A 57,671-nucleotide genomic window follows, 5' to 3' on the forward strand; every position below is an offset into this window, starting at 1 on the left:
CTCACCGTGTGGGCGGCAGGCATTAAGGCTCCGTCGGTACTCAGCATGCTGGACGGTCTGACCGTCAATCGCCTGGGACAGCTCGAGGTGCGGCCTACGCTTCAGACAACGCTCGATGACAATGTTTTCGCGCTTGGCGATTGCGCTGCCTGCCCGTGGCCGACGCATGAGGGCAAGAATGTCCCCCCGCGTGCGCAAGCAGCCCATCAGCAAGCCAGCTTTCTGTTTCGCGCGCTACGAGCGCGCATCGACGGTAGGGCTCTGCCCGAATTCAGCTACCGAGATCTTGGCTCGCTTGTTTCGCTGGGACATCACAGTGCTGTCGGCAATCTGATGGGCGGTGTTATCGGCGGGAATATGTTCATCGAAGGGCTCCTAGCGCGATTCATGTACATGTCGCTGCATCGCATGCACATTGCGGCGCTGCACGGCTTCTCCCGCATGGCCCTCGACACCGTCGCTCACTGGTTGCGCCGCACGACGGTGCCGCGAGTCAAATTGCACTGAGACGTGGCGCATGCTTTCCCACAATCTCGCCCAGCGGCTTACCCGAGATAGAACGCGCCGAGCAGTAAGGTCAAGAGGGTGACAGGCGCGCCGACACGGAAGTAATCCCAGAAGGAAATTTGCACGTTCTCATTCGCCGCTGCTTGCACGACGATGAGGTTCGCGACGGAGCCGAGAATCGTAAAGTTGCCCGCGAACGTGGAGGCCATGGCAACCACAAGCCATCCATGGCTGACCTCGGGAAGCTGAGCGATTAGCGGTTTCAGCAATAGGACCGCTGGAACGTTACTCACGATGTTTGACAACAACGCAGTTACCGCCGTCAGCACAAAGCTGTTTTGCAGCGCTTTGGTGCCGAAGCTACGAATCACGTCGCCCGCAAGGAAAACGTGTTGTGCACCGGCCACGATGATGAACAGTCCGACGAACATGAGCAGGAGTGACCAGTCGATCTCTTCGTAGATTCTTCTGGTTTTGATCCGGCGGGTAAGGAGTAAGAGACTGCCGACAGTGATGGCCGCCTTGGCGGGACTCACCCCGGCAACAAACGCAGCGACGAGCACGATGGTCGCGGCGAGCGAACGAACCGCTAGCGCCTTTCTGATTCTCGTCGGCGCCGCCGGCAGTACTCCCTGTACAGCATGAGTGAATTCGCGCCTGTGCATCAGGAAAACAAGCAACGCGGTGACTGCAAGTCCGACTACCGCGACGGGTCCGACGTGAGCGGTGAAAGTCACAAATGGAATACCGGAGAAGCTCCCAATCATGATGTTTTGGGGATTGCCGATGATGGTTGCGGCAGACCCGACGTTCGAAGCGAGAGCAACCGCCAGCAGGTAGGGAAGTGGCCGAAGATTCAACGCTCTGGTGAGCTCAATCACTAACGGCGCCAGGACAAGGCAAATGGCGTCATTGACGAAGACTGCGGAGAGCAAGCCCGTGACGAAGACCAGCGCGACAAGCAGAGTCCACGACGTACGGGCGTAGGAACCAATTGCGAAGGTGACGAGAGAGAAAAAGCCGGACAGGCGCAGGCTAGCCACCAGAATCATCATGCCGAGCAGCAGGGTGATTGTATCGAAGTCGATGGCCTTGTAGGACTCGTCTAACGAGATTGCGCCACACAGAATCATGAGTGCGGCGCCAGCGAGCGCAATCCCGGCGCGGTCGATGTTCAGACCGGGTATGCGGCCGATAGCGAGCGCGACGTAGCTGCCGACAAACACGGCCACGGTTGCAATCTCACGTGCGCTCGCCGCAATCGGCGCGCTAGCGGGCAGTAGCGTCGGCGTAAGTGCAGCTGCTAAGGCTGCGAGGACGGTTAAGCCAGCAGAGACGACGCCGATGATTCGAGGCCACCTTGGCCGCCGTTCGAGAGAGAGCCTATTCATCGGCGCGATGACACGCGACGAGGCGGCCGACTCCGTGGAACTTGATTTCTCTGAGCGCAGGCTCGTCAGTCTTGCAGCACTCGATGGCGCGTGGGCAGCGAGTGTGGAAATGGCATCCGGAGGGTGGGGCTAGCGGACTGGGGATGTCGCCTTTGAGCAGTACCCGCTCGCGAGTTCGTTCGTCGCGCGGCGAGGCGGAAGGGACGGCGGACAGAAGCGCCTGCGTGTATGGGTGTGCCGGTGAGGTTACCAGTTCGTCGGCGTTTGCTATCTCGACAATCTTGCCGAGGTACATAACAGCGATTCGATTGGATATGTGATGAACGACTCCAAGGTCGTGCGCAATGAAGAGATAGGTGAGTCCGAGTTGTGCCTGAAGGTCCTGCAGCAAGTTGACGACTTGCGCCTGAACTGAAACATCAAGGGCTGATACGGACTCGTCGCACACAATGAAGCTTGGCTCCATCGCGAGCGCGCGGGCGATACCGATGCGTTGACGCTGCCCGCCCGAGAACTCGTACGGATATTTGCTCGCAGCGTCGGGATTGAGTCCTACTAGCTCCAGCAGTTCGAAAACGCGGTCTTCCGTTTCGCGTCGAGTTGAACGGAGCTTGTGGACGCGAATGGGCTCTGCAATCAGTGAACCTACTGTGAAATAGGGCGTGAGAGACGAGAACGGGTCCTGGAAAATCATTTGCATGGACCTGCGCATCCCCCGCAGCTCTTTGCTCGTGGCGTTTGTGAGTTCTTTGCCCTCGAACTCGACATCGCCGGATGTGGGCCGAATCAACATGGTGACAGCGCGGCCGGTGGTGGATTTGCCGCAACCGGACTCTCCGACGAGCCCCAGTGTTTCGCCGCGAAAAATCGAAAAGCTGACATCGTCCACGGCCTTTACTACAGCGGCGCCTGCCGAGCGTTTCATCAGTCGGGCCGAGGAGCGGTACTGAACGGAAAGGTGTTTGACGTCAATGAGTGTGGGAGCAGTTTGGAGCATGGCGGTCTCTCGTTATTCGGACGATTCAAGCTGCGGTTGCTTGACCCATGGCGCGCGTACATCGAAATGGCACGCGGCAATGTGCCCTTCGTCCACAAGACGGGACGGAGGCGATTCCTTTTTGCAGACAGCCTCGCACTGAGCACAGCGTTGAGCGAATCGGCAACCGACCACCGATGAGGTGATAACGGGAGGGCGTCCTGGAATGGCGGTCAACCGATTACGGCGATGACCGACTTGTGGGACCGAACGTAGCAGCCCAATCGTGTAGGGCATTCGGGGGTCGTAGAAGATTTGGTCCACAGAACCGGACTCGACCACACGCCCGCCGTAGACAACTGCAACCCGGTCGGCGATTCCAGCGACGACTCCAAGGTCGTGCGTGATGAGGATGAGCGCCATGCCGCGCTCGCGTTGGATGTTTCGGATGAGTTCGAGAATTTGAGCTTGAATGGTTACGTCAAGCGCTGTTGTCGGTTCGTCGGCAATGAGCAGGTCCGGGTCGCATGCGAGCGCCATGGCAATCATTACGCGTTGGCGCATGCCACCTGACAACTGGTGAGGATAGTCGTTGAGGCGAGAGTCCGGTGATGCAATTCCGACTGTGCGCAACAAATCTGCTGCGCGACGTCGTGCTTCGGAACCCGACACCTTCAGATGCAACTCCATTACTTCTGTGAGCTGTCGGCCAATTGTGAGCACAGGGTTCAGCGAGCTGAGTGGGTCCTGAAAAATCATTGCGATGCGGCGCCCTCGAATGGCGCGCATCTCTTTCTCCGGAAGGGACACGAGGTCGATGCCGTCGAAGTTGATTCTTCCGCCCGTGATAGAGCCGACTCCGGACTGTAGCAATCGCATGATGGAGCGCGCAGTAACGCTCTTGCCTGAGCCGCTCTCGCCAACAATCGCAAGCGCCTCGCCTCTATCAACGGAAAAGGACACGCCATCGACTGCGCGCACCAGACCACGAGGCGTCTTTAGTTGGGTTACGAGATTTTCGACCGATAGGAGCGGGGCTGTCACCAGAGACCTCCAATAGACTCACTCAATCTTCACGGAACAATAATTTCTCTGTACAGAATAACAGCGAATTTCGCCGACACCTCGTGTTCGGGCCTAGGGTTTATTCGGAGTCCCGCGTTCCGACGGGCAAAGCGAGCGATGATGCAATGCGCAATTTGATCGATGCGATACCTACTTAAGTATCGGTAAAAATTGAATAATTTCGAATGCTAGCTTGCACAAAAGTAGCATATAAGCGGCTGATCTACTACGGGAAATCCCTGCCGATTCTCCGAAGATAACTGAAAAATTCATGCTCAAGAGTGGCTTGACGAAGACGCCGTCGTTGTCTTAAATTCGGTTTAACGGATTTGCTCTTCCGTTAAAGAGAATTGTGATTAACCTCGGAGGATTGAAGACATGCTGACCAAAGTTGCCAAACGCGAATCTATTTTCGTTCCGGACGAACCCCAGAATGCACGTACGCCGCACATGTCGCGCGTTGCTGACTTCGTCTTCTCTAGTGGTATCTACGGGCGCGGATTGCCGGACGGTACGACGGGCGTGTACGTGCCCGGCCTGGTCGGCGGTGACGTGGAGACCGACCCGGAAGCTCAAGTCGTGAAGGCGTTTGCGACGATGCGCAAGTATCTGGAGGCAGGTTCGATCAGCTTGGACAGCGTCGCGCTCGTGAACGTGCACGTGCGCAACGAAGCGATGAAAAAGCTCGTTTATCGCGAGTGGGACAAGCTGTTCCCCGCAGACCAAGGCCCGGCCGGCCACGTCATCGTGCCGCCGAGCTTCCTGGACCCGAATACGCATGTCGCCCTCGACTTCATCGCCCGACCCGGCACGAAGCGCGAATCGTTCGTCGTCGACGGTGAACCGCGCTATGGCACGCTGCCGCACGCTGTGCGTATCGGTGACGTCGTTTATATCTCGGGCCTGAACGGCCGCGACATCGTAGGCAAGCCGAAGGGGGAGCAGAACCCGGCCGAGCAGATGGTCATCTGTCACCAGCGCGTGGCACGTTACCTCGACGCTGCTGGCGCAACGCCGGATGAAGTCGGCTTCCTGCGCAACTACGTGCGTTACCGCAATAACCGCGAAATCATGAACCCGGAGTTCAAGAAGCTCTTCGGTGAAAAGATGCGCGCGGAAGCACCGGCCCGCAGCACGCACGTGCAGCCGAATCTGCCGTACACATACGAACTCGAAATCTGCAACGTGACGGCAGTGAAGGGCGCAGCGCAAGAAGGCGCCTACGTGGCCGCCGCTGGCAATGAATGGGTCCGTCCGCACGCAGAACCGATTTCGGATACGGCCAAGCGCGGCAACATGCTCTTCTCGTCGCGCGTTGCCGGTCGTGAGCAAGCGGATGGCACGAACGAAGAGCGCATGGAAATCCAAATCGCCAAGTCGTTCGAAAGCCTCGTCTCCCACCTTAAGGCAGCTGGTGGTTCGCTCGACACGGTTGGACGTCTGGACGTCTGGGTCGACGGCCTCGCAGCCAAGTTCCTGCACGACCGTCAGTGGGACAAGATGTTCGGCAGCGTGGAAAGCGCTCCCGCAGCTCATATCCATCACCAGTCGGAAGGTCTCGTTCCCGGTTGGCATCACCGCATGGAGTTCACGGCGTTCGTCGAGTAATACCAAAACTGGACGACGGGGTGTGGCCCGTCGTCCTACCAGCGTGTCCTCAAAGCGGAGAGCAGGGAAATGAGTCAACAGCAAGTTCAACGGCAAAGCCATAACGTTCGAAGCCATGTTCTGAACGGAACGGCTCCTCACGCTGCCAGCGTCGGCGGTTATGTTTTTTCGTCCTCGGTCAATGGTCGCGACGTGCTCAACGGTGATGATGTCATCGAGCTGCGTCCTCAAGTTGCTGCGGCGTTTTCGAAGATGAAAGAAGTCCTGCAGGAGTCGGGCACCGATATTGACGCAATCGGCCTTATGACGGTCAACATGGCGAACCACGGTGAGGTCCGCGACGCCGTGCTCGACGAGTGGAACAAAATGTTCCCCAACGGACAGGGTCCGGCCACTCATTTGCTCGTCCCGCAAGGCGGCTTCCCGAAGCCGAATACGTTTCTCGGTATTCAGTTCGTGGCGAAGGTTGGTGCGAAGCGTCGTAGCTTCATCGTCGACGGGCAAAAGCAAATTGGCAATCTGCCCCACGTGGTCGAGCTGGATGACTTCGTGGTGGTCGGTAGCATCGAACCGAGCGAAGCAGGCGGCGCGAAGTCGGTATTCGATCAGTTGGAAGAACGCCTTGCAGTTGTCGGCGCGACACGCGAACACCTTGGCTACCTCCGTACCTACAACTCGGATCGCGATGGTCGTGCCCAAGCGCAAGACGCCTTCGCGGCTTTCTTTGGCGCCCGACACGACCCGAAATTGCCTGCCTATCTCTCGCTGGTGATGCCGGATATGAAGGAGCGTGGATGGTTTGAAATGTCCCACGCCTTCGCGGTGAAGAACAGCAAGCCTGCTGGCTTCGTCTTCGATAGCAGCATACTCGACGTAAAAGACCGAGTCGGCGCGGACGTTGCCATTCGCGGCCCCCTCTTTTTCAGCGGCGGCATCTCCGGCCTCAAAGGTCCTAACGGCCATCGCGAGACGGAACCGGAATCGCAGGCAGGCCGGATGTATCAGGCCGTTGGAGCGGCGCTCGAGAGCGTTGGAGCTTGCTTCGGCAATCTGGGCAAAGTGAATATGTGGCTCAGCGGGAAGCCATCGAAGGACCTCGCGCTAGTCGGCTGGAAGCAAATCTTCGGAACCGCTGACCAAGGCGCTCGCGACAAGACGCCGGCGAGAACGTTCCTGATTCATGCACAGCCCGCGCTGGATGAGGACGTCCGCGTGGAGGTAGAGCTTCTTGGGGCCATCTAGGGTTCCAACGACTTCAGCCGAGGGGCAAACTGTAGAGCAGACGGCAGCGAATCGGCACTAGACCGCAAACGACTGCCGCTCTTAATAGGAGACGAAAGTGCCGGGAATTTCGCGGAGAGCGTTCTTGCAGACGAGCTGCCTGCTGCTCGCGCCGACATTAGAAATTAGCGCGACGCCGGCGGCGGTCGAACTACCCGTGAGGGCGACTCGGGGAGGCCGGGTCATAATCCGACGCACTTCTGCCTGGACGACGATGGACCCGCACACGGTCACGAACGTCGACCCCGACTACCCGCTCGTGTTTGATTATTTGACCCGTTACGTGCGAAATTCCCAAGGAAAGTTCGTCGTCGCGCCGGGTCTTGCGAAGAAGTGGACCCTCAACGAGAACGAAAGTATTGACTTCTTTCTTGAGGAGGGCGTGATTTTTCACGATGGCTCAAAGTTCGATGCGTCGGTCGTCGCGTGGAACCTTGAGCGCATGTTGACCAATCGCCGGTCAACAGCGAAAGGCAACCTCGAAAATGTGTCACGGATAGAGGTCCTGAACCCATCTACGATTCGCGTGCATCTCTCGAAGCCGAACGCCGCACTTCTAGTGAATCTCTCTTCAGCCGCTGATGGCTTGACCGCCATGCTCTCGCGCGAGCACGTCAGCAAGGTTGGCGACTCCGGAGCTGCACTCCAGCCCATTGGAACCGGCCCTTTCATGTTCCAGGAGTGGGCGGCGCATTCGAAGGTCTCGTACAAACGATGGGACCAATATTGGGTTCGGGCGTCGGGTGGCGCGCGGCTTCCATTCCCGGATGCGGTCGACACTGTGCTCCAGGCAAATGACCAGACCGCAATCCTGCGTCTGCGCTCCGGTTCATTCGATTTGGTCGACGGCATTCCAGGCAGCCAGATTGAAAATCTCGCGCGCGACAAAAATGTTCGAGTCGAGTTGACCCCGTGGCGAGTGAACTTCTTCGCCTTGGCATTTAACGCCCGACCAGGGGCGCGCTTTCAAGGCGAACAAGCCAAGAGGATTCGCCAAGCCGCATTTGCTGCCATTGATAAGAATGCAGTCGCGCACGCTGTCGGCCACACCCTGGGGCAGCCCGCCTTCTCGCCCCTCGTCGAAGGGCAACTCGGTTACACCGACAAGCTGCGTGGGCACGAGTTCGACCCGGCAAGAGCACGACAGCTTCTTCGCGAGGCCGGCGTGACAGGGCGGCTGAAGATGACGCTCACCATCATCTCCCGCCAGGATGACAACATCGCGGCGCAAATCTATCAACAGATGCTGGCCGATGTCGGCATCGACGTCACGATTCAGACACAGGATAAGGTGTCTTGGGTCTCCAGAATCCGCACCGGCGACTTTGAGCTTGCATCGTATTTTTCCAGAGGCCGCCCTGAAGCAGATGGCGCACTGACTAGCTTCTTTGGTGCAAGAGGCGTTGCGAATTATGCGGGGCTCAAAGACCCCGCTATCGAGCGACTGCTGGAAGAGGGGCGTTCAACGTACGACGATGCGAAGCGCCAATCCATCTACGAGAGGTTGCAGGAATTGGTCCACGAGCATGCCTACTACAACTTCGTGTGGGCGCGGTCTGGGGCGGTCGCTTTATCCAAAAAGTTGCTGGGTTATGTTCCGCCTTTCTCAGGAACCGTACCTGACGCAACGACGATTGCATTGGCCGCCCGATAAGGAGACGAAATGGGAAGCTATCTGCTGCGTCGACTAGCCTCGCTTGTGCTGGTCTTGTTACTAGTCAGTTTTCTGTCCTTCAGCCTCATCCATTTGGTACCTGGAGATCCGGCGGCGGCCGTGCTCGGGGACCAGGTAACTGATGCCGTCCTGTATCAGCAGGTGCGGGCCGACTTGGGATTGGACAAGCCCTACGTGGTGCAGTACGGAATCTGGCTCGGTCACCTGTTGCAAGGTCATCTGGGCGTGTCAATCTCGGGTCAACCTGTGCTCGACCAAATCATCGAGGCGCTCGGACCGACGCTGATGCTCACAGTCATGACGGTTACTGTTGCGGTCCTCGTCGGCGTATCTTTGGGTCTCGTCGCAGGAACGAACATCGGAAGCAGGCTGGACTCGTTCATCTCCACGATGTCTATCTTCGCTTTCTCTGTTCCTGGTTTTCTCGTGGGCATGCTTTTGCTGTACAGCTTCACGGTTCGTTGGCCGATCTTGCCGAGCGGAGGCTACGTGCCATTCACCGAGCATCCTCTTGAATCGGTGAAGAGTTTGTTGCTGCCCTCGCTATCGCTTGGCACTGCGTTCTCTTCCGTGGTCTTGAGGCAGATGCGCGGAAGCGTCGCCAAGACGATGCGGCAGGACTTCATAACTGTGGCTCGGGCGAAGGGCTTGTCTACGCGCGTGATCGTGCTTCGACATGCCTTAAAAAACTCTTTGATTCCGGTGCTGACCATCATCGGGCTCCAGACCGGACACCTATTCGGCGGAGTTGCAGTGGTCGAAACCATCTTCTCAATTCCGGGGATGGGGCATCTGGCAGTCGACTCCATCTTCTCTCGGAACTATCCAGTCCTGCAGGCAGTGATTCTCGTAACAGCAGTGCTAGTGATGCTGGTGAACCTCGTCGTCGATTTGCTGTATGCGGCAGTAGACCCGAGGGTTCGGTACCAATGAACAGTTCACATGGCCAGCGACAACGGGGCGCCCCGATTCGCGCGCAAAACGAGACCAAAGCTGAAGCTGACAAGGACAAGGATATGTTGAAAGCAATATCTGCTTCCTCCGGGAAGAGCGAATTCGGCGGCAAATCGGAGAGAAGGCGTAAGCGAATGTCGCCCAACCGAGCTTTATTGCTCCGCGTGCTTCGGTCAAGAATTGGCGCGCTGGGATTGAGCGTCGCTGTTGCGTTCATTCTTATTGCGATTTTCGCGCCGCTCATCGCACCGTTCAACCCGTACCGCATCGACGCGTACTCGACACTTGCTGCACCATCGATGCAGCACTGGTTCGGTACTGACGACCTCGGGCGTGACGTTTTCTCACGCCTCATCTACGGAGCACGCATTTCTTTGGAGGTTGGCTTTCTTAGCGTCACCTTCGCGATCTTTGCCGGCGGCGCAATCGGCCTGATTTCCGGTTACATCGGAGGCATCGTTGACGAAGCTGCAATGCGAGTTATGGATGCCATTCTCTCGTTCCCGGCCATTCTACTTGCGTTGGGCATTACTGCGGTATTGGGCTTGGGGATTGTGAACGTCATCATTGCGTTGGCGATTGTAAAGACGCCAACGTTCGCCCGCCTCGTTCGCGGCGAGGTGCTTACTCTGCGCGAAGAAGAGTACGTGATGGCCGCCAGGTCACTCGGCTTCGGCAACGCTCGCATCCTGTTCCGGCACATTCTCCCGGGCATCGCGCCAGTTCTAACCGTGCAATCAATGATTCAGGTCAGTCACGCGATTGCTGCAGAGGCTTCGCTGTCCTTCCTCGGCGTCGGTGCCGCACCGCCGTCTCCGTCGTGGGGCACGACCTTGAGTAGTGGGTTTAATTATCTGGAATCTGCACCTTGGCTTTGGCTATCACCGGGCCTCGCAATTTTCCTCCTCGTGCTTGCATTGAACATGTTCGGTGACGGTCTGCGTCGAGCTGTTGAGCCTCGTTCCGACTAACAGCACCGAACTGGCGAGCGGTCGCCTAGGCCCTCCTTTCTAGCTGCACCAAAAAACAACCGTCGAAGGCGGATGTGGGTAGTATTGCCCGCTGCTTTTGAATGGAACAGACATTCCCTTGAAGGGAAGTAGTGGAGACAGTCATGAACGGTGGAGTTCGCACACCTCGGTCAATAGCAGCATCGGTCATAGTGGCAGCTCTGCTGACGCCGACGGCTCATGCTTTAGCTGAGACGACTGACGAGAAGATTGAGGCTCTGCAGGCAAAAATAGATGCTTTGCAACGCGAGTTGGCGCAAATTCGCACGGCATCGAACCCGACATCAGGACGGGAGCGCGTCAGCGCAAAACAGTCGCCGCCTACCGCCGTCGCCATGGGAACGGACCGGGCTGTAGTGGACCCTGTCATTCGCGACCCAGAGCTTCGCCCGAGGCCGCCTTCGGAATCTACACACTACGGTTTTCTTATCGGCTGCCCGGACACAGAGAACTTCTATGGCGATGAGAAGAACCCGGTAGTGATTGCGGCCGCGCCTCCGATGCTGCGAAAAAGAGACGATCCCTCAAAAGGCTTCAAGATTCCAGGGACGGATACTTGTCTTCGTCTTGGCGGTAGAGTTCGTTCCGATACGACCGCTCAAAACTCTTTCACAACGGCTCAAAACAACTTCAACTTCCGAACGCGCGGCTATCTCGGCTTCCAGACGGTTACCCCTACGGCATGGGGTGACCTTCGCCTGAATTTCGACACGCTTGTCGAGATGGATACGGTCAAAGGGAATTCGGTCACGCTCGACACGGCCAACATCCAGTTTGGTGGATTCACGGTGGGTGTGCTGGAGCATTCGCTGTATGACATGTTCAACACGAATTATCTCGGTTATACCGGAGGCAATCAGAACGGGCGTGGCTCGGATTTGCAGCCGACGACGGCTCTCGCATACACGCATCAGTTCGGTAAGCTGACAGCGACAGTGGCCTTAGAAGATACGGTTCCACGCCGAAGCGGCGTTGGGACTTTCAATAACAAGTCCAATCCGCTGGTATTCGGAAATACGACCTTGAACTTCGCCGGTGAAAACCAACCGGACTTGCTGACGCGGTGGCAATGGTCGGATTCCTGGGGGACGGTTTTGTTCTCATCTGCGCTGCACAAGACGGGAGCTGTTGCTTCATCAGCAACGGGTAATCCGTTTGGAAACAACAGCACGCACGGTGACAATGTCTTGGGATACGCGTTTCAGGCCGGCGGACGCTTCCGCCTCACAGCCCATAACTACCTGACTCTTCAAGGGTCCGTGGCACGTGGGGCGAACTCCTACACAGGCTGGACGACTGCGAATTCAGGCGCCGTCTCGATGCCTGTCGCCGATGTCATCTATGACTCGAACGGCGGAGTCCATCCGACGAGCAGTTGGTCCGGTGTGCTGTCGGTTGAACATATCTGGAACGCGCAATGGCGACAGGCTATCTACGCGTCCTACGGTCTCTTGAATCAGTACGGCCCGAACTACGACGCGCGCATAGCATCGTTCGGCCACGTACTTTCGTGGACCCCCGTGTACAAATTCACCGTGGGTTTGGAACTGTTCTACGGCCATTACACGCAAATGCCAAAGATGTTCACGCAGGCGAATGGCGCATCAGAACCCAAGTCTGGCGTGTTTACAGCGCGCCTCCGACTGCAACGTGACTTCTGACGACGAAGGCTCTTCAAGCTTCAGGGAGCTGGTAGCTCGAGAGGGCCGGTTCGCTCATTAGCAGCGAGACCGGCTTTTTCTTCTCAAGAGAGCTTAGACGTCACCTCTTTGGCGGTCTCTTTTACAAGATTGACGAACTTTGCTTCGTCCTCGCCATCGAAGCGAGTCTGCGGAAGACCGAGTCCAATGACGCCTTGCAGTCGATTGTGGCTGTCTACGACTGGTGCTGCGATGCCGACTCCTCCTCGTTTGGAAACGCTGATGGCGTAACCGCGCGAGCGAATTAGTTCGAGTTGCGCCGGGTCTACGAAGGATTGGCTTGCCTCTTGCGCTTCGGGCGATGCTAGGAGCGCGTCGCGCTCCGCTTCGTCCACTAGCGCAAGTACAAGGCGGCCGGCGGCGCCGGACTTGAAGACCGCTGTCGGAACGTTGATTTCACGAACATGCCGCACCGGGTGCATGGACTCGATCGATTCGATGAAGACAATCGTATGGTCGTGTGAACGGTAGGTCGCGAACCAAGCAGTCTCTTCGGTTTGGTTGCGAAGCTTGGTCAGATACGGCCGCACCAATTCCTTCGGGGAGGCTTTCCCGGCGGCACTCTGTACAAGTTGCATGAACTTCAGTCCGAGAGCGTAACGACCGCGATTCGAGTCCTGCTGAATGAGTTGTTCTTCCTCTAGCATCGCGAGCACGCGATGGATGGTGCTGGGCTTCTGATTAATCCCCGTCGCGATTTCGCTAAGCGTCGCACTCTGCTCCTTCATGCTGGCCATGTAGGCCAACGTTGCGAAAGCCTTCGCGATTGGATTTCTTTCTCGTGGATTTGTCGTTGACATCGCGAATTCCTAATATCGGGGAAGGATTGCCTGATGGAGACTTATTTCCTACAATGCATTATATGTTGCCTTGAGAGGAATTAGCAATGTCGGCACCAACTGTCCAGACGCCCTATTATCGGCTGCACGCCTTCCTCTGCACCAATCATCGCGGACCGGAAGACCCACGTGGTTCGTGCGCCGCTCGCGGGTCGAACGAACTGCACAAGCACTTCAAGCGCAGATTGAAGGAGTGGAAGATCGAGGGCGTGCGCGTCAACGCGTCGGCTTGTCTGGAACGCTGCAGTCTCGGCCCGACCATAGTGGTCTACCCGGAGGGTGTCTGGTATTCGTGCCAGACGGAAGAGGACGCTGACGAGATTCTCAAGTCTCACGTGCTGGAAGGGCGTCCCGTCGAGCGGCTGATGCCGGAGGAGCGAAATGGTGAGCAGGAAGCGTCAGAATGAACGAATCGTTCTTAAGTCGCGTCTCTCAGTGCCATGTTGCGATCTGAACCTATACCCTGCGGATGCCGGGTTCGCGTTTGCTGAACGCGTAAGTATTGCGCCGTAAGGCCGTCGCGTGACTCTCTTTTCGATGTATGGCCACATCGAAAAACATCGTTTGAGCGTTCGAGCAGCAATGCCGGTGAGGGATGCACTCGAACCTGCTCTCCCGGCAAATTGCAGCCGCTTCAAGTGCGGACTTCAGCAATCGGCCAGCACAGCCCGTGGTCTATGCGCTCGCAGCGTCTCTCGAATGCCAATTTGGTAATGGAAAGCAGACACACGAAAATGGTCCTCGGCATCAGCATATAAGCCCCGAGGGACACTTCGGTGTAAGGAAAGCCGCTAAAATTCACGCATAACCAACACTTTGATAAAAGCATGGCAGACGCACAAATTCACGATCTTGCAGACTTCTTGCGGCGGGCAAACATTACCTTGAAGGACGAGTACGATCGCGTTCAACGGCGAGTGCGAGAAGATCCCGGGACGGCCGGCGATCAGGGTGAAGAAAATTGGGCGGATTTTCTACGCGGCTGGTTACCGAAGTCATACACCATCGTTACGAAAGGGCGGATTATTGGAGTGGATGGACGCATGTCGCCACAGATCGATATCCTCGTCCTTAAACCTTCCTATCCTGCTGCGCTCGTTTCGATCAAAACCTATCTAGCCGCTGGCGTGGCGGCCGCATTCGAATGCAAGATCACGGTACGACCTGATCACATTCGCGATGCCGTGCGCACTTGTTCCTTGGTGAAAGACCTTTTTCAAGCGCGCTCCGGCACGCCTCAGCGAGAGTTGCATTCTCCGATCGCTTACGGGCTGCTTTGTCATTCACACGCATGGAAGGCGGATGCCTCGAAGCCCTCGGAAAACGTTGCGTCGCAACTCAACGGTGCTTCCGAGGGCGTTACGCATCCTCGGCTTCTCCTGGATGTGCTTTGCATTGCTGATGTTGGAACGTGGTCTAACCAGATTTTTTCTTTGCAGATGCCACAACCGACGTTGGTCAATGGTAGGCCAGTTTTAGGTGATCCGTCCCAGAGTACGGTTGCGACTGCATTTGTAGCTTCGACGGTCGAAGAAAACGAATCAGCCGGTAAATTTTCGCCAGTCAGTATGCTTCTCTGGTCGGTGTTCCAAAAGATAGCGCGAGAAGATGCGACCATGCGCGACTTGGCCGAGTACTACCGCCAAGTCAATGCTGCAAACGGAAGCGGCAAGTTTCTTCATTGGAATCCACAACTGGTGTATTCGAACGGCGTCTGCAACCGCTTACTCTCGGAGGATCCGTTTGTTGGGTCGTTTGGGGTCGACAACGAGTGGAGCCGGATGTTTCACTAGTACATTTGGCGTGTTGTCCTCGATTTTCGTCGATCTTTTGGAAGACGCGGATGTCTGCTTAGCCCACACAGAGCTGCCTTTGGGAGGGAGCAACGGCCAACGGCTGGAATGAGTCGGGTGCCGAAATTCACGCCACGTTGCTTGGAGACGCTTGGCAGCACAATCCATCCAGGTTCCCAGATTCGAATTCTCCCGACCACCGAGTTAGCGGGTACCTAGACAATCTTCTTTCAGGCGGCACGTCTTTCTGACCGCTAAGAAGACTTGGCACATCGTCAAGGGCGCGCGGGTGTACCTCATTTCCTTTCTCCAATCTCGTTACGTAATGCTCGTTCAGGGCATCTGCCAGGACTCGCTCATGTTCGAGATTGGCACGAAGATCAAGCGAGAAGCGTTCGCCCTACCGGTTCGTATGACGAAGCTCGCGTGTCGCATAAACCGCTGAAAACAGACCGACAAGCAACGCGCCAGATGCAAGGACTTCATCGAAAGGGCTAGCGGCGTGCACATACGTTGCGTAAAACAATAGACCAATTCCGATGCCCGTAAAGAACAGGCCGAAAATGAGCCCCCAAATTGGACCTGCGCTTTCAGACCGCAATTTTTGAGACATCTTCATCAATCTCCCCCATCACCTTGGTGGGTTACGAGTGCGGGCGCCGCCGAAGCGAAGGCTAACCTGGCTCGCCACAACCGCAGAGGTCATCAACCAATCGCTGACCGGCGCTGCAACCGCCCATCAGAGCGTCGCCCTCCGAGGAAAACAAATGATTGCGCGTCTCGCCGAATCGCAAAGGCGAAAATACAGCGACGGGCAAGTCAGGGCGAAGGATCCTGACCGTGGCGACATACCCGACATGAGAGGCGACGGCTATCGTCGGACGCCGATTGAAATCGGTCTCAACGCTGACCTCGATGCTGAAGCCCCGATACTGATACGTACGATGCATCGACTGTCTCCTCGACTGGCAACTCAAACTACGTCTGATGCGCTGCAAACCGCCTGTGCACGGCAGCCGGTACGCTCAAGCATCAGGTAGGTGGGCAGTACAGCAAACGCTCGCGGCGAATCACGCCATCACTAATCCGGCCGACCGCCTTGCAGTACCGACGTACGCGGCCGAGTGAGCCAAGAAAAGCGCACCAGCTGCGGGTTCTCAATCACCCAAAGCTTGGCGCTCAAGTTGCTCCTTGGGAAGATGCCGCACATCGGTGCCTTTCGCGACATAGATGACGAGTTCTGCCAGGTTCGTTGCATGGTCCCCAATGCGCTCGATGGCCGATGCAATGGACAGGTAGTCGAGCGCCGACGAAATAACGCGCGGATGTTCAGTCATAAACGTTGTCAGCTTGCGCATGAACGCGCGGTATTGCTCGTCGATCGCCTCGTCCTCGCGCACAATCTGTGCGGCAGCAGCGACATCAAGCCGAGCAAATGCATCGAGCGCTCGATGGAGGATGGCGACCGCCATCTGACCGGATAATTTGATTTCTGCAGTGTTGATGATCTTGCCTGCCTCGTCATCCGCAATGCGTCGGGCGCGCTTCGCGATCTTGCGTGCCTCATCGCCCGCGCGCTCCAGATTGGTGACGGCTTTCGAACTCGCCATCAGCAAACGCAGATCTGATGCGGTCGGCTGACGCCGCGCGATGATGTTGCCGCATTCGGCATCAATGTCGATTTCCATCGCATTGAGCCGATGCTCCTGCGCAATGACCTCGTCGGCCAGTGCCAGATCGAAGCGATTGAGTGCCTCCATGGCATTGATCAATTGCGATTCAACAAGCCCGCCCATCTCGAGCACGTCGGTCACAATGCGATGTAGATCAGAGTCGAACTGGCTGGATGTGTGTTTGTCTGCCATGCAAATATTCTCCTCAACCGACGCCAGAATCTCGATGTGGATGCTTCGGCAAGTCCTCGCATGAAAAATCGCGAACTCGAGCTAGCGGCATTTTGGTGGTCGGCCAGTCTTGATCTTTTCGACCGCTGACGCAGCGGCGCGCAAGTGCTCTTCGGAAGCGGCCTCAAGCAAAATCAGACCAGCACGCAGAAGCTCACTCTTATTCACGAGTACGCCTGCATTAAGGCATCGCTGTGTCAGAGTCGCGATTTTCTCGTAGTCGGATCGCGGCATCGTGAAGGTATCGCGCACGACCTTCTCCTTCTTGACATGCTCCTTCTGCGGCGCAAGGACGACGACGGGAGCCAACTCAAGACGGACTGCGCGCTTCTTCTTCCGAGCTTTCGTTTTGGTCAGTTGCCCACCGGCGGCGGGCTTCGATGCTGCTTCCTTTTTCTTGGTGGCCTGGCGCGTCATGGTCGCTCGCAACTTTCAAGAAACGATACAAACAGTATATAGCGAAATATTTCGAGATGTAATGCGCTGTCGGCTGGCGCAGTGATCGCCCATAGCAAGGCGCGCTGCCAGCACTAGAGAGCAGACCTGGAGGATCTGAGGAGGGAGTTCAACGCCCAGGCTCGCTTCCGCGAACGTCTCCACGTTGATAGTTCGATTAAATCAAGTTCGCGCAATCGATACCTTGGCTGCAGCTAATGCAGTGATGTGGTTGGAGCAATCGTGGAAATCTTGCGCTAGAATAACTGTATATTTATACAGTGTTTTGGAGCCGGATCGTGAATCGCGCTGCCGTTCATGCTCAACAGATACGTGGCCCGGAAGATCGAGCCCGGTCCATCGACACCCTGCTCGACTCAAGTATGTATTCCGAGGCGGGGGAATAACTTATGGTAGCCACGCCTGTTCCAAGAATGGGCGCCGCAATCGAGGAAAGCTCGTATCAGGCTCAGGCTCTAGATTTCCAATCGAACCGATAATCGTGCAATGTCCTGAGCGAGATGCGGTGTAGGCGCGCGGGGCGGGAGGCATCTAGCCCCTCGATTGTGCGCGGAAAAAGGGCGGGGACATCGCTCTCTTGGGAAATGATCAAAATGCCATCCGAGCATCCCTGAAAGCTTCCTGCGGCGAAGCTTGGCATTGCGAGCGCGAGTGCGTTCTGCCGCCGATACTTCAACTGCGCGACGATCCGTCGAACGGACTGACGTCAGCGTTCCTTCCGCGCGGCAAACCGCCATCTCCACCTCCGACTTTTTGGCCGCATCGCGGACCGCGACGAAGGCAAACCTCGCAGCCAGCCACGCCGCTACCCGACCATCCCATCAGCCACAGTCCAAGCGGCGGCGGGCACCGAGTGCGCGTCAGAGCCCCCTCCTTGTCGGCCGGTAAATTGCATTTAGAACGCACGTCCAGCACTTATAAGAGGGCGGAATAGGGTAAATACTAGCAACAACGGGCTCCCAAAATGCGTTTGTTGACCATAGAATGCAGTCAACGTAGGCGCATGAGAGACACTCGATGAGCCGTCAGTCGCCGCAGGCTTCCACCCGATTCGGAAACGTCGCCGACATAGTGCGCCCGGTACTTCGCTAAGGGTGCGCCCGTACGTGGGACACCGCTCGGATGCTTGCCGGAAACGTCTTGCGCGGGCAAACGGGGGGCGCACGCGCGAGCGCCATCCTTCATCCGTGATTCGAGTGACGGACTGTTCGGCTATCAGGTTCCCGAGCGGCGCGACTTCAGAGCGCTCCGTTTGGCCTCTTAGAAACACATAAAAATGGAGACGGTTTATGAATCGAATGATTCGCCACACTACGCTTGTCGCAGCTGCTGTTTGTGCGTTAAACGCTACCGGCGCAATGGCTGCGGAGAAGATAACCATCATCGTGGGCGGCATAAATAAGCTGATCTACCTGCCGCCGAAATTGGCAGAAAACTTAGGGTATTTCAAAGACGAAGGGCTGGACGTTGAACTTCAGTCGCAGCAGGCGGGTGTTGATGCCGAGAACGAGCTGCTCGCGGGAGCAGCACAAGCAGTCGTTGGTTTCTATGACCACTCTATTGATTTGCAGGCGAAGGGGAAGGATGTAGAGAGCATCGTCCTCTTCGGGCTTGTGCCGGGCAGCATGGAGATGGTGCGAACCGACGCGGTCGGCCAAATCAAGAATATGGGCGACATCAAAGGAAAGACCCTTGGAGTCACGGCGCTCGGTTCTTCTTCGTCATTCCTCGGCCAGTATCTTGCGGCGAAGTATGGGCTCAAGACATCCGACTACTCGATGCTGCCAGTTGGTGCAGGAAACAGCCTGATCGCTTCGATCAAACAGAAGCGCGTCGAAGTTGCCTGGACCACCGAGCCTACAACGTCGCTCCTGCGAGCGAGCGGAGATGCGAAGGTGCTTGTTGATCTCAGCACCGTCGAGGGAACGAAGGCGGCACTTGGTGGACTCTATCCCGCTTCCTCACTTTATGTGGACAGCAAATGGGCGCAAGCACATAAGCCGGAAGCAGAAAGGCTCGCGAGGGCGTTCGTTAAAACGTTGAAATTTATCCAGACGCACACTGCTGAACAGATCGCAGAAAAGATGCCTGCGGACTATTACGGTGGCAACAAGGCGCTTTATGTTCAAGCTTTGAAAGCATCGCTTCCGATGTACTCGCCAGACGGAAAGATGCCAGAAGGGGGGCCGGAAACGGTACTCAAGGTCATGACCGCCTTCAACCCGAACATCAAGGGCAAGCACATCGACTTGTCTAGAACGTACACCAACAGCTACGTCAATCAATCCAATTAAACGAGGTAGAAGGGAGCGTCGGTAATACTTGGCACCGGCTCACCTGCGCCTTACCGATTATCTTTTAGGAGGCAAGTAATGGAACAGGCGCGCAATCTTTCCACGCCGGCTGCTGAAGTATCCGGTGATAGAAAATTCTGGCCGCACGGATGGTGGAAAATCGTCGAAACACGAGTCGGAATCATCCCGCTACCGGTGTACTTGTTATTGGTCGGCCTCGTCGCGACCTTCGTTGCTACCGGCAAGGTTCCTGGCGAGATCTCGATGGCGATAGCTGTCCTTGTCGTTTGTGGTTTCACATGCGCAGAAATCGGCAAGCGCTTGCCTATTTTCAAGAAGATCGGTTCCGCAGCGATCGTAGCGACCTTCTTGCCTTCGTTTCTCGCCTTCCATCATCTTTTGCCGCAGAAGTTGCTCGACATGGTGACGAACTTCACTCAAGTCAGCAACTTCATGTATCTGTTCATCTCGTCCATTATCGTTGGCAGCATCTTCAGCATGGACCGCCATGTTCTCGTACGCGGTTTTGCGAAGATCTTTTTCCCGCTTGCAGCAGGATCGCTGGTCGCCGCAGCGGTCGGAACGGCTGTGGGAACTTTGCTCGGACTTGGTGCCAAGCACACGCTTCTGTACGTGGTGATTCCTATCATGGCAGGTGGCGTCGGCGAGGGCGCGATTCCGTTGTCGGTCGGTTACGGTGAGATTCTCAACATTCCGCAGGGGGACGTGTTCGCTCAGGTACTTCCCTCGGTCATGATTGGCAGCTTGTGCGCAATCTTGTTCTCTGGCTTCCTTAACTGGGTCGGCGAAAAGCGGCCGCACCTGACCGGAAACGGGACGCTGCAGCCCAAGAGCGACATCGCGGAGGAAAAAGCCGATGAGGACGAGGTTCCCTCGACTCCCGATGTCAATACCGTCGCCGCAGCAGCAATCACCGCGATCTCCCTTTACCTTGTTGGCCTGCTTTCTCACCGCCTTCTTGGCTTACCTGCGCCCGTGGCGATGCTTTTCGTTGCCGTCTTTATCAAGGTCGGTAGGTTCGTGTCCCCGAACCTTCAGGGAGGCGCGCGAATCGTCTACCAGTTCTTCTCAACCGCTGTCACGTATCCGCTTCTGTTCGCGATTGGTACCGCGATGACCCCGTGGGATAAGCTAATCGCCGCAATCAATCTTCCCAACGTGGTCACTATCGCAAGTACCGTCGCAGCACTCATGGCAACCGGCTTTGTCGTAGGACGACGTTTGAAGATGTATCCCATTGATGCTGCAATCGTGAATGCTTGCCACAGTGGTCAAGGCGGCACGGGCGACGTGGCGATTCTCACCGCTTGTAATCGGATGAGCTTGATGCCATTCGCGCAGATCGCGACGCGGATTGGCGGCGCACTGACCGTAACCGGAACACTGTTGGTGCTTGCACGGCTCCACTAGATCGCTTGTGGACTCGGGCGCATTTTTCTCTGGGAATCTTCGCCTACGTGGACAGCGCGGTCGAGCTCGCGCCAGGGAATGTGCGCGAGCGTCGGACGATCTTCCGCGACTGGTAGTTACTTTGACACGAATACCTTCATAAGCACGTCGTTATTGGCGGCGACGGATTGCCAACTGTCAAGCAATTGGAACGCTTGCAGCGATTCGCTTGTGGCTTTGCTCCCACGCGACATTTGTGTCTCGAAGTTTTTGCGCGAAAACGAGTTAGCAGCGACAATCCACAGCTCTTTGTTCACGGAGGGTGCCGAGCGTCGAGAAGCTAAAGTGCTCCAAAGCCGACGCAACGTGTCCTTATGCTGGTTCGGGGTCATTGCTGTGATATCCACACGTTTTTTCTCAAACAGTCGAATGCGATGGACCGATGGATTGGAACCTGCGTCTGGCCAAGAATCAGCCATGCGGGCCCAGTTGCCTGTCGTCAGCGTGTGGTCCCGGGACACCAAATATTCCAGGTTTTTGATCGCTTGGCTCCCCACTTCTGCGATCGAACCAGCGGGAGACCGTGGTTGCTTGGCCGCGCCTCCACATTTGATATGAACGAAAACAAGCTTCGTTGGAGACGACAAAATAAAGTCAGCCGGCTCCGTTCCCATGTCTGTACAGAGCATTAGGTCCAGATCAGAGATATGGTCGAAAAGCGGACCTAAGTTGGTTAGCGTCGCCAGCGGATCTGCAATGCCTTTAAGCCGGTCGATGACTCTGAAGACGGAGTTTGCTCCGAATTCATCGACGCTCGTTCCACTTTCGTCTTTTTCTGACAAGACCGGATCTAGTAGCTCGGTTAGGCCAATGATTGTTCCGCCGAGCTTCGACTCGTTAAGCTTAAACCCAGCATTCGACGGTAGAGTGACTTGATAGAAATCGCCGTTAAAGTATGAAGTGCCATCGGCGTAGAGTATCTTCAACTGTGCACCGTTTAGCAGATCTACGAACATGCCATCCGATTCCGCGCCGGCTGGAGCTTGATTGTCGTTGAAATACAGCACATGCTCGTCGCACGACAAAACGGGCGTGTCATTGTCGTACCTTAGTTGGAACTTCAGTCTTGGAGCGGTGTCGATGAACGAAAATCCTGCATCGAATTTTGCATAGACGAAACTATTGTCAACCAGTACGCTTCGATTCTTCCACCGGACCAGCAAAGGCGTCTTGCAATCTGACAGGTCAACGATGATACTCACCGGCGCAGCGATTGGTCGGGTGTTGACAGGTCGAGCGTAGGAACTCAAAAGAGGGCTGCGGTTTTCCTTTGGTACGCGAATAACTGCGGCGACTTCGCGAAGCCAGATGTCCAGCCCCTCCAAGGAGAAATTCCTGTGCATCTGGTCCGACACACGGCCTGACCGAATTCCCAAGTAGTAGCTGCTGTGTGGTTTTTCGGCAATATCGACATTGACAATTTTGACGGTCGCCAACGCGTATGAGGAGTTGCTTTGGCTGAAGCCCACGTTCTCCAGGTTCTTGCCGCGCATAGCCGTCCTCTCGGGGCGGCGGGTGCTTGTGGAGATTGACGAGGCGTGGGCTTCCCGAGTAATCGCTGTGTGAGAACGTGCAGCTAGCGTCAGAAGAGCGTTGACATCGATTGCAGAACTCAATCCATAATCAACAGATTCGGAAAATTTTCTGTTCCGACTATCGAAGACCGCGACGAATTCGTCGAACTCACGCAAGATCGTCACTTCAAGCGATGGCTCGAAGAACAGGTGTTCGTCCAAGAACCGGGAATTTCTGAAGCAAACTGAGAGAACGACATTCATCCCGAACTGGTTGAACCTGCAGCTGACCAACTCACCGTTGCGAGACGAATCCCAGATAAGACGGTCAGTAGCTGCTGCCAAGCTAAATTCAGCACGCTTGCGTATCAAACAGACTGATGCAAGAGGTATCTTAAGTGCCGATTTAATGTCGATTGATCCCAGCTCGAACTTCTTTCGAAATGATGATCCGAAGTAGCTTACGTCCGGAAAGCCGTTCAAGTAGTTCTTAAGAAGCTCTGCTATGTTGAGAGACTTGAGAAACGCTTCGCGCTTCACAGGCGAAGCCAAATAGCTATCGAATTCGCGATAATTCCGCCACATCGCGGCATTCGCTTCGCTATGGCACTCGATCACGTGCGACGGGTAGTTATTATATTTTCGAACAATTCTGCCTACCGATTGTACGAGCTCACGCCCGCTGCCGACGTCATAGGTCAGGACGAGAAGTTTGGCTTGCGGCACATCGACGCCTTCATCGAGCATATGCTGATGAACGATAACCTCCCACGGCGACTGATGTAACTCGCTGGGAACCGCCGATCGATTGTTTTCCGTCGGTGTTTTGGCGTATTGTTCGTGCACTGCTAGTGTCTTGAAACGAGGCGCGCAAATTTTGAAATACGTGTCAATCTCTTCAAACCGGCTGCATTTAATGATGCATTTAGCGCTCGGATATTTGGCAAGAAAATCGTGAATCTCCTTTACCAACTGATCGGGCTCAATCTTCGCAAAACTTGGAGCTTCAAGGACTTTATCTTTGACGGCTTCAGAAAACGTGTAGATGTGACTGTGCTCGGGATCTATATCAAACACAAAGAGGTCGTTACGGTAGGGGGTCGCCGTAACCACAATCTTTTTGGCCGAAAGTCCACGTGTTATGAGGCTCCAAGTAGGAGACGGTTCGGAATGACCCTCATCGACGATCAGCAAGTCGACGCGTTCCTTCAATGTGGCCAAATCTGTCGCAGACAAGCGCGATAGCTTTTGAAAGGTAGTGACCGAAATGCCGGGCGTCATGTCTGGGCGAAACTCATCGTGGACTATTTTTCGCGGAAGATTTCCTTGAGGAACCATCCGTTCGAAAAACTGCCCGCTGATGTCTCGAAGAAGTTGCTGACGCACGGCTGCACGATGACTGATCACCAGCACGCGCCGTTGCGCACAAAAGTGTGCGACGACGGCTATGACGCCCGTTTTCCCCGCGCCTGTGGGCATGCTAAGGAGGCAGGCTTTCGAAGGTGCATGTTTTCGTAGGAAAGCGGAGATCTTTGTAAGGCTCGCTCTCTGTCCAGTCCTCAACTTCCGCCACAAAGCTGGATCTAGTCCTTTTAAGTCCATTATTCTTATCCGTTTTTTCGACAGCGGATAATACCGCATCTCAAGCTGCGTTCGAGGGACGTTCGTCGGGTCCAGCTCGGACTTAGGGAGCCATCCAATTCCGTCGCCGAGGTCGCCAGTCTGTGGTGGTCCTCCGGCCCGGCCAGGTCGTCATCAGTTCGCCGCGCGGATTAACGGTTCTCCGGTTCGCGACTCTGCGCGAGACCACCGCCACTTGATTGGAAAATTGCCAGCGTATCGAAAAAGTCGCACTGTAAGAGCAAAGGCGCTTTAGAATCTTGATTGCTAACAGAGCGACGACTCCAATCAGGCAGGTTGAGGCGGTGTCGCTTAGTTCGAAGGCACGCTATCCACGCCACAAAAAGTCAACATGACGCCACAAGAGCTATATTCTTTCCTCTCAGATTCGCGATTGATTGATTTGATTGAGCGCGTTAAGGTTTCGGACGATTTTCTTGATGTAGTTTCTCTTTCTGAGACCCAGCATTCGGATATGTTGGCGTGGTGCCTTCATCCCAATGAAGGTCATGCGCAGGGAGATGCAGTCTTGAAGGACTTCCTTACTGCCGCATATAATTCCGGAGCCGGCAAAAACAAACACGCGAACAAAAGCTTCTTTGCGCGATGGACGCCCGGAAAAATCAGAACTGCAAGCTTCGGATCTTCCTTTATCGCAAGGGAATTTAGTTTAAAAGTAGACGTTGAGAATAAGCGCGGAAGGTTGGACTTGTTTGTAATTGATCCTTTCAACAAGATAGTCGTTTCAATTGAGAACAAGGCCGGAGCGTCCCTTACGGAAACGCAGCTAAGCGCCTACTATTCAGCTGTGATAGAGCAGATCGCAAAGCGTTCGGTATTTAAAGATTTCGACTTCGCATTTATTGTTGTTGATCGAAATCTATTGGATTATTCGGAAGAGCATTTAGATGGGTTGGGTAATCGATGGGCGCTGCTGGATTACAACTGGCTCGAAGCGTCGGCTAATCGAGCGCGACGGCATATGGAGCGCAGCAATGAGGCGGCTCAACTTCTCATGGCGTATTGTCAGCGGCAAACGGGATGGCAAAGCGCGAACGAGAAGGTTGTCTCTGAGTTATCGGCAGAGCTTGCCGCTCATCATGAAACGGTCGTGGAGGAAATTCGGGCGATGAGAAAACTTCGTCCCACCGATTGGAGTCCCACTGTTTTCAACGGGTGCACTGGCGAGCTTCTTCTCTTTGTTCAACAGAATCGCCAGTTATGTGAACATCTCGTTCAGGCTCGAGGCATAGGGTCCGTTTTGACAGGTCTGCGCAAGGTTCTTCCAGATTTGTCAAACAACGAAATCGAGCAGGGTCGTACGTGGTTGCGTTTTTCAACGCGGAATATGCAAGCGCTTATGCGAAACGTCGATGGATTCTGGCCCATCTTCATAAATATTTTTCGTCAGTCAGCTCCCGACACTGAGAATTCGAAATTTACGATTAGGCTTGTTTGGGCGACCGAACACTTCCATGAAGAGTTTAATGTAGAGGCCCTTAAAGAGCATTTTTCAGAAAGCTTTCCCGAACTGAAGAAATTCGGAAAAAGTGCCTATCGACGGGTAATAATTCAACAAGGTCTGACTTCGTCGGGTGTAATACAGAAGGTTGCCGAGGTCGTATCGGAGGTCGAGTCACGTCTGGTCTCAGCGAGGCAGACCGGGATCGTTTAAAGGCGATAGATGGTGGACCTACCGAATCGGCGTGGCTTTCTTCTTCGCCACAAGGGAGTGCGAACTTGCAGATCTCAACGTTGCACAGCACAGTGTTCCTCGCGGAGGACTTTGTTCCCAATCCAACAAGTCGCGTGTCGCGACGCGTCTTGAGCGTACGCGATGTACGTCCGGTTGGCAGCGCGCCCGCAGTTCGCGCGCTCATCCAGCGGGGACCTCCGGGAGGCCGAGTAGCCGACCGCAGGTCAAAGGCTAAGGCTTTACGCGCGAGCCGGAAGGCCCATCGACTCTTGTGGGTAACGCGTGCCCTGCAAAGGCGGGTCAAATTTGGAACGCCGGCGATCCAAGGTCTGCGCGGCGTCCGCCACCCAAGTTGCCTTTCGCGCATTCGCGCGAGCGCGCCGATGATTGACCGGGTTGAGCATGACTCAGTTCGGGACTTGAGCCTTTGGGTCAATATTCCGACACGCTTAGAGCGGTGAAAGCACCCGAAGTCGCACACAGAGATTGGGCGAGGTATCAGAACTCTTATCAGCCAAAGCTTTCGACGACTCCTACTGATCAAAGCTTGAAATCGTCGGCTTGCCCCGACAGCGCCTCGTTCACACGACGCGGAATGCACTCACGGCTACGCGCAGCTCGTCCGCCTGCTCGTCGAGAGCGGCTGCAGCGGCTGCGGCCTCTTCCACGAGCGCTGCGTTCTGCTGGGTGACTTCATCCATCTGACCGACCGCGATGCCCACTTGCTCGATACCTCGACTTTGCTCGAGTGACGCGGTTGCTATTTCGTTCATGATCGTCGAAACGCGCTCGACTGCGGATTGGACTCGTCCCATCGTTTCACCGGCTTGCTGGACAAGTTCGGCGCCGGCCTTCACACGGCAGCCTGATGTTTCGATCAAGACCTTGATTTCGCGCGCGGCGGAAGCCGAGCGTTGAGCAAGTGACCGCACTTCGCTGGCGACAACTGCGAAGCCGCGACCGTGGTCACCGGCGCGCGCGGCTTCCACAGCGGCGTTGAGCGCAAGGATGTTGGTCTGGAAAGCAACGCTTTCAATCATTGATATGATTTCGGCCATACGATCTGCGCTTTCACGGATTTCCGACATCGTCGTGACCACATCGAGCACGAGCGCGTTTCCATCGTTAGCAACGCTTTGCGCCTCCTTCGCGAGCTCGCTCGCGCGCTCCGTGTTCTGGGAGTTCTGTTTGACCGTGGCGGTGAGTTGCTCCATGCTCGCAGCGGTTTCCTGCAATGAGGCCGCCTGCTGCTCGGTGCGCGAAGACAAGTCCATGTTGCCAGCCGATATCTGACGCGCGGCGTCGGAGATTGCGTTCGCGGACGATTTGATCGTACTGATTGTCCCGTGCAGATGTGACTGCATCTTGCTCATCGAGAAAATCAGGCTCGTTTCATCGTCTCGGGTCGACTTCAATGATGAGAGAAGATTTCCTTGGGCGATCTGATATGCGGCTTCTCGCGCATATGCTGGGTCGCCCCCGATCTCTCGGCTCACGCTGCGGATTATCCAGACGGCAAGAGCAGACGCTGCGCCGCCGGCGAGTAATAACTCAATTGCCTGCAAAATGAGCGCACGAAGGAAGGCGGCATGGATGTCGTCAACATAAGCCCCAGTGCCGATGATCCAGTTCCAGTCGCTAACCACCTGAACAGCAGATATCTTTGCGAAGTCCGTGGACTCACCAGGCTTCGGAGTGTTGGTGTTTACGTATCCGTGACCAGAGCGAACAGCGGCGAAGATCGCTTCAAAAATGAAGTTTCCCTTGGAGTCCCTCAGGTCCGCGACGTTCTTACCGACCATTTGTGGGCGAACCGGATTGAGTAGCATGACCGGTTCTCGAGTCGTCGCGAAAATGTACCCGTCTGTTCCATATCGGATATGTCCCAACTCTGATAGAGCCTGGTGCTGCGCCTCGCCGAGCGTCATCTGTCCTGTCGTGACCTTACCCTTGTAGGTGTCGATAACGTGGTTAGCCGCGTCGAGCACCGTATCAAGGAGATATTTACGGTCATTGAGCATCGTTTGGCGATGCTGAAGCACGCTCAGGGTGCTGATGATTGCGAGAGTGCACCATACGACCCCAACGAGGGACCATAGTTTGCGATGGAAGGAAAGACGGCTCATGGAATTACGATTCTCTAAAGTTCAGGCTAGTGCTTAACGACAGCGAAGCGACGAACTTGACTCAAAAATCTCGAGGCGACCCAAAAAGTCAACTTGAGTAATAAGGATGACGTACGACTGAGAATGCACTTGCCCAAATACGCCTTTTTTAAGGCACGGTTGCAGTTACCCAAGGAGAAGTCCGGGTGAGTCGAGACTGCCTTGGCAACTGCGGTTCATGCGAAACAGTTGAGTTTCTTTGCGCCTCCTGGCTGGCCAGAGCAAGAGGAGCCGTGCGAACTCATGTGATTTGCAGGGCAGGGCCCATGAGGGACGTGCAGCTCAAACTTGAACGAGTAACTTCGACAGTGTTCTTTGTAGCACTATATGGTCACTAAATGCAATAATGATGATGTGGCCCTGTTTGATTAGTGGGACCGAGTGTTGCGTTTATGCCAAAGACAGATTCTCATGGGGAGGAGGCTGCATCAGGGAGTTGACTGGCAAAATCAAGAGGGGCAGCCTTTTCCAGCAGCTCTTCATTCGAGTTATGGCCTTCCAGTCAACAGATTTACCGTGGCATGCGCTCCGCACTCGTTGCGCGCGGCTAGGGTATGTACCAAGATGTAAATGCGTTTTGTGTAAATAAAATGCACGACGTCGAAGTAGAAATCGCGTTGAAGCGGCTCTTCAGTATGTCCACGAACATGTAACGTGTTAGTCGATACCGCTGTCGCAACGAGGGTGTCTCACTTGCGGCTACGTGGAGTGCCCTGCTGGAAAACACATAACGAAGAACGCTGATAAAGAGGGGAGCCATGGGTATGGGAAAGTTGTCTCTTAGAATACCTGGAACGATGTCCGGACCTTGCACAGCGCGGCTACGCACTGAGAGGAATGGGCTATAGGGCAGCGCGCCCTTGTCACCTCACGTACGACGAGCAAGGCCGAAATGCTCGGATTGCGCCCCTTTGTAGTCTTCGGACTGCCTGCGCCCCCTCACTGGGGCTGTTGCCGGTAGGTATCCGGGCAAGTTCACAATTTTCTGCACGTGCCGCGTCCAAGCGACGCGCTGATTAGTGCTACTAATTCGCTTGTAAAGGAAATGCTGTACTTCGACTTGACGAAAACACTTATTAAGAGGACAGAATTGAAGACACGTCAGAGCTACGATATGAAGAGGTCGCTTCTTGCGCTTTCCGCCTTCGGGATGTTTGCCGGTGTGGCGCATGCGCAAAGCAGCGTTACGCTTTATGGCATCATCGATGAGGGCTTCAACTACAACAGCAACATGAAGGGCGATCGTTCGTACGCCTTGCAGAGTGGCGTGATGAACGGAAGTCGTTGGGGCCTGCGCGGAAGTGAAGACCTGGGTGGTGGTTTGAAGGCGATCTTCGTACTTGAAAATGGCTTCGATGTTAACAACGGCAAGTTGGGCCAAGGCGGCCTTCTTTTCGGTCGTCAGGCCTTCGTCGGCATCTCGAGTAGTGCATTCGGCTCCGTAACGTTGGGCCGTCAATACGACGTAATGGCGGACTTCGTCGCCCCGTTTGAGTCGGGTACGCAGTGGTCCGGGAACATTGGTGCGCACCCGGGAGACCTCGACAATCTGAACAACACCGTTCGCACGAACAATTCGGTCAAGTTCAAGAGCCTTACCTACAATGGACTTTCATTCGGCGGCATGTATAGTTTGGGCGGCGTAGCAGGCGACGCAACGCGGAACCAGGCATGGTCGGTGGGCGCTGGCTACGTCAATGGGCCTCTGGCTTTGGGCGTAGGATACATGAATGTCCGAAACCCGAACGTAAGCTTCTTTGGTAATGCTACATCCGGAACGGCGTCGGCGGCGACTGCGAACTCTTCGTATCCCATTTACAGTGGCTTCCTGTCCGCGCATACGTATCAAGCAATCAGTACTGGCGGCGCTTACACTATTGGCGCTGCGACACTTGGATTCACCTATTCGAATGTTGCCTTCAAAGGCCTCGGTGATTTGAGCTCTGGACCCAATCCGTCTCTGTATGCCGGGAGCGTCCACTTCAACAACGTCGAAGCGAACTTCAAGTACCAGGTCACCCCGGCACTCATTGTTGGCGTGGCATACGACTACACGAATAGCAGTAAGGTCTCGGGTGGCCGTGGGACCAACGATGGCGCGACGTATCATCAGGGGATGCTGGGGGTCGACTACTTCCTCTCGAAGCGAACCGACGTATACCTCCAGGGGATCTATCAGAAGGCATCCGGTACGGATTCTAGAAATCTCCCAGCGGTTGCGTCCATCAACAATCAGTCTTCGCCGTCCAGCAACGATAAGCAAGCACTCGTGCGGGTAGGTATCCGCCACAAGTTCTAAAACCCGCCGTATATGAAGGCTGCCGTCGAATGTTCCACGGCAGTTGATGGCTTTATCGCCTAGGGTGAGAAGTCGCCCGATGCGCCAATCAACGGGGGGCGGTTCGATGGTCGGGCCGCGCCCCCCCCGGCTGAATACGACGACATGGACCGGCACGTCAGTCGTCGCTCTTTCCGGCTTCGACCGGAGAGTAGATGGCCAATGCGAACCGCTTCCTAAAAAAGTTTTCATCAAGTTTTAGATTTCCCGACAATCGAGCATTGCTAATCTTCTCCCGTCACCTGATGCAAACGGTGCCGAACATTTCCCAGCAAGTTGGTGAACCTCAGGAGAAGAAGCATGAAGCATGTTCCCGTAGTCCTCGGTGGCCTAATCCTAGCTTTTGCGAGCCTCTCGGCCAATGCGGCCACGCCGCACCTCACCCAGGCCGAATGCCACGATTACCCGTTCGTGAAGCTGAACCACGAAGTGACGCACAAACAGCTGATGCAGGAGATGAGTGAGCTGGAAGCCGTCGGTTACCAACCCAGCGGCAGCGAGCCCGACTACCCGCATGACCTCAACGTCGCCGAGCGCAAGCTGCACAGAGAGTATCAACGCGACTGCGCGGGCCCCTCGGTCGCCGCCACTCAAACGCCGGGCAGTTCGAGCGCCAATTGAGCATCCAGCTCGAATTCTAAATTTTCTTTCATGAAACATCAGATGTCGCGATGTTACGGAAGCGTTACGCTTCTCATCGCGACCTTGAAAAAGGAGCAAAGGAATGAAGTCACTTTTCATCGCAGCCGGTCTGCTGTCCTGCCTTTTGAGCAACGCCGCCTTCGCGCAGACTGTGCAATCAACTAAGGCCACGCAGGCGTCGACCGACATATCGTGGAAGGCGCCGGCATCTACGCTGACTCGCGCTGACGTTCGACGTGATCTCGTCCATGCCGAAAAAGATGGGCAACTCAAGTACCTCGATTCCACGCTGTATCGAGGAGGTCGTTAACGAACAGGATGCTGTTCACAGTGCGTCGACTCGCCACGCCCGCCATGGAACATCGAAGCGTGCGACTCGGCCAACCGCTTGCCCCCGCTTGTGGCATGATGGAAAGTCCACAAATTCTGGGTCGCGCCGAGGGTTGGTTGACGAGCGGCGTCCCCGATAGAGAAACGATGGCAACCCGCGTACTCACGATTGAAGACGACCCGCTCACCGCGCATGAAATCGTGACGGAACTTCGCAAGGCGGGGTTTGAAGTGGACTGGGTTGACAACGGCACGGACGGCCTTGCGCGCGCAATTAGCGGCGACTTCAGTCTCATCATGCTGGACCGCATGTTACCGGGTGTGGATGGCCTCACGATTCTCACGACTCTGCGTACCGTCGGCGTAGAGACGCCTGTTCTAATGTTGAGTGCGCTCGGTGACGTCGACGAACGCATTCGTGGATTGCGCGCAGGCGGGGACGACTACCTTACGAAGCCGTTCGACCCCGACGAGTTGGTCGCACGACTTGAAGTGCTTCTGCGTCGAAGGAAGGATGTGCCGGTCCAAACGGCAACCAACCTGCAAGTCGGGCCGCTCACGTTGGACATGATTACGCGCAACGTGACGCGAGACGGTGTAGAAATCTCGCTCCTTCCTACCGAGTATCGAATTCTGGAATTCCTGATGCGGCATGCGGGGCAGACTATCACCCGTACGATGCTCTTTGAAACCGTATGGGGATATCACTTCGACCCTGGGACCAATCTGATTGATGTGCATATGGGCCGGCTTCGGAAAAAGATCGACAGCCCGGGCACGCCGCAGTTGATTCAAACCGTCCGGGGGGCTGGCTATGTGTTGGTCGACCAGTAACAGCTAACTTACCTTGTCTCGAGCTATCAAATCCGCCGCGCCAGTACAGGTTGGGAGAGGCTGGCACACCACCACCTTCAAGTGGCTCTCGGTTTACGGAGCCATCTTTTCGTTGTCGGTCATGCTCCTAGTCGGCTTCATCGGATGGTCGGTCACTACACGCATGCAAAATGACGCCGATGCTATTCTGCATTGGCAGCTCTACTACTTCGAATCTATCCCTAGTCAGGACCTCCCGCTGTCTATTCATCGTCGACTCGAAGGCGAGCACATGCATGTCAGCTATTTCGGCCTGTTTGCGTCGGACGGGTCAAGAATAGCCGGTGACATTGAGGCGATTCCATCAGGTCTCGAACTCGACGAGTCGGGCCACACGTTGGGCGGCAAGCTGAAGGTTCGCGGTGAGCGAACGCCACCGGTGGTCCGTGTCTCGGCAGCGCGTCGGCCGGACGGCACTGTCCTGGTGATAGCCCGCGACTTAACATCCGTGCTGCGTCTGCGAGAAGTTACCATGAACACACTGGTGACAGGCGGTCTGTTCTTCCTCGTCGTCAGCATCGCAACGGGACTCTTATTAAGCGTCCGACAGATGCGACGCGTTCGCGACATCCGCAGAGTCACTCAGCGGATTGCGGAGGGAGACTTGAATCAGCGTCTTCCTATAGGTGGTCGCGATGAGCTCGACATGCTTTCGCACCTGGTCAACCACATGCTCGACGATATCGAGCGCCTGATGACCGAGGTCAAAGGGGCGTGTGACGGTATCGCTCATGACCTGCGCACGCCGCTCTCCCACATTCGGACGTTGCTCGCAAACGTCGCGTTGCGTACGGAGGGCAAGGCAGACGAGGAAATACGCGGCATGATTGACGACGCCCGAATTGAGACTGACCGGCTGCTCGAACGATTCAGGGCAATGTTGCGCATCTCTGAGATTGAGTCGCTCAAACGGCGAAGCGGTTTTGCGTCGGTCGACCTTGCATCGCTCGTGTACGAACTAGGGGAGTTGTATGGTCCGCTCGCGGAAGACCGTGGAGTTCGCTGGAGCGTGAGGGTGACGCCAGTGGACAGTGTCAACGGCGACCGCGCTCTGCTTTTCGAAGCCTTCAGCAACATTCTGGACAACGCTATCAAATTTACGCCTGTCGGCGGAGAAGTGGAGATCTCGTTGAGCACCACCTCTCAAGGTCCGAAACTCGTCATCAGCGACACAGGACCAGGAATATCAGAGGCTGAGCGAGAAGCGGTCCTCACTCGCTTTTACCGGGCCGACAAGTCTCGTCATATCCCAGGGTCGGGTCTCGGACTAAGTATTGTCTCCGCCGTCATGCACCTTCATGACTTTGTGCTCCGAGTCACTTCCAACGAGTCGTCGAGCACTGGAACCTCGATGTCGTTGGAGTGCTGGCCGCACGCCCTGGACTGACGGAACCTCCTATGCGCGTCCTACTTGTTTCGCCATCTCGCGCAGAACACGCGTTTTTGCACAAAGCGCTTCGCGAAAGCGCGCATAGCGTGCAGTGTGCCGATGACCTTCGTGATGGACTCTTCCTCGGCTCACTCGAAGCATTTGATGCGGTTATTATTGTCGCCGTTGGGGAGGATGTGTATGAGACCCTCAACAAACTGTTGCCTGACTTCGCACAGCTGCCAGGCTCACCGTCCGTCATTACGGTATTGGGCGGAGCAAGTGCGGGGGAAAGGGCGAAACTGCTGCGCTCTGGCGCCGACGCCTGTTTCGTCGCGCCGTACTCGTTCATCGAACTCCAAGAGCGCATGAGAGCTTTGCAGCGCGGCTCTACAGGAACGAGCAGCGAGGCGACCGAGGGAACAATCCGCTTAGAGCCATCGACTCGAGAAGTCGTTGAGGGCAGGCTTCGCCTCCCTATAGGCAAGCGCGAATTTCTTCTCATGGAGTGTTTGCTTCGACAGGCGAACTTGCCCGTTCCTCGCGATCAGCTCATCAGGTATGCATGGCCGGAGAAGGAATCAGTCGACCCTGCGAGCGTCAATCTCGTCGTCGCGCGACTTCGAAAAAAGCTCCAACAACATGGTTTCGCGGCGCAGTTGGAAACCGTGAACCGGTTTGGTTACCAACTGCGCTCGTCGTAGAGGCCCGTTCTAATTTCCGAAGTAGGGTGTGCAGAAGTCGGGCGGTCCGACACAGTCATTGGAGGCAGATTGCGTCGTCGCGCATCCCGCCAGGATGCCAAACACAAACGCTATGCTACCGAGCGCGCACGCGCGTCGAATTCGTCTAGTCATCTGTTTAGCCGTGCCAGTAGAGCGTGCGGTCAACGTGGTCCAACTGACCATTCTTTTCGGCGCGGACCATCTCCTGGTAGACCTCCGCACGAGTCTTGGGTTGGACCTTCACACCATACTGCGGCGCCCAGTCTCCGCCTTGCGTGGTCGGGACGGGCTGAGCGATTGTGGGCGCGGGCGCCGACGCTGCATAAGAAGAGACGCTGGTCGCACTTGCAGCCAATGCGATGACGATTGATATGCCTTTCATGGCGAACTCCAGTCTTTTAACTCGGGGCGGACATCAGTTTCGATGACCGTGAAGACAGCATATCGAACCGAGTTTTTCGAAACGGCATCAAATGATGAAGATGATTTCATGACGGAGCTAGCAAGCTATCCTGCATAGGGAAGCAGAGTCTTACTTAAAAGAAATCGCATCAACAACATAAACGAATCATCATCGTTAGCCTTTGTTTTCACACTGAACAGTAACGCGGCCTCCCTACAGTACGGGTTCTCGCGTGACAGGCCTGGTGGCTGAGCCTGACACATTTCCTGCGTGACGCAGGCGCGAAAGGACAGCCTCCATTCAAGAGACCGCTATTGATGAACAAGACGTTAATCACCGCAGTGGCCGTAATGGCCACTTCGATTTCACATGCCGCCTTTGCCCAGAGCAGCGTGACGCTTTACGGGGTGCTCGACACCGGCATCGACTATATTTCCAATCAGGAGTCGAGTGGGCAGGGGCATCCTGTTTGGGGCATGCAAAGTGGCAATTTGAGCACCAACAGATGGGGCTTGAAGGGCTCGGAGGACCTCGGTGGAGGCCTTTCTGCAATCTTCAATCTCGAAAACGGCTTTAACATCAACAACGGCAAGCTCGCAAACGGCGGCGATGAATTCGGCCGTCAGGCGTGGGTCGGCTTGTCGAGTTCGCAATACGGCACGGTCACGCTGGGTCGACAGTACGACAGCATGGTCGACTTCGTGGCACTGCTCTCGGCGACCGGCTCAGGCTTCGGCGGCAATCTCGCGGAACATCCGTTCGACAACGACAACTTGAACAACAGCGTTCGCATGAACAACGCGATTAAGTATCGCAGCGCGAACTATGGTGGTCTTGTCTTTGGCGGTGCATATGCATTCAGCAACGCGCCGGGCGGATTTAGCAGCAACAACGCCTTCACGGCAGGCGGGTCGTACACTAACGGGCCGCTCAGTCTCGCCGCCGCGTACTTCCAGGCTAACCATCCGGGCGGCGTGAATACCCCTGCCAACCCAGGAGGGGCTCTGTCGAGCTCCGATGGTGACGCGGTCCTTGTCGGAGAACGCGAGCGCATGATAGGTGCTGCGGCTCGGTATGCAGCCGGACCCGCGACGGTCGGCTTTGTCTTCACGCGCTCGATGTTGGAATCCCCTGCAGAAATCGCGCAAGGCGGTGGCTATCACACCCTTAACGGCGACAGGCTCACGTTCAACAACTATGAGCTGAACGCCAAATATATGATGACGCCCCAAGTCAGTCTTGGGGGAGCATACACGTTTACGGATGGCCGCTTCGATACGACCGCAGGCAAGCTATCGCCGCGCTGGAACTCGTTCATGCTTCAGGCCGATTACTTGCTCAGCCGCCGGACGGATGTGTATCTCGAAGGCGTGTATCAGCATGCCACCGGCGCATCGGGCGTAGCACCGCTCGACAACGCTGGAATCTACTCGTTCGCACCGTCGTCGAACGGCAAGCAAGCAGTGGTAGCGGCTGGAATTCGTCACCGCTTCTGATTGATGCGGTGAGTTAGCAGTTCGTGGTGTGAAATTTTCCCAGGAACCTAAAGCTCCGGTTCCTGGGTTTTTTCGCCTATGAAAGATAGACGCGCGACCTCCTTGCGGAGGCCACGCCGAACTCGCAAACGAAGGCTGCGGACTTAGAAGCGGTGCGTCATCCCAACGCGATAAACCATCTGATTTCCGCTCGAGGACGTTCCTGCCGACCCGACGATATACGCGTTGTCGAACGGCAACCCAGTTTCGCCATCAGCGTGTTGATAAGCGCCTTGCAGATAAACAGACGTACGCTTGCTGACGTCATAGTCGAGCATCATCGAGACCTGATTCCACTTAGGCGTGTGGTGACCGGTCGTCGTGGCTACATGCGCCGCCGTGAAGGTGTAAGCGGCTGCCAACCAGAAGTCAGGCGTGAAGAAGTATTGACCGTTGATTTCGTAGTTGTCGAACTTCCACGAATCTTGCGAACCTGGACTCGGCTGGGCACTGAAATATGCATTCGAGGTGGGTTCATAGACGTCAACATGCGAGTAGGCCAACGAGACGACTGCGTTGTTTGAGAATGTGTACGACAGCCCCGCGTCGATGTTTTGCTGCGAATCTGCGGCGAACACGCTGGTGCCTGTCGAGATTGCGCCGGACGGGGTAGCGCCACCTGCATTGGTCTTCATGTAAGCGACGGCGGCCGCAAAAGGGCCCATTTTGTATGAGCCTGCGGCACTATACATGCGGTTGTTGGCAAATCTACCCGCTTGATTGCTGAAGCCGTACATGGCCTCTCCGGTGAAGCCGGCCACCGTTGGGGAGACGTACTTCACCGAATTCTGAATGCGATAGTCCCAGTCGGCGTTGTCGTTGTCATATGGATGCGCCGACAGGTCACCGATGATGTTCCCTGCTGACGTGAAACCGCTCCACATATCGACAGTTGGGTCGTACTGCGTGCCCATCGTCAACGTACCGAGTTGCTTAGATGACAGGCCAACGTAGGCTTGGCGACCAAATTCGGCTCCACCTTGGCCGGGCTGACCATTGTTGACATTGAATCCATTCTCCAAACGGAACACGGCGGACACACCACCGCCGAGGTCTTCACTGCCTCGGATTCCCCATCGGCTCCCGACTGTATCTCCGCTGACCAACTGGTAGCCGCGATTTCCATGCGCGTTGCTCGTGAAATTCAAGCCTTCGTCAATCAGACCGTACAGCGTGACGCTGCTCTGTGCATGCGCGACACCGCAAATTGCCAAAGCGGGCAATGCCGCAGTCAACATAGTTTTCTTCATGGTTTCTACCCCAAGCGAAAGATTAGCTAAAGTGCGCGACTGCCGGCGCCTGCTGTAGGCAGGCTGACAAGTCTCGTAAGCGCGGAGGGCAGATTAAGGAACCTTTAATCGGCAGCGTTCAAAAATTCAGAAAGACTGAATTGCACGAAACGATGATGCGGCTGACTCAAAAAGAGGCTTAGCGAGCGGGGTTGGATGGTGAATCCTCCAGATTAAAAACTCTTCATCTTTTTCACGCAGTCGCTATACACGACCGCCTCTAATCTTTCCAAACAGACAGCGAGCAGTTCGCGTGCTGCTGGATAAAAATACTCTCAAGGAAAGATTCATGAAAAAGCTCGTTCAAGTTCTCGTCGCTGCGGCAATGGTTTCGTGCGTCGCACCCGCGTTCGCTCAGTCCAGTGCGACGCAGGTTCAAGGCTCTCCCGTTGCCGCCGCGCAGCCGGCCGCTGGGGCGACGACCGCTGGTGATTGGCAACCGAATCCGGGCCCAGGCAAGACGCGGGCACAGGTCTATCAAGAACTCGTGCATGCCCAGCAAGACGGTCAGTTGGCTTACCTGAATCGTACGGTGTACGCGCACCACTGAGGCGCTATGAGGCGTCTTGTTGCCACGAGACGCCGAGCTTCTTAAATCAACGCGAGGATTGAAGTTGTGAATCAGCTACAGGCAATGCGCGTGTTCATGCGCGTGGTCGAACTTGCTAGCTTCAGCGCTGCCGCGCGGCAACTCGGGATGTCTGCTGCTGCCGTGACGCGCAGCGTCATGACTTTGGAGGCGCATTTGAACTTGCGCCTGCTCAACCGGTCGACACGCCATCTGTCGCTAACCGATGCCGGGCAGCTGTACATGGATGGGTGTCGGGAAATTATCGAGCAGCTCGATGTGATGGAGTCCAGCCTCGTGCGCTCGACCCGTGAGTTCAATGGAACGTTGCGGATATCTACATCGAGCACCTTCGCGGTGACTGGTCTGTGTGGCCTTCTCGCGGCGTATCGAAACTTCCACCCGCGCATATCTTTTGATGTGACAACCAGCGACACGCCGTCAGCTCTGATTGAGGGTGGATTTGACGTCGGCTTCTCGGAAGAGCCGCATATGCCTGACTCGGCATTGATTTCGCGCCAGCTGAGGCCGTTCAAACAAATCGTGGTTGCCTCTCCGAGATACCTTCAGAAAAACGGTGCGCCCACAAGTCCGACTGGGCTCGCCACGCATCATCTTCTTGCGACATCTTGCGGCGCGAGTAAGACGTGGAAGTTCACTGACGGAGAGGAATCGTATCGTGTGCCCGCAGGCTCAGCGCTTCAGGCCTCGAGCAATACGACCGTGCGTTCCGCAGCGCTTGCGGACATGGGCGTCGCAATCTTGCCCGTCCCGCTGGTAGAAGAGGACCTTGCGAAAGGGAATTTGCTGCCGATTCTCGGCCAGTATGAAATCGCCGACGGTCAGCGGCAGGTATCCATCCTCTATACCGGGAGGAATTACCTTTCCGCGCGCGTGCGGAATTTCATCGACTTCGTTGTTGACCAGTATCGCCCAACGTACAGTCAACCTGTGATGCGCGAAGCGGCTTGAGAAGAGTTCTCTATGTATAAGGTCCTATCCATCGAGGACGACGAACTCATGGTGAAGGAGCTGCAACGTGCCTTGCCAAGTCCGCGTTACAGCCTTCAGGTTGCTCGTTCGGGAAGAGAAGGGATGGCAATGGCGGTAAGTCTCTCGTTCGACGTCGTGACTCTCGATCGGATGCTACCTGACATTGACGGCTTGAAGGTCTTGACCGCCATGCGGGGAGTTGGAATGAGCACCCCTGTGTTGATAATCAGCTCTATGGATGAAGCTGATGAGCGCGTTCGAGGATTGCGTGCCGGTGGCGACGATTACATGACGAAGCCGTTCCTCCAAGATGAAGTGCAGGCGCGCGTCGACGGACTGCTCCGCCGAAGCAATGTCCGGGCAGCTCAGACGATTTTGCGCGTGAGCGGCATTGAACTAGACCTCGTTCGGCGGAGTGTGAGCTTCGACGGTCGGCCGGTGACTTTGCAACCGACTGAATTCCGCGTTCTTGAATTCATGATGCGCCACGCCGGGCAGGTGCTTACTCGAACGATGATTTTCGAAGGAGTCTGGGGCTGCAGATTTGACCCCGGGACGAATCTCATCGATGTTCACATCGGTCGATTGCGCAAGAAGATGCAAGAGTCCTGTGGCATCTCGATGTTCAAAACTATACGTGGTGCGGGCTACATGCTTGAGGACGGCCGCTGAACGGTTGTGTGTCAACAAGAGTGGAATTCTAAAACGAACTTCACTCTTCTTCCGCCGAGTTGTTAGCGCGCCAACGGCACACTCAACAACATCAGTGCCGTCAAGCGATTTTTCGGAGCAGTTCCCCATGTTGAAAATAGTCCGGCTGGCTCTCACCCGGCCCTACACGTTCATCGTGTTAGCGCTTTTGATTTTGGTTATCGGCCCGCTATCAATGCTGCGGACACCGACTGACATCTTCCCCGACATCCGTATTCCAGTCATCAGCGTCGTATGGAGTTACGCGGGCCTGCAGCCGGACGACATGGCCGGTCGCATCGTTACCTATTACGAGCGCTCGGTGGGGACGACGGTCAACGACATCCAGCACATTGAATCTCAATCGTTCCGTGGCTACGGCATCGTCAAGATATTTTTTCAGCCCACGGTGGACATTCGCACGGCGACGGCCCAGGTCACCTCGCTTTCGCAGACAGTCCTGAAGCAGATGCCTCCCGGTATCACGCCACCCCAGATTCTCAACTACAACGCTTCGACGGTGCCGGTCATTCAGATCGCCCTGACCAGTGACTCGCTCAATGAGCAACAAATCGCCGACTACGCAACCAATTTCATTCGGCCGGCGTTGCTCAGCGTTCCGGGCGTCGCCATTCCGACGCCGTATGGCGGAAAGGTTCGGGAAGTCCAGATTGACCTGAATCCCCAAGCGCTGCAGTCCGACGGGTTGTCCGCCGTTGACGTCGCTAACGCGCTTGCGAAGCAGAACCAGATTATTCCCGCAGGTACGGAAAAGATTGGCGACTACGAGTACAACGTCACTCTGAACAACAGCCCGCTTGCCATCAACGAACTGAACAACCTGCCCATCAAGACTGTCGCTGGCGCCACTATCCGAATTGGCGACGTCGCGCACGTTCGCGATGGCTTCCCGCCGCAGACGAACGTCGTGCGCCTCGACGGTCACCGCGCGGTGTTGATGAGCGTGCTCAAGAATGGCTCCGCGTCCACGCTCGACATCGTTGCCGGCGTCAAAGCCAAGCTTCCGCTTATCGAGCAAACACTGCCGCCGAGTCTGAAGCTCATCACGATGGGCGACCAGTCGGTGTTCGTGAAGGAGGCCGTCAGCGGCGTCGCGCGTGAGGGCATCATCGCGGCATCGCTGACTTCACTGATGATTCTGCTGTTCCTCGGAAGCTGGCGCTCGACGCTCATCATCGCGTCATCGATTCCGCTCGCCGTGCTGGCAGCAATCGCAGGGCTGTCCGCAATGGGCGAGACGCTCAATGTCATGACACTCGGCGGATTGGCGCTCGCGGTCGGTATTCTCGTCGACGATGCGACGGTTACTATCGAGAACATCAACTGGCACCTGGAGCATGGGAAGCCAGTCCGGCAGGCCATCCTGGACGGTGCTGCACAGATTGTCGGCCCGGCTCTCGTCTCGCTGCTCTGTATCTGTATCGTGTTCGTTCCGATGCTGATGCTGAACGGTATCGCGCGATTCCTTTTCGTGCCGATGGCTGAGGCCGTGATTTTCGCGATGGTTTCGTCGTTCATTCTGTCGCGGACGTTCGTCCCGATGATGGCGCAGTACCTGCTCAAGCCGCACGTTCACGGTGAACAACATCGCCCGACGAAAAATCCGTTGGTCATTTTCCAGCGGGGTTTCGAACATCGCTTCGAGAATGTTCGCGACGTCTATCGCACGGTGCTCCACACCGCGCTGAATTCTCCGAAGCAGTTCGTTGTTGGTTTCCTGGTCGTGGTCGTGGTGTCGTTCGGTCTTGCGCCGTTCCTTGGTCGCAATTTCTTCCCTGATATCGATTCGGGGGAAATCGCCTTGCACGTGCGCGGTCCCATCGGCCTGCGCATTGAGCAGACGGCCGCTCTTTTCGACCACGTCGAGGGAACGATTCGCCGGACGATTCCGCCGGACCAGTTGACTAGCATGGTCGACAACATCGGTCTACCTGTCAGCGGTATCAACCTGACTTACAACAACAGCGGCACGATGGGGCCCGCCGATGGCGACATTCTCATTTCGTTGGGGGAAAACCACAGCCCAACCGCTCAGTACGTGAAGAAGTTGCGTGAAGTTCTGCCGCGCGTCTACCCCGGCGTCACGTTCTCGTTCCTGCCTGCGGACATCATTTCGCAGATTCTGAACTTTGGCGCCCCGGCTCCCATCGACATACAGGTGGCCGGCCCCAACCAACAGGGTAACTCGGCCTTCACGCGCGAATTGCTCAAGCGCGTGACGCACGTGCCGGGAATCGCCGACGCACGAATTCAACAGCCGACAAACTATCCGCAGTTCTCGATTGCCGTCGACAGAACGCGGGCTGACGAACTTGGCATCACCGAGCAGGACGTGACCAATGCGGTTGTGGCCAACCTGTCCGGGACAAGTCAGGTCGCGCCGACGTATTGGCTCAACCCGAAGAACGGAGTGAGCTACCCCATCGTCGCGCAGACGCCGCAATACCTGATGAACTCCTTGGGCTCGCTCGACAACATGATGGTCACTGGGTCGGACGGACGTTCGCAGATTCTCGGCGGCATTGCCACAGTTAAACGCGGTATCGGTGACGCGGTGGTCTCGCACTACAACATCCAGCCGCTCTACGACATCTACGCGACGCCCCAAGGAAGCGACTTGGGAGCGGTGGCTTCAAAAATCAATGCGATTGTCCATCAGATGCATAGCCAACTTCCGAAGGGCTCGAGGGTCACGGTGCGCGGCCAGGTTCAAACCATGAACACGGCATTCAGTGGGCTCGGCTTCGGATTGGCAGGGGCGATTCTCCTGATTTACCTGCTCATCGTCGTGAACTTCCACTCATGGGCAGATGCGTTCGTGATTGTGACGGCACTCCCGGCGGCGCTAGCCGGCATCGTGTGGATGCTCTTCATCACTCATACGCCGCTATCGGTGCCAGCACTGACGGGCGCGATTCTCTGTATGGGTGTGGCGACCGCGAACGCGATTCTCGTCGTGAGTTTTGCACGGGAGCGGCTCGCACACCTGGGTGACTCCTTCCTGGCGGCGATGGAAGCAGGCGCTACGCGGTTCCGCCCGGTGCTGATGACGGCCCTCGCGATGATTATCGGCATGCTGCCGATGGCTCTGGGTCTGGGCGACGGGGGCGAGCAGAATGCCCCGCTTGGCCGAGCCGTGATTGGCGGCTTGATTTGCGCCACGGTGGCGACGCTGCTTTTCGTGCCGGTCGTGTTCAGCATCGTCCATCGCAACGACAAACTCTCTCAAGAAACTCTTCCTTCCGACACGGAGGCAACTCATGTCCACTGAAACCAGCGGTCAACCGCACCAGCATGGCCCCAGGAAGCTGCGACACCTGAAACTCATCTGCATCGTCGCGCTGCTGGTGGCAGCGGGAGTTGCAGCGGAAGGTATCGTCAGCCGTATGCATTCAAACCGGGCGCTCACGAGCTGGACTGATGCTCAGGCAATTCCGACTGTCCGGGTGGTCAAGCCGCAATTGCCGAAAAGCACCGACGACGTGGAATTGCCCGGCCGACTCGACGCGTACGTGAACGCGCCAATCTACGCGCGCGTTTCCGGCTACCTGCATGCGTGGTACGCCGACATCGGCACGCATGTGAAGGCTGGTCAACTGCTCGGGCAAATCGATACTCCTGACCTCGACCAGCAGCTTCAACAAGCGCGAGCCGACCTTGCAAATGCCATCGCCAACGAAAAGTTGGCCGCGACGACCGCTCATCGCTGGACTCAGATGCTCGCGCAGGACTCGGTGTCGCAACAGGCAACAGACGAAAAGACCAGCAACCTCGCGGCGAAGGAAGCGACTGTGCAGGCAAGCCGTGCGAACGTAGCTCGCCTCGAGGCGCTCGAGTCCTTCAAACGCATCACAGCGCCATTCGATGGTGTGGTGACCGCCCGTAAGACCGACGTCGGCGCGCTGATCAACGCCGGCGGCGGCACCGGACCAGAGCTCTTCGCCGTGACGGATGCCCGCAAGCTGCGCGTCTATGTGAACGTGCCACAAAGTGATGCCGCTGCAATCAAGAGCGGCCTGACAGCATCTCTCACTATCCCGGAGCGCCCGGGCAAGACTTTTGAGGCTCACCTCGTCGCCAGCAACGACGCTATCGCACCGCAGTCGGGAACCATGCTCGTGCAGCTGTCGGTTGACAATTCGGACGGCCAGCTCATGCCGGGCGAGTACGCGCAGGTCCGCTTTGCATTGCCGAGCGATGGCCACGCACTTCTCGTTCCGGCCAGCGCGCTGATTTTCCGGACTGACAACGTCCAAGTCGCCGTTTTGGGTGCACAGAATCACGTCCACCTGCGCGACATAAAGATTGCGACGGACCTTGGCAGCACGGTACTCATCGGTTCGGGCCTTCAGCCGAATGACCGTGTCGTTAACAACCCGCCTGACTCGCTCGCCGATGGCGACGTGGTACATCGGGCGGACGCGAAGATGGCGGCGTCGGAGGGTAAGCATGCTTAAGCGTGGCATTGTCGCATGCGTGGCTGCAGGCATATTGAGCGCGTGCTCATTTGCCCCTCCATATCATGCGCCAGAAACCGCCATCCCCGCGATCTTCAAGGAAGCGGGGCCTTGGCAGCCGGCGAAGCCAGCCGACCGCATCGCCCGAGATGGCTGGTGGAAGGTGTACGACGACCCAGTGTTGAACGACCTGGAGGCGAAGGTCGACGAGGCGAATCCTGACGTCGCCGCAGCAGTGGCTCGGCACGACGAGGCGGAAGCGTTCGTGCAACAGGCACGCTCCGGCTTGTTTCCGACCATCGGGTCAGAGGCATCGGTCTCGCGGCAACGCCAGTCCGACAACCGGCCGTTGCGAGGTTCGAACCAGCCATCGGTCTACAACTCGGCCGACGTCGATGTGGGTATCGGTTACGACCTGGATCTGTGGGGCAAAGTCCGCAACGAGGTAAAGGCGGGTAGGGCGGGCGAGCAGGCGAGCGCCGATGACTTGCAGTCGTTGCGGCTGAGTTTGCAGGCGAGTCTCGCGGACCATTATTTTCAACTGCGAGGGCTCGATGAACGGACGAAGCTGCTCCAGGAGACTATCGTCACTTATCAGCATGCGTTGAAATTGACGGAGAGCAGACATTCAGGCGGTCTGGCATCAGGAATGGACGTTTCTCGAGCACAGACGCAGTTGGCTTCGGCCAAAGCGGCCGTCGATGACACGGCAGCCAGCCGCGCCTTGCTTGAGCACGCCATTGCGACCCTCACCGGTACGCCGGCTTCGAGCTTCTCGCTCGCAACTGCGACACCCATCTACGTCGTCCCGCAAGTTCCGGTTGGCGTGCCCTCGCAGCTTCTGCAACGTCGGCCGGATATCGCCGCTGCCGAACGGCGCGTTGCCGCCGCGAACGCGGATATCGGTGTCGCGAAGGCCGCATTCTTCCCGGACGTATCGCTCGGGCTCGACGGGGGTTACCAGAGCGACAGCTTCTCACCGTGGCTAGCAGCGCCGAACGAAATTTGGTCGATTGGGCCGCAACTCGTGTTCACGCTCTTCGACGGTGGCAGGCGGAGCGCTGCGGTCGCTAGTGCTCGCGCGAAGCTCGCGGAGAACGGTGCCAAATATCGCGAGACCGTCCTCACCGCCTTCCAGCAGGTCGAAGACGACCTCGCCCTGTTGCACCACCTCGGTGACGAGTCTAAGAATGAAGACGACGCGCTCGCTTCGGCGCAGTCGACGTTGAAGCTCGCGACGTCTCGTTACAGAGACGGGGCGGTGAGCTATCTCGATGTCGTTACCGCGCAGACGACAGAGTTGGACGCCCAAATCTCCTCTTTGGACCTGCGCACCCGACAGTTGACTGCCTCTGTTGGTCTGATCCAGGCGCTGGGCGGTGGCTGGAAGTGATTCGATTTCGTAGTTCGTACGTGCGAGCATCGATTCCCGGCGCTCGCCAACGGGTGCTCGCGCACCGGAGGAACACCATGCAGATTGCAACTTTTGACCCAATTGAACGACTTTTGATGGACTACATCAACCGGGCGCGGTTTTACGGGGTCGGCTCACGTTCCCATCGGGTCATCCTCGAATCGGCCGCCAGGATGCTCGACTCGAAACTCCAAGAGAACCCGCGCGATGTCGGAAGCCAAGCGCGCCTATGGGCGGTGCTAAACCGTGAATGGCTGCGCGAGACTCCCAGCATTCATCTCGCGGATGTCAAACCAGCCTATAGACAGCTAGGTGCTGCTTGACGCTCGGCGCCAATCACGAACTTTGTTTCGGACGATAAATCTATGCAAGTGCCTTTGTCTATCGATGCCGAGCAGATTGACGGACGACGCCGAATCATCATCAAACTCGGCGAACGCGAACTCCGGCTCAACGGGGACGATGCGGAATTCTTCCTTGAGCGCCTTATTCAGGCAAGAGCAGCGATGGCTCCGCCTGTCCGAAAGGAGTTGTCGAGAACGGAAGAGCATCTATTGGAGATGAATCCATGCTGGCATGTAGCGCCTTGCCCGTCCCTTGATGGCGCGATCATGCTCGTACGCGACAGCGGGCAGGGGTGGACCGGGCTATTTTTGCCTCAGACCTCGCTGGGTCGCTTTGTCTCATGCATTCAAAGCTTCCTAGAACTCCCCGAGCATCCTCGGATGCTGCTTCAGTAGTTGCGGGTTCCTTGAATGCCTTTAGCCGTGGAGCGCAGACCAAATGAACAATCGCGTCGACTTTGAAATCGCCAGTGACGACCAGTCCGACACACTTCTGATCCGCATTGAAGATTCCTTCGCCGCTTTGAGTGCGGGCGAGGTTTCGGAACTCGTCGACGTTCTGGCAAACTTGCGGACTTCGGTGCACCCGGAAGTATCCCGCGAGCCGTCATCCGAGCGTCAATATATTGTGGAGACGTCGCCCCAGTGGGAGTTCGTTCAGAACCCGCTTTTCGACGGTCTGATTTTCTTCTTTCGACACAGTGGAGCGGGCTGGCACGGCTTTGGTTTTCCGAGGGGGAGTTTGGCTCAGCTGTCAGAGGCTTTGACGGCGGCCTAGTTTTACGCCTGCTGGGGGGAGAAACATCGCGCGATCGTCTGTTTCCATCGCCTGGGAGGCGACTTCGAGATGTCTTTCGATCGCCTCCTCACGCGAGTACAAGAGGTAAGGCAACGAGGCAGACGCAGTCGCGGGTGCGATCCACCTGTCGCCTTTGACATCAAGTCCTGGTAGCGCCGAATCCGAAAAGACGCGATGGGTTATCTACAAGCAACTTCTGTCGGTCGAGCCTGCTGTTAGCCCAGTTTTTCACCAACGAAAAGTTCTGACCATCGTCCTCGACTCGGAATTCTTCGATATCGGTGAGCTTCGCTTCGGCAGGTCGCTCCGTCGTTCCCGTATGAGGCCAGTCCGTGGCCCACACGACTTGGTTTGGAGCTGCATCGACGAGGGCCTTTCCAATGCTCTTTGAGTCCGGGTACCCAGGCTTGATCTTCGAAATCCGGTAAGGCGCAGAGAGTTTAACGAACACCTTCCCGCTCGCCATCAAGCCTGTCAATGCAGTAAAACCTTCCTGCTCCGGTCCCTTGGCCGCCTTTGCAAAGCCAAAGTGGTCGAGCACGACCTGGTGCGGTTGCGCTTGTATGCGCGGCGCTAACGAATCGATTACTTCCAACGCTGCGAATATTTGGATGACCGCCTGGCGGCCACGCAGCGTTTCAACCGTGTCCATCAGACGCCGATACGCATCTTCGGAATTACGGTCCTTTCCTACTTCTAGGTTGATCCGCAGACCTCGGACACCTGCGCCCAATAAATCGTCGATCTGCTGCGCAGAGAACGACTTATTAATGACCGCAATACCTCGAGCAGTTGGCCCCAGTTGCTTCAAAGCGTCGAGAAGGCAACTATTGTCCGTCCCGTACACACTAGGCTGAACAAGGACGGTCCTCTGAACGCCGATGGCAGCATGGAATCGGCGAAGGTCACTTACCGTCGCAGGCGGGGGGGTATAGCGACGCTTAGGGGAGTAGGGGAAATGTTCGGGGTCGAAAATGTGGCAGTGGCAATCAGTCGTACCCTCAGGAACTTTGAATGTGAGCGGCGAGATGTGGTCAAGCGACTTGCTGAGTGCGCTGGCGGAGTAAAGGAACGGCACGGCACCAACGGTAGCGCCTGCGGAAATCAAAAATTTGCGACGTGACAGCAAGGAACCCTCCATATATACGGTTTTAGTTTTCAGGTATGACTCGACGCGAGGAGTGGCCGGCGGCGTTGCGCGCACGGCCACAATTCATACGGAACGGTTACTCGTCTTTGACGAAGAAGCGAAGGGAGAAGGTGAGTGCCGTGGACAGCAGCAACATGCCAGCCATACCGAGCATGCCCATGGCAAACGAACCGGTAAGGTCTTTGAGCCAACCCACCATGAATGGCCCGGCGAAGCCGCCGAACGTGCCGACCGAGTTGATGAACGCGAGGCCGCCCGCTGCAGCTGCTCCCGAGAGGAAGCGGGTCGGGATGCTCCAGAACACCGCACGCGCCGTCGTCACGCCAATCACAGCGATTGTGATTCCGATCATCGCGGGCCAGAACTCGTTAAACAGTGCCGCGATAACCATGCCCACGGCCGCGAACAAACAAGTCAGGAGCAGATTAAGAATCTTCTTGCCACTCTTGTCGACCGCTCGTGCCCACGTCAGCATTGCAATCGTGGCGAAGATGTACGGAACCGTCGAGACCAGGCTGATCGCCGTGATGCTCAAGCCATGTGCCTTGAGAATCGTCGGCAACCAGATGCCAATGCCGTAAGAGCCGAGCACGAAGCCGAACTGGATACCCGTCAAAATCAGCACCCGTGTGTCCTTAAGTGCGGCGCCGAGGTTCTTCTTCTCCTTCTCGCGGTGCTCCGAGGCGAGCGCTTTGATCAGCGCGTCACGCTCAGCGGCGCTCAGCCAGGACGCCTGCGAGGGATTGTCACGAAGCATCACCAAAACAATGATGCCGATGATGGAGGCCGGCAAGCCCTGACAGATGAACATCCATTTCCAGCCCGCAAGGCCGAGGAATCCGTTCATGTTCAGCAGAAGACCCGAGAGCGGACCGCTGAGAATCGACGACACCGGCACACCCACCATGAACCAGGCGAGCATACGGGTGCGATATTTGGCGGGAAACCAGGTCGCCAGGTAGAAAGTGACACCGGGAAAGAAGCCCGCTTCGGCGACGCCCAGCACGAACCGGAAGAAATAGAAGCTCTTCGGTCCGACGGCAAGCGCCGTAGCAGCCGCTGCCAGGCCCCAAGTAATCATGATCCGTGCGAGCCATTTCCGGGCGCCGTAGCGGTACAGCATCAGGTTGCTCGGCACCTCAAGAAGGCAGTAGCCCGCGAAGAGAATGCCCGCACCCCAGCCGAACTGGGTCGCAGTCAAGCCAAGGTCCGCATTCATGCTCAGCGCGGCGAAGCCGACGCTCGTTCTATCGATGTAGTTGAAGATGAACGCGAGCGTCAGAAGAGGGAGCAACCGCCACGCGGTCTTCGATACAGCGAGCCGCTGAAGTTCCTCTTCGTCTGGCGAAACGAGCGTTGCGGGATGTGTAGGTGCAGCGGAAGTCATGGCTTGTCTCCGGCCAAATACAAAATCGAGATTTATGTTTTAGAACTTGTGTCGGATACCCAATCTGACGGCAACCTGGTTATTCGTGGTCGATGGCGTCATGCCGGTGATGGTTGCAACGGCAGGTTGGTTCAGCGAATCGGTGCCGCTCGCATGCTCGTACACTGCGATGGTGTACACATCCGTGCGCTTTGACAGGAAATAGTCAGCACCGACGCTGGCCAGTTCATATTTCGCACCATCGTGGCCAGTCGCGCCCACGCCCTTGGTATAGTCAAGGGCCGCGCCCAAGAGAAGAGCAGGCGTGACCTGCCATTTCGCGTTTGCTTCCACGTTATGGAAGTAGGCAGTGCCCCGGTACCCGAATGGATTCGGTCCGGACGAAGAGCCGAGATCCTGGAAACGCGTGTTTGAGTATGCGAGCCCAAGGGTCGTCGGCCCGATCGCATAGGAGGCTGCTACTGCTGCGATTTGCAAGCTCTTAGCGGAAGCGTAACCCGCGTAAATGGGGTTGCTCTGCGGCGACGTGGGAGAACCAACGGAACCTAGGTTATTAGTGGTAGCCGGGCCTGCGTTGGGGTTGGAGCCATAGAACGACGTGTTGGGATTGGCTGCGTTCAAATAACCTGCGCCGATTGAAATCGGACCGTTCGCATAACCCGCGCCAACCGACCAGATTCGATTCGTGCCAAACGAACCTGCCACTCCGCCAAAGCTATAGAGGGCACCGGCCGTGAAGCCACCAACGGTCGGCGACGTATATTTAACCGAGTTGTTGATCCGACGCGTGTTAGAGGCGTTGTCAAGGTCGCTCGGATGCTCAGTCATGTAGCCGCCCCACTGAGGTGCTGCGAGCAACGGCGCATAGAAATCGACCACTTCGTCGTACTGTCGACCGAGAGTGACTTTGCCGTACTGGTTCGTCGAGATTCCGACCCATGATTGGCGTCCGAATTCCGCACCGCCTTGGCCCAACGTGCCGTTGTTCGCACTGAAGCCGTTCTCGAGCAGGAAGATGGCCTTCATACCGCCGCCGAGATCTTCCGCGCCCTTCAGACCCCAGCGGCTACCTTGAATACCACCGGTCCCACCGTCCATGACGGCCCATTGATGTCCGCCTTTGAAGCCTGTGGCGGTCTTGGCCGTTTGAGCGTTGTTCAAGTAGTTGATACCGATGTCGACGATGCCGTACAGCGTGACGCTGCTTTGAGCATGAGCCGACAGGCACGGTACCAGCAATGCAGCCGGTGCGAGCTTTTTGAGCATTAGTGTCTCCGTTAATATGTGCCTTCTGCGGGCCCAAAAACGCCGCTTTATGCCAGCGACGCTTCCTGCGTAGCTCCCTTTTCGAGCAAGCTATCCAAGACGTACGGAAGAATTCCGCCGTTGCTGAAATAAGTGGCTTCGATCTGGGTATCGATACGTGCAAGCAGTTTCACTTCGCGCTTGCTGCCGTCAGAGCGAGTGATAACGAGCGTGACATCCTGAAGCGGCTTCACTCCGTCTTCGAGACCGATCAGGTCGAAAGTCTCATTGCCGTCGAGACCAAGCGTTTGAATGCTGTCTTCGCCGACGAATTGCAATGGCAGTACGCCGAGTCCAGCGAGGTTGCTCCGGTGAATACGCTCATAGCTGCGCGCCACGACCGCCTTGACTCCAAGCAAGCGGGTTCCCTTGGCTGCCCAGTCGCGACTCGAACCGGTGCCGTACTCTTCGCCCGCAAAAATAATCGTAGGGATGCCAGCACTGATGTATCGGCGAGAGGCATCAAAAATCGTCGTACGTTCACCGCTGGGCTGATGAACCGTGTACGGGCCCTCGTCAGCGGAGCCGTCTGCCTTGGCGGGTAACATGAGGTTCTTCAGTCGGACGTTCGCGAAGGTGCCACGAACCATCACTTCGAAGTGACCTCGGCGCGCTCCATACGTATTGAAATCCTTCTGCGCGACGCCGTGCTGCGTGAGCCATTCGCCTGCCGGCGAGTTCTTGGCAATCGAACCGGCCGGGCTAATATGGTCGGTCGTGATTGAGTTGCCGAGAATGGCGAGTGCACGTGCGCCAGCGACGTTGTTGCCGCCAGATTGCGTACCGCTGAAAAAATCAGGCTCAGCCGCATATGTCGACTCGGGCCAGTCGTACACGGCGCCTTCGCTGCTCTCAATTTCATTCCACAGGTCGTGACCTACGGTGAAGTCCGAATAAAGCTCCTTGTAGTGCTCTGAGTTTGCGGCGTAGACGCTCAGTTCCTTAATTTCTTCGTTCGTAGGCCAGACATCGGCGAGCATCACCGGCCGACCTTCACGGTCCATGCCAAGGGGCTCGCTCGTAATGTCGATTCGAGTCGTTCCGGCGAGAGCCAGAGCAACGACCAGCGCCGGGCTTGCCAGGAAGTTAGCTCGCAGATTGCCGTGGATCCGTGCTTCGAAGTTCCGGTTGCCCGAGAGCACCGCGCTGCAAACCAAGTCTTTAGAAACTACCGTTTCTTCGAGCGCCGCATCGAGCGGTCCAATGTTGCCAACACAGGCCCCGCATCCGTATGCGGCGATGCCAAAGCCGAGCGCTTCGAGCGGTGCGGTGAGTCCCGCATCCTTCAGATAGGCGGTCACCACACGCGACCCCGGAGTGAAGAGAGTCTTCACCCAAGGCTTCGCCTGGAGCCCGCGCTCGAGCGCCTTCTTAGCGACCAGACCAGCCGCAATCAGCAACTCTGGATTAGATGTGTTCGTGCAGGACGTGATTGCCGCGACCAGAACGTCGCCGTGGCCGATTTCATATTGCGCTTCAGGCCCCGGCGCACCAGCCGGCTTTGTCTTGACGGAATAGCGTTCCTCGAGCTGCTCTGCGGTTTTGCCGTAACCGCCGCTCTTGGCATCCTGGACCATGACTTCGTCGAAGCGTCGTCCGAGTTCCGAAAGGTCGACGCGGTCTTGCGGACGCTTCGGTCCCGAAACGCTCGGTTTGATCGTGCTGAGGTCGATTCGAATGACCTTGGAGTAATCGATGTCACCCGCCTTCGGCGCACCGAACAGGCCCTGCGCCGTGAAGTATTGACGAATGAGTGCGACTTGCTCTTCGCTTCTTCCGGTCTGGCGATAGTACGCGAGCGTGTTTTCGTCTACAGGGAAGAAGCCGCTCGTTGCGCCGTATTCCGGCGCCATGTTTGCGATGGTCGCGCGGTCCGTTGCGCTCAAAGATGCTGCGCCGTCGCCGAAGAACTCAACCAGCTTTCCGACGACCTTGGCAGCTCGCAGCGTTTCCGTCACCTGGAGGACGGCGTCCGTGGCGGTTACGCCAGCGGCCAGCGCGCCAGTGAGTTCAACGCCGACCACGTCGGGCATGAGCATGTAGATCGGTTGCCCGAGCATGCCAGCTTCGGCTTCAATCCCGCCGACACCCCATCCAAGCACGCCGATGCCGTTGATCATCGTCGTGTGCGAGTCCGTGCCAACGAGCGTATCGGGGAAAGCGACGCCGTCTTTCGCAATTACGCCTTGAGCCAGATACTCAAGGTTGATTTGATGGCAAATCCCAATTCCCGGAGGCACGACCTTGAAAGTATCGAACGCCTGCATGCCCCACTTCATCAACTCGTAACGCTCGCGATTTCGGCCGAACTCAACTTCCATATTTCGCCGCAGTGCGTTCGGAACGTTCGAAAATTCGGTCTGCACCGAGTGGTCGACGACCAGATGCACCGGCACAAGCGGCTCCACCGCCTTCGGGTTGGCGTTGCGCTTTGCCGCCTGACTGCGCATCGCCGCCAGGTCGGTCAACAAAGGGATACCTGTGAAGTCTTGGAGCAGGACGCGACCAACTACAAAGGGAATCTCTTTCTCACGCGGGGCGCTCGGCTCCCAGGTGGCCAAGTCGCGGACGTGGGACTCAAGCACCTTTGCTCCGTCGCAATTGCGCAGCACAGACTCCAGCAAAACTCGGATAACGACCGGCAGGCGACCGATCCGATCAAACCCCGACGCGGCGAGCGCGTCCAGCGAGTAGTAGCGGTACGAAGACGCATTGGAGCTGTCGAGGCTGCGGACGCATCCAGGAATGTTGATGGATTGATCGGCTGTCATGGTGTTCTCTTACGGAATGTGGGACGGAAGTCTTATTGGTCAGAACTTGAAGAGCTTCGCTGGCGTATCGCACAGGACCGTTTTCCGGTCGCTTTCTTGGGGAAGCCATTCGGCGACAGCGCGTAGCTGCGTGTTGTAGTTCTGCGAGGATTCGTACTGCGTGAAGGGCCAGTCGCTTGCCCACATGAGTCGGTCGGTACCGAACGCGTCATGGAGCAGGGGGGCTGCGGCGTGGGCGATATCAAAGCTTGTTCGATATCCGCCGGAGAGCTTCACCCAGACTTGACGGCTCTGACCGAACTGAAGCAGACCCTGAAATCCTTCGTCGGCAATTCCCAGTTGGCGATCCGGCATACCGAAATGGTCCACGACCACTTTGACGCCAGCTTTGATAAGCGGAGTCAAGGACTCTCGAAGGCGTGCTGCACGGTCGTTGATCTCGATGTGCCAGTCGCGTTTTACGCATTCGGCTACGGCATCCGCCCAAGCGCCAGCGCTGAAGTCGGGAACGGGAAGATTGCCGGTCAGGTTCACGCGTACACCGACGACGCCCGCCGATTCGTACTCGTCGAAGCGGTTCAAGTCCGTTGCCGGATCAATAGCCACTACGCCGCGAAGGCGCTCTGGCTGAGACCGCAAACATTCGACGAGATAGCTGTTGTCGTTACCAAGAATGCTTACAGCGATCAGCACGCCTCGTGCGATTCCGTTTGCGTCAAGCTGGCTGAGATACGAACTCAGCGGAGCGTCGTAGTCGGGCGTAAAGCGGCGCGACTGGATAAACGGGAGCTCGCGATGAAAAGCGTGTGCGTGCGTATCGACAATTAACATTGCGTGGCGTCCGTGTCAGTGTTTGACGATCTGTGCTCTAAAACGCAATCAGGTTATTGTCGACGCTGTGTCTTTGTCAATGCGAAAACGCAAAGTGCGGGAGGCGCGGGCAAAAAAAAGCCGCCTGGAGGGCGGCGTGGCGGGCTTTTGCGGGAAAATCTATCGTTTACCCTCTATGCCTCTGCTTTGAGCTCGACAAAGGTTCCAGCGGTCGCGGACGCCGGCGAGTCGGGTTGCTCGGAACGGTTGAAAACCTCGAGCACAGCCTTCTTAGAACGGGCTGCCTCAATGTGCCGCCTCATAAGGCTTGCGGCTTCCAGGAAGTCTCCGCGCTCTATCGCGTTGAGGATATCGATGTGCTCCTGAGCTAGCGCGCGGCGTGGCAACTGCTGCTTGGCCTGTCGGTACTCCGCTAACCGTCGCATCTGATCAAGCCGGCGCAGAGTCTGCAAGGCGAGCCTGTTTTGCGACCAAGACGCGATCGTTTCATGCAGGCGGGCATTGGACTCGTATCTCTCCGTTGGAGTCATGGCCTCATGGCCGCCGTCGAGAATGGATTGCTGTTCGCGCCGAAGCTCTCTGAGCTCGTCCAAATTAGGCCGAAACTTCGGGCTTAGGATGCCCGCTGGCTCGATTGCGGCACGGAGCGAGTACATGTCGTCGTAGGCGTCGAGCGAATCGATCATCGGCAAGAAACGCCAGCCATATCCGGCTTCTTTTTCGACCCAGCCTTCGCTCTGCGCCCGAATCAGCACCTTCCGGACGTCGCTTCTCGACGCATCTAAAAATCGTGTCAGGTCAGCCTCAGTCACGGACTCCGGGATTGCCCCACTGAAACGGGCATCCGCCAGGCGTAGATATAGTGGGTCATCTGCAGAATTAACCTGTTCCAGCAACTCGGCGGGAAGTTCGTCAAAGGATGCCTCAACCGAGTATCCACGGTTCTTGTCATACCGCATCACGCCCGCTTCAACCAACCGGTCAAGTGCCACGCGAATGGGCGAGCGGGAGGTCCCGATGAGCTTCGCCAACGTCCACTCGGGCAGATGGGTGCCGGCCGCCACGCGTTCGCGCCTAACGTACGCAATTATTTCGCGTAGCGCTTTCTGTTGGCTCGGGGTGAGGTCGGAAGTCATGGGAGATCAAATCCAAGCGTGTAGAAGGTGAAATTACAGCGTCTCTTAGACGAATATACCTCTACCTGAGGCGCCCGAGTGAGTTTCGACGCGCAATCAGCAAAGCTGCTTGCGCGCATCATGCGTTTGTTGTTAAATAAACGCAATCGTCGAATCGATGTTCGGGTACTATTTTCAGGAGATGAAACGTGGCGCAAACGAAGCTTCAGGCTGTCTATATGCGTGGGGGCACCAGCAAAGGCGTCTTTTTCCGAAACGATTGGCTTCCTGAAGATAAGGCTGCCCGCGACCGCATCCTGCTTCGCGTGATCGGCAGCCCCGACCCGTATGGCCAACAGATTGACGGGATGGGAGGCGCCACCTCAAGCACGAGCAAAGTGGTCATTGTCGACCGGTCTTCGCGCAGCGACTGCGACGTTGATTACCGCTTCGGTCAAGTCGCAATCGACAAGCCCGTCGTCGACTGGTCGGGAAACTGCGGTAATCTCACCTCTGCGGTTGGCCCCTTCGCGATTGCACAGGGCTTGGTGGACGCGCCGCGCGATGGCATTGCGACGGTGCGGATCTGGCAAGCGAACATCAGCGCGAAAATCATCGCGCATGTGCCGATGCGTGACGGCGCCGTCGTCGAGGAAGGCGACTTCGAATTGGACGGCGTCACTTTCCCAGCAGCCGAAATCAAAATCGAGTTTCTCGATCCTAGCGGTGATGGCGGCGACGAAGGGGGTAGCATGTTCCCTTCGGGCAGTGCACTTGATGTTCTCGACGTGCCTGGCGTCGGTCCTGTCGAAATGACCATGATTAACGCGGGCAACCCCGCTATTTTCATCGACGCCGCAGTTCTCGGCCTCAAGGGCAACGAGCTGCAGCGCGACGTTAATGGCAACGCCGAGCTGTTGAAAAAGGCCGAGGCAATCCGCTCTCACGCAGCTGTCCGCATGGGACTGGCTCGGTCGACGCAGGAAGCTACGGAACTCCGTCCTCATACGCCAAAGCTCGCGTTCGTCGCTAAGCCGTTGGGGTACGTTTCGTCCAGCGGGAAAGAGATCGACCCGTCGGCGCTTGACATCAATGCTCGAATCTTCTCGATGGGAAAGTTGCACCACGCGATGACTGGCACCGGTGCCGTCGCCATTGCGGTTGCTGCCACCATCCCGGGCACCGTAGTCAATCGCCTCGTTCCTGAGGCGAAAGGTTCGGTGCGGTTTGGGCATCCCTCTGGCAGCCTGGCCGTGGGTGCCGAGGCCGAGCAAAAGGACGGCGCTTGGACAGTCACGAAGGCAATCATGAGCCGAAGTGCTCGCCGACTGATGGAAGGTTTCGTTCTTGTACCTTCTTCGGTGTACCAGAAATGAGTCAGACAGATACTGTTTTGAGAGAAGCCTTCGCACCGACCGGCGTTCTGAAGGCCTCGATTAACTTCGGCAATCCTGTACTGGCCTCCAAAGGCGACAACGGAGAGCCTCAGGGTATCTCTGTTGATATCGCCAAGGAACTGGCTCGACGTCTCAACCTTCCTTTGGAATTGGTCACCTATGATGCAGCCGGAAAGGCTGTTGCGGGCATAGAAGCTGGCGAGGTTGATGTTGGATTCTTCGCCATTGACCCGGTTCGCGGTAATCAGATTGCCTTCACCAACCCGTACGTGCTGATTCAGGGCAGCTATCTTGTCAGGTTCGACTCACCGATTCAAACGCTTGAGGAAGTGGACCGGACGGGTATTCGTGTGGCGGTGGGGACAGGTAGTGCGTATGACCTGTTTCTGACTCGCGAGATCAAACATGCGGCGATCGTCAGGAACTCAACTTCGCCTGAGGTGGTGAACACTTTTCTCCGTGACGGTCTGGATGTTGCGGCAGGCGTCACCCAACAGTTGGAGGCTGACGCAAAGCGACTCGGAGGCCTTCGGCTGCTCGACGGGAATTTCATGGTCATCCGCCAAGCGATGGGCGTCGCGAAGTCACGTGGCGAGGGCGCCGCAGCTTGGTTGAACGTGTTTGTCTCCGAGCTACTTCGGAGCGGGTTCGTCTCGGACGCGGTCTCGCGGCATCGTATTGACGGTGCCTCGGTACCTCAGGAATAGTGCGCGAACGGGCGACAGCGCTGATCTGCCGTCGCTGCCGCCCGCTAAAAGGAGAACCTTGTCCGATATTGGCCCTTCTGAGGTGTGGCTATCGTCGAGCATCGTCTCAGGTTCGGGCTCTGCGCACACCGCCTCGGAGAGCAGCGCAGATAGCGCGTTATGCTTTCCCTGAGGCACCGTGGAAATCGTCACGCCGGTCGACGAGGCGCACTTGGAAAGCAGCCTTCATTGATTTTTTTCTCACACCCCGATTGAGTGTCTGGCGAGAGCATCACAGCGCGGTGCGACCTCCGCTTATTG

General features: G+C 56.7%; 46 protein-coding genes (1 of these 46 only partly in view). 30 read left to right on the forward strand and 16 right to left on the reverse strand.

Going from position 1 to position 57,671, the window contains the following annotated elements; all coding sequences use genetic code 11:
- Positions 1–507, forward strand: partial view of an NAD(P)/FAD-dependent oxidoreductase gene (locus AC1Z32_RS27105; RefSeq protein ID WP_483481929.1) — the final stretch only. Its footprint begins 831 nt before the window's first position; 507 of the gene's 1,338 nt are visible here — the last part of the coding sequence; the start codon falls outside the window, past its left edge; the stop codon is at positions 505–507.
- A 38-nt stretch (positions 508–545) separates the two neighbouring features.
- Here AC1Z32_RS27105 and AC1Z32_RS27110 read toward each other — a convergent pair whose 3' ends face one another.
- From AC1Z32_RS27110 to AC1Z32_RS27120, 3 genes are all read right to left on the reverse strand, one after another.
- The gene (locus AC1Z32_RS27110; RefSeq protein WP_483481930.1) at positions 546–1,739 is read right to left on the reverse strand and encodes an anion transporter; all 1,194 of its coding nucleotides are present in this window, start codon (positions 1,737–1,739) and stop codon (positions 546–548) included.
- 151 nt (positions 1,740–1,890) lie between these two features.
- Positions 1,891–2,895, reverse strand: a complete 1,005-nt coding sequence (locus AC1Z32_RS27115; protein ID WP_483481931.1) for an ABC transporter ATP-binding protein — start codon at positions 2,893–2,895, stop codon at positions 1,891–1,893.
- Positions 2,896–2,907: 12 nt separating this feature from the next.
- On the reverse strand, positions 2,908–3,918 hold the full coding sequence (locus AC1Z32_RS27120) for an ABC transporter ATP-binding protein (RefSeq protein ID WP_483481932.1): 1,011 nt from the start codon (positions 3,916–3,918) through the stop codon (positions 2,908–2,910).
- 399 nt (positions 3,919–4,317) lie between these two features.
- Here AC1Z32_RS27120 and AC1Z32_RS27125 point away from each other — a divergent pair, with 399 nt between their 5' ends.
- From AC1Z32_RS27125 to AC1Z32_RS27150, 6 genes are all read left to right on the forward strand, one after another.
- Positions 4,318–5,547, forward strand: a complete 1,230-nt coding sequence (locus AC1Z32_RS27125; RefSeq protein ID WP_483481933.1) for a Rid family hydrolase — start codon at positions 4,318–4,320, stop codon at positions 5,545–5,547.
- Between the two features lie 69 nt (positions 5,548–5,616).
- Positions 5,617–6,789: a hypothetical protein gene (locus tag AC1Z32_RS27130; RefSeq protein ID WP_483481934.1), complete on the forward strand. Its 1,173-nt coding sequence runs from the start codon at positions 5,617–5,619 to the stop codon at positions 6,787–6,789.
- Between the two features lie 253 nt (positions 6,790–7,042).
- The gene (locus AC1Z32_RS27135; RefSeq protein WP_483481935.1) at positions 7,043–8,482 is read left to right on the forward strand and encodes an ABC transporter substrate-binding protein; all 1,440 of its coding nucleotides are present in this window, start codon (positions 7,043–7,045) and stop codon (positions 8,480–8,482) included.
- A 9-nt stretch (positions 8,483–8,491) separates the two neighbouring features.
- Complete coding sequence (locus tag AC1Z32_RS27140; RefSeq protein ID WP_483481936.1) at positions 8,492–9,436, forward strand: ABC transporter permease; 945 nt, start codon at positions 8,492–8,494, stop codon at positions 9,434–9,436.
- Complete coding sequence (locus AC1Z32_RS27145) at positions 9,433–10,428, forward strand: ABC transporter permease (protein ID WP_483481937.1); 996 nt, start codon at positions 9,433–9,435, stop codon at positions 10,426–10,428. Before AC1Z32_RS27140 ends, AC1Z32_RS27145 begins: the two co-directional genes overlap by 4 nt.
- Positions 10,429–10,571: 143 nt before the next feature.
- A complete protein-coding gene (locus AC1Z32_RS27150) occupies positions 10,572–12,128 on the forward strand; it encodes a porin (protein ID WP_483481938.1) in 1,557 nt (518 codons plus the stop codon).
- An 83-nt stretch (positions 12,129–12,211) separates the two neighbouring features.
- Here AC1Z32_RS27150 and AC1Z32_RS27155 read toward each other — a convergent pair whose 3' ends face one another.
- Positions 12,212–12,967, reverse strand: coding sequence for an IclR family transcriptional regulator (locus AC1Z32_RS27155; RefSeq protein WP_483481939.1), 756 nt, complete (start codon positions 12,965–12,967; stop codon positions 12,212–12,214).
- 86 nt (positions 12,968–13,053) lie between these two features.
- Between AC1Z32_RS27155 and AC1Z32_RS27160 the strand changes: the two genes are divergently transcribed.
- Positions 13,054–13,413: a (2Fe-2S) ferredoxin domain-containing protein gene (locus tag AC1Z32_RS27160; protein WP_483481940.1), complete on the forward strand. Its 360-nt coding sequence runs from the start codon at positions 13,054–13,056 to the stop codon at positions 13,411–13,413.
- Between the two features lie 420 nt (positions 13,414–13,833).
- Positions 13,834–14,799, forward strand: a complete 966-nt coding sequence (locus AC1Z32_RS27165; protein WP_483481941.1) for a DUF6602 domain-containing protein — start codon at positions 13,834–13,836, stop codon at positions 14,797–14,799.
- Positions 14,800–15,956: 1,157 nt separating this feature from the next.
- On the opposite strand, the gene phoU is transcribed toward AC1Z32_RS27165, so the two are convergent.
- Both phoU and AC1Z32_RS27175 read right to left on the reverse strand, forming a co-directional pair.
- Positions 15,957–16,664: a phosphate signaling complex protein PhoU gene (gene phoU, locus AC1Z32_RS27170; protein ID WP_483481942.1), complete on the reverse strand. Its 708-nt coding sequence runs from the start codon at positions 16,662–16,664 to the stop codon at positions 15,957–15,959.
- 81 nt (positions 16,665–16,745) lie between these two features.
- On the reverse strand, positions 16,746–17,120 hold the full coding sequence (locus tag AC1Z32_RS27175; RefSeq protein ID WP_483481943.1) for a hypothetical protein: 375 nt from the start codon (positions 17,118–17,120) through the stop codon (positions 16,746–16,748).
- 1,328 nt (positions 17,121–18,448) lie between these two features.
- On the opposite strand from AC1Z32_RS27175, the gene AC1Z32_RS27180 reads away from it, so the two are divergent.
- Both AC1Z32_RS27180 and AC1Z32_RS27185 read left to right on the forward strand, forming a co-directional pair.
- On the forward strand, positions 18,449–19,453 hold the full coding sequence (locus AC1Z32_RS27180) for an ABC transporter substrate-binding protein (RefSeq protein WP_483481944.1): 1,005 nt from the start codon (positions 18,449–18,451) through the stop codon (positions 19,451–19,453).
- 78 nt (positions 19,454–19,531) lie between these two features.
- Positions 19,532–20,884: a 2-hydroxycarboxylate transporter family protein gene (locus AC1Z32_RS27185; protein ID WP_483481945.1), complete on the forward strand. Its 1,353-nt coding sequence runs from the start codon at positions 19,532–19,534 to the stop codon at positions 20,882–20,884.
- Positions 20,885–21,000: 116 nt separating this feature from the next.
- Here the strand turns inward: AC1Z32_RS27185 and AC1Z32_RS27190 are convergent, their stop codons facing one another.
- A complete protein-coding gene (locus AC1Z32_RS27190; RefSeq protein ID WP_483481946.1) occupies positions 21,001–24,078 on the reverse strand; it encodes a DEAD/DEAH box helicase in 3,078 nt (1,025 codons plus the stop codon).
- A gap of 331 nt (positions 24,079–24,409) precedes the next feature.
- Between AC1Z32_RS27190 and AC1Z32_RS27195 the strand changes: the two genes are divergently transcribed.
- Positions 24,410–25,732 carry a PDDEXK-like family protein gene (locus tag AC1Z32_RS27195; protein ID WP_483481947.1) on the forward strand — a complete coding sequence of 441 codons (1,323 nt, stop codon included), beginning with the start codon at positions 24,410–24,412 and terminating at the stop codon, positions 25,730–25,732.
- A 602-nt stretch (positions 25,733–26,334) separates the two neighbouring features.
- Here AC1Z32_RS27195 and AC1Z32_RS27200 read toward each other — a convergent pair.
- Positions 26,335–27,879, reverse strand: coding sequence for a methyl-accepting chemotaxis protein (locus AC1Z32_RS27200; RefSeq protein ID WP_483481948.1), 1,545 nt, complete (start codon positions 27,877–27,879; stop codon positions 26,335–26,337).
- Positions 27,880–29,032: 1,153 nt separating this feature from the next.
- Here AC1Z32_RS27200 and AC1Z32_RS27205 point away from each other — a divergent pair.
- The 6 genes from AC1Z32_RS27205 to AC1Z32_RS27230 all read left to right on the forward strand — a co-directional run bounded on the left by AC1Z32_RS27205 (position 29,033) and on the right by AC1Z32_RS27230 (position 34,174).
- Entirely contained in the window at positions 29,033–30,217 is a 1,185-nt protein-coding gene (locus AC1Z32_RS27205; protein ID WP_483483323.1) for a porin, read from the forward strand.
- Between the two features lie 339 nt (positions 30,218–30,556).
- Positions 30,557–30,877, forward strand: a complete 321-nt coding sequence (locus AC1Z32_RS27210; protein ID WP_483481949.1) for a DUF4148 domain-containing protein — start codon at positions 30,557–30,559, stop codon at positions 30,875–30,877.
- A gap of 103 nt (positions 30,878–30,980) precedes the next feature.
- A complete protein-coding gene (locus AC1Z32_RS27215; RefSeq protein WP_483481950.1) occupies positions 30,981–31,208 on the forward strand; it encodes a DUF4148 domain-containing protein in 228 nt (75 codons plus the stop codon).
- Between the two features lie 167 nt (positions 31,209–31,375).
- Positions 31,376–32,062 (forward strand): response regulator transcription factor, encoded by a 687-nt coding sequence (locus tag AC1Z32_RS27220; protein ID WP_483483324.1) that lies wholly within the window; start codon positions 31,376–31,378, stop codon positions 32,060–32,062.
- Positions 32,063–32,087: 25 nt separating this feature from the next.
- Positions 32,088–33,488 carry a sensor histidine kinase gene (locus AC1Z32_RS27225; protein ID WP_483483325.1) on the forward strand — a complete coding sequence of 467 codons (1,401 nt, stop codon included), beginning with the start codon at positions 32,088–32,090 and terminating at the stop codon, positions 33,486–33,488.
- An 11-nt stretch (positions 33,489–33,499) separates the two neighbouring features.
- Positions 33,500–34,174: a response regulator transcription factor gene (locus tag AC1Z32_RS27230; protein ID WP_483481951.1), complete on the forward strand. Its 675-nt coding sequence runs from the start codon at positions 33,500–33,502 to the stop codon at positions 34,172–34,174.
- A 157-nt stretch (positions 34,175–34,331) separates the two neighbouring features.
- On the opposite strand, the gene AC1Z32_RS27235 is transcribed toward AC1Z32_RS27230, so the two are convergent.
- Positions 34,332–34,577, reverse strand: coding sequence for a DUF4148 domain-containing protein (locus tag AC1Z32_RS27235; RefSeq protein WP_483481952.1), 246 nt, complete (start codon positions 34,575–34,577; stop codon positions 34,332–34,334).
- Positions 34,578–34,915: 338 nt separating this feature from the next.
- Here AC1Z32_RS27235 and AC1Z32_RS27240 point away from each other — a divergent pair, with 338 nt between their 5' ends.
- On the forward strand, positions 34,916–36,094 hold the full coding sequence (locus AC1Z32_RS27240) for a porin (RefSeq protein WP_483481953.1): 1,179 nt from the start codon (positions 34,916–34,918) through the stop codon (positions 36,092–36,094).
- A gap of 143 nt (positions 36,095–36,237) precedes the next feature.
- Here the strand turns inward: AC1Z32_RS27240 and AC1Z32_RS27245 are convergent, their stop codons facing one another.
- Positions 36,238–37,383: a porin gene (locus tag AC1Z32_RS27245; protein WP_483481954.1), complete on the reverse strand. Its 1,146-nt coding sequence runs from the start codon at positions 37,381–37,383 to the stop codon at positions 36,238–36,240.
- Between the two features lie 328 nt (positions 37,384–37,711).
- Between AC1Z32_RS27245 and AC1Z32_RS27250 the strand changes: the two genes are divergently transcribed.
- The 9 genes from AC1Z32_RS27250 to AC1Z32_RS27290 all read left to right on the forward strand — a co-directional run bounded on the left by AC1Z32_RS27250 (position 37,712) and on the right by AC1Z32_RS27290 (position 46,687).
- The gene (locus tag AC1Z32_RS27250) at positions 37,712–37,972 is read left to right on the forward strand and encodes a DUF4148 domain-containing protein (protein ID WP_483481955.1); all 261 of its coding nucleotides are present in this window, start codon (positions 37,712–37,714) and stop codon (positions 37,970–37,972) included.
- A 66-nt stretch (positions 37,973–38,038) separates the two neighbouring features.
- A complete protein-coding gene (locus AC1Z32_RS27255; protein ID WP_483481956.1) occupies positions 38,039–38,962 on the forward strand; it encodes a LysR family transcriptional regulator in 924 nt (307 codons plus the stop codon).
- A gap of 12 nt (positions 38,963–38,974) precedes the next feature.
- Positions 38,975–39,655 (forward strand): response regulator transcription factor, encoded by a 681-nt coding sequence (locus tag AC1Z32_RS27260; RefSeq protein WP_483481957.1) that lies wholly within the window; start codon positions 38,975–38,977, stop codon positions 39,653–39,655.
- 127 nt (positions 39,656–39,782) lie between these two features.
- Positions 39,783–42,965 (forward strand): efflux RND transporter permease subunit, encoded by a 3,183-nt coding sequence (locus tag AC1Z32_RS27265; protein ID WP_483481958.1) that lies wholly within the window; start codon positions 39,783–39,785, stop codon positions 42,963–42,965.
- A complete protein-coding gene (locus AC1Z32_RS27270) occupies positions 42,955–44,151 on the forward strand; it encodes an efflux RND transporter periplasmic adaptor subunit (protein WP_483481959.1) in 1,197 nt (398 codons plus the stop codon). The genes AC1Z32_RS27265 and AC1Z32_RS27270 overlap by 11 nt, the downstream gene beginning before the upstream one ends.
- Positions 44,144–45,544: an efflux transporter outer membrane subunit gene (locus AC1Z32_RS27275; protein WP_483481960.1), complete on the forward strand. Its 1,401-nt coding sequence runs from the start codon at positions 44,144–44,146 to the stop codon at positions 45,542–45,544. Before AC1Z32_RS27270 ends, AC1Z32_RS27275 begins: the two co-directional genes overlap by 8 nt.
- Before the next feature lie 77 nt (positions 45,545–45,621).
- Positions 45,622–45,888, forward strand: a complete 267-nt coding sequence (locus tag AC1Z32_RS27280) for a hypothetical protein (RefSeq protein ID WP_483481961.1) — start codon at positions 45,622–45,624, stop codon at positions 45,886–45,888.
- A gap of 42 nt (positions 45,889–45,930) precedes the next feature.
- Positions 45,931–46,305 carry a hypothetical protein gene (locus AC1Z32_RS27285; protein ID WP_483481962.1) on the forward strand — a complete coding sequence of 125 codons (375 nt, stop codon included), beginning with the start codon at positions 45,931–45,933 and terminating at the stop codon, positions 46,303–46,305.
- A 43-nt stretch (positions 46,306–46,348) separates the two neighbouring features.
- Positions 46,349–46,687: a hypothetical protein gene (locus tag AC1Z32_RS27290; RefSeq protein WP_483481963.1), complete on the forward strand. Its 339-nt coding sequence runs from the start codon at positions 46,349–46,351 to the stop codon at positions 46,685–46,687.
- Between the two features lie 160 nt (positions 46,688–46,847).
- On the opposite strand, the gene AC1Z32_RS27295 is transcribed toward AC1Z32_RS27290, so the two are convergent.
- From AC1Z32_RS27295 to AC1Z32_RS27320, 6 genes are all read right to left on the reverse strand, one after another.
- Positions 46,848–47,837, reverse strand: coding sequence for an amidohydrolase family protein (locus AC1Z32_RS27295; protein ID WP_483481964.1), 990 nt, complete (start codon positions 47,835–47,837; stop codon positions 46,848–46,850).
- A 97-nt stretch (positions 47,838–47,934) separates the two neighbouring features.
- On the reverse strand, positions 47,935–49,245 hold the full coding sequence (locus AC1Z32_RS27300; RefSeq protein WP_483481965.1) for an MFS transporter: 1,311 nt from the start codon (positions 49,243–49,245) through the stop codon (positions 47,935–47,937).
- 39 nt (positions 49,246–49,284) lie between these two features.
- Positions 49,285–50,511, reverse strand: coding sequence for a porin (locus AC1Z32_RS27305; RefSeq protein ID WP_483481966.1), 1,227 nt, complete (start codon positions 50,509–50,511; stop codon positions 49,285–49,287).
- A 47-nt stretch (positions 50,512–50,558) separates the two neighbouring features.
- A complete protein-coding gene (gene acnA / locus AC1Z32_RS27310) occupies positions 50,559–53,321 on the reverse strand; it encodes an aconitate hydratase AcnA (protein WP_483481967.1) in 2,763 nt (920 codons plus the stop codon).
- Positions 53,322–53,360: 39 nt separating this feature from the next.
- Positions 53,361–54,152 (reverse strand): amidohydrolase family protein, encoded by a 792-nt coding sequence (locus tag AC1Z32_RS27315; RefSeq protein WP_483481968.1) that lies wholly within the window; start codon positions 54,150–54,152, stop codon positions 53,361–53,363.
- A 173-nt stretch (positions 54,153–54,325) separates the two neighbouring features.
- Positions 54,326–55,288, reverse strand: coding sequence for a GntR family transcriptional regulator (locus AC1Z32_RS27320; protein ID WP_483481969.1), 963 nt, complete (start codon positions 55,286–55,288; stop codon positions 54,326–54,328).
- A gap of 188 nt (positions 55,289–55,476) precedes the next feature.
- Between AC1Z32_RS27320 and prpF the strand changes: the two genes are divergently transcribed.
- Together prpF and AC1Z32_RS27330 are read left to right on the forward strand one after the other, a co-directional pair.
- Positions 55,477–56,643: a 2-methylaconitate cis-trans isomerase PrpF gene (prpF, locus tag AC1Z32_RS27325; RefSeq protein WP_483481970.1), complete on the forward strand. Its 1,167-nt coding sequence runs from the start codon at positions 55,477–55,479 to the stop codon at positions 56,641–56,643.
- The gene (locus tag AC1Z32_RS27330) at positions 56,640–57,371 is read left to right on the forward strand and encodes an ABC transporter substrate-binding protein (protein WP_483481971.1); all 732 of its coding nucleotides are present in this window, start codon (positions 56,640–56,642) and stop codon (positions 57,369–57,371) included. Before prpF ends, AC1Z32_RS27330 begins: the two co-directional genes overlap by 4 nt.
- Positions 57,372–57,671: the final 300 nt, after the last annotated feature.

It is taken from the genome of Caballeronia sp. 11_S32, from assembly GCF_056930355.1.

Bases quoted from the DNA above. Each gene is read 5' to 3' on its own strand.
- AC1Z32_RS27115 (WP_483481931.1), bottom strand. From the start codon at position 2,895: ATGCTCCAAACTGCTCCCACACTCATTGACGTCAAACACCTTTCCGTT.
- AC1Z32_RS27125 (WP_483481933.1), top strand. From the start codon at position 4,318: ATGCTGACCAAAGTTGCCAAACGCGAATCTATTTTCGTTCCGGACGAA.
- AC1Z32_RS27130 (WP_483481934.1), top strand. From the start codon at position 5,617: ATGAGTCAACAGCAAGTTCAACGGCAAAGCCATAACGTTCGAAGCCAT.
- AC1Z32_RS27135 (WP_483481935.1), top strand. From the start codon at position 7,043: ATGGACCCGCACACGGTCACGAACGTCGACCCCGACTACCCGCTCGTG.
- AC1Z32_RS27140 (WP_483481936.1), top strand. From the start codon at position 8,492: ATGGGAAGCTATCTGCTGCGTCGACTAGCCTCGCTTGTGCTGGTCTTG.
- AC1Z32_RS27145 (WP_483481937.1), top strand. From the start codon at position 9,433: ATGAACAGTTCACATGGCCAGCGACAACGGGGCGCCCCGATTCGCGCG.
- AC1Z32_RS27150 (WP_483481938.1), top strand. From the start codon at position 10,572: ATGAACGGTGGAGTTCGCACACCTCGGTCAATAGCAGCATCGGTCATA.
- AC1Z32_RS27155 (WP_483481939.1), bottom strand. From the start codon at position 12,967: ATGTCAACGACAAATCCACGAGAAAGAAATCCAATCGCGAAGGCTTTC.
- AC1Z32_RS27160 (WP_483481940.1), top strand. From the start codon at position 13,054: ATGTCGGCACCAACTGTCCAGACGCCCTATTATCGGCTGCACGCCTTC.
- AC1Z32_RS27165 (WP_483481941.1), top strand. From the start codon at position 13,834: ATGGCAGACGCACAAATTCACGATCTTGCAGACTTCTTGCGGCGGGCA.
- phoU (WP_483481942.1), bottom strand. From the start codon at position 16,664: ATGGCAGACAAACACACATCCAGCCAGTTCGACTCTGATCTACATCGC.
- AC1Z32_RS27175 (WP_483481943.1), bottom strand. From the start codon at position 17,120: ATGACGCGCCAGGCCACCAAGAAAAAGGAAGCAGCATCGAAGCCCGCC.
- AC1Z32_RS27180 (WP_483481944.1), top strand. From the start codon at position 18,449: ATGAATCGAATGATTCGCCACACTACGCTTGTCGCAGCTGCTGTTTGT.
- AC1Z32_RS27185 (WP_483481945.1), top strand. From the start codon at position 19,532: ATGGAACAGGCGCGCAATCTTTCCACGCCGGCTGCTGAAGTATCCGGT.
- AC1Z32_RS27190 (WP_483481946.1), bottom strand. From the start codon at position 24,078: ATGCGGTATTATCCGCTGTCGAAAAAACGGATAAGAATAATGGACTTA.
- AC1Z32_RS27195 (WP_483481947.1), top strand. From the start codon at position 24,410: ATGACGCCACAAGAGCTATATTCTTTCCTCTCAGATTCGCGATTGATT.
- AC1Z32_RS27200 (WP_483481948.1), bottom strand. From the start codon at position 27,879: ATGAGCCGTCTTTCCTTCCATCGCAAACTATGGTCCCTCGTTGGGGTC.
- AC1Z32_RS27205 (WP_483483323.1), top strand. From the start codon at position 29,033: ATGAAGAGGTCGCTTCTTGCGCTTTCCGCCTTCGGGATGTTTGCCGGT.
- AC1Z32_RS27210 (WP_483481949.1), top strand. From the start codon at position 30,557: ATGAAGCATGTTCCCGTAGTCCTCGGTGGCCTAATCCTAGCTTTTGCG.
- AC1Z32_RS27215 (WP_483481950.1), top strand. From the start codon at position 30,981: ATGAAGTCACTTTTCATCGCAGCCGGTCTGCTGTCCTGCCTTTTGAGC.
- AC1Z32_RS27220 (WP_483483324.1), top strand. From the start codon at position 31,376: ATGGCAACCCGCGTACTCACGATTGAAGACGACCCGCTCACCGCGCAT.
- AC1Z32_RS27230 (WP_483481951.1), top strand. From the start codon at position 33,500: ATGCGCGTCCTACTTGTTTCGCCATCTCGCGCAGAACACGCGTTTTTG.
- AC1Z32_RS27235 (WP_483481952.1), bottom strand. From the start codon at position 34,577: ATGAAAGGCATATCAATCGTCATCGCATTGGCTGCAAGTGCGACCAGC.
- AC1Z32_RS27240 (WP_483481953.1), top strand. From the start codon at position 34,916: ATGAACAAGACGTTAATCACCGCAGTGGCCGTAATGGCCACTTCGATT.
- AC1Z32_RS27245 (WP_483481954.1), bottom strand. From the start codon at position 37,383: ATGAAGAAAACTATGTTGACTGCGGCATTGCCCGCTTTGGCAATTTGC.
- AC1Z32_RS27250 (WP_483481955.1), top strand. From the start codon at position 37,712: ATGAAAAAGCTCGTTCAAGTTCTCGTCGCTGCGGCAATGGTTTCGTGC.
- AC1Z32_RS27260 (WP_483481957.1), top strand. From the start codon at position 38,975: ATGTATAAGGTCCTATCCATCGAGGACGACGAACTCATGGTGAAGGAG.
- AC1Z32_RS27265 (WP_483481958.1), top strand. From the start codon at position 39,783: ATGTTGAAAATAGTCCGGCTGGCTCTCACCCGGCCCTACACGTTCATC.
- AC1Z32_RS27270 (WP_483481959.1), top strand. From the start codon at position 42,955: ATGTCCACTGAAACCAGCGGTCAACCGCACCAGCATGGCCCCAGGAAG.
- AC1Z32_RS27275 (WP_483481960.1), top strand. From the start codon at position 44,144: ATGCTTAAGCGTGGCATTGTCGCATGCGTGGCTGCAGGCATATTGAGC.
- AC1Z32_RS27280 (WP_483481961.1), top strand. From the start codon at position 45,622: ATGCAGATTGCAACTTTTGACCCAATTGAACGACTTTTGATGGACTAC.
- AC1Z32_RS27285 (WP_483481962.1), top strand. From the start codon at position 45,931: ATGCAAGTGCCTTTGTCTATCGATGCCGAGCAGATTGACGGACGACGC.
- AC1Z32_RS27290 (WP_483481963.1), top strand. From the start codon at position 46,349: ATGAACAATCGCGTCGACTTTGAAATCGCCAGTGACGACCAGTCCGAC.
- AC1Z32_RS27300 (WP_483481965.1), bottom strand. From the start codon at position 49,245: ATGACTTCCGCTGCACCTACACATCCCGCAACGCTCGTTTCGCCAGAC.
- AC1Z32_RS27305 (WP_483481966.1), bottom strand. From the start codon at position 50,511: ATGCTCAAAAAGCTCGCACCGGCTGCATTGCTGGTACCGTGCCTGTCG.
- acnA (WP_483481967.1), bottom strand. From the start codon at position 53,321: ATGACAGCCGATCAATCCATCAACATTCCTGGATGCGTCCGCAGCCTC.
- AC1Z32_RS27315 (WP_483481968.1), bottom strand. From the start codon at position 54,152: ATGTTAATTGTCGATACGCACGCACACGCTTTTCATCGCGAGCTCCCG.
- AC1Z32_RS27320 (WP_483481969.1), bottom strand. From the start codon at position 55,288: ATGACTTCCGACCTCACCCCGAGCCAACAGAAAGCGCTACGCGAAATA.
- AC1Z32_RS27330 (WP_483481971.1), top strand. From the start codon at position 56,640: ATGAGTCAGACAGATACTGTTTTGAGAGAAGCCTTCGCACCGACCGGC.